The 57,671-nt window shown below is 44.0% G+C and carries 58 protein-coding genes and 2 tRNA genes (1 of these 60 only partly in view); 14 read left to right on the forward strand and 46 right to left on the reverse strand.

All coding sequences use genetic code 11. From position 1 onward, the window contains the following. From H735_RS05360 to H735_RS05385, 6 genes are all read right to left on the reverse strand, one after another. Positions 1–142: the 5' end (the start) of a hypothetical protein gene (locus tag H735_RS05360; RefSeq protein WP_005442975.1), read on the reverse strand. 188 nt of this gene lie to the left of the window's left edge; the window shows 142 of its 330 coding nt (coding positions 1–142); it begins with the start codon at positions 140–142; its stop codon lies off the left edge, out of view. A gap of 139 nt (positions 143–281) precedes the next feature. Further along, the gene (gene cyaB, locus H735_RS05365; protein ID WP_020197363.1) at positions 282–830 is read right to left on the reverse strand and encodes a class IV adenylate cyclase; all 549 of its coding nucleotides are present in this window, start codon (positions 828–830) and stop codon (positions 282–284) included. 147 nt (positions 831–977) lie between these two features. After that, a complete protein-coding gene (locus tag H735_RS05370; protein ID WP_005442971.1) occupies positions 978–1,364 on the reverse strand; it encodes an MAPEG family protein in 387 nt (128 codons plus the stop codon). A gap of 74 nt (positions 1,365–1,438) precedes the next feature. Next, positions 1,439–1,873 (reverse strand): Mpo1 family 2-hydroxy fatty acid dioxygenase, encoded by a 435-nt coding sequence (locus H735_RS05375; protein ID WP_009706035.1) that lies wholly within the window; start codon positions 1,871–1,873, stop codon positions 1,439–1,441. 116 nt (positions 1,874–1,989) lie between these two features. Then, the gene (locus H735_RS05380; protein ID WP_020197362.1) at positions 1,990–2,346 is read right to left on the reverse strand and encodes an MmcQ/YjbR family DNA-binding protein; all 357 of its coding nucleotides are present in this window, start codon (positions 2,344–2,346) and stop codon (positions 1,990–1,992) included. A 32-nt stretch (positions 2,347–2,378) separates the two neighbouring features. Next, positions 2,379–2,861 carry a MarR family winged helix-turn-helix transcriptional regulator gene (locus tag H735_RS05385; protein ID WP_020197361.1) on the reverse strand — a complete coding sequence of 161 codons (483 nt, stop codon included), beginning with the start codon at positions 2,859–2,861 and terminating at the stop codon, positions 2,379–2,381. Positions 2,862–2,981: 120 nt separating this feature from the next. Here H735_RS05385 and H735_RS05390 point away from each other — a divergent pair, with 120 nt between their 5' ends. After that, positions 2,982–3,884: a DMT family transporter gene (locus H735_RS05390; protein ID WP_020197360.1), complete on the forward strand. Its 903-nt coding sequence runs from the start codon at positions 2,982–2,984 to the stop codon at positions 3,882–3,884. Between the two features lie 63 nt (positions 3,885–3,947). On the opposite strand, the gene H735_RS05395 is transcribed toward H735_RS05390, so the two are convergent. From H735_RS05395 to H735_RS05405, 3 genes are all read right to left on the reverse strand, one after another. Continuing rightward, positions 3,948–4,367 carry a cupin domain-containing protein gene (locus H735_RS05395; RefSeq protein ID WP_020197359.1) on the reverse strand — a complete coding sequence of 140 codons (420 nt, stop codon included), beginning with the start codon at positions 4,365–4,367 and terminating at the stop codon, positions 3,948–3,950. A gap of 144 nt (positions 4,368–4,511) precedes the next feature. Further along, positions 4,512–5,156, reverse strand: a complete 645-nt coding sequence (locus tag H735_RS05400) for an alanine--tRNA ligase-related protein (RefSeq protein ID WP_020197358.1) — start codon at positions 5,154–5,156, stop codon at positions 4,512–4,514. Between the two features lie 163 nt (positions 5,157–5,319). Then, on the reverse strand, positions 5,320–5,883 hold the full coding sequence (locus tag H735_RS05405) for an HdeD family acid-resistance protein (protein ID WP_005427746.1): 564 nt from the start codon (positions 5,881–5,883) through the stop codon (positions 5,320–5,322). Between the two features lie 294 nt (positions 5,884–6,177). Between H735_RS05405 and H735_RS05410 the strand changes: the two genes are divergently transcribed. Beyond that, on the forward strand, positions 6,178–7,461 hold the full coding sequence (locus H735_RS05410) for a mechanosensitive ion channel family protein (RefSeq protein WP_005442923.1): 1,284 nt from the start codon (positions 6,178–6,180) through the stop codon (positions 7,459–7,461). A 20-nt stretch (positions 7,462–7,481) separates the two neighbouring features. Here H735_RS05410 and H735_RS05415 read toward each other — a convergent pair whose 3' ends face one another. The 4 genes from H735_RS05415 to H735_RS05430 form a co-directional block, all read right to left on the reverse strand. Next, entirely contained in the window at positions 7,482–7,670 is a 189-nt protein-coding gene (locus H735_RS05415) for a hypothetical protein (protein WP_020197357.1), read from the reverse strand. A 332-nt stretch (positions 7,671–8,002) separates the two neighbouring features. Continuing rightward, the gene (locus H735_RS05420) at positions 8,003–10,969 is read right to left on the reverse strand and encodes a M66 family metalloprotease (RefSeq protein ID WP_027726804.1); all 2,967 of its coding nucleotides are present in this window, start codon (positions 10,967–10,969) and stop codon (positions 8,003–8,005) included. Positions 10,970–11,635: 666 nt separating this feature from the next. Continuing rightward, complete coding sequence (locus H735_RS05425; protein WP_027726803.1) at positions 11,636–12,727, reverse strand: linear amide C-N hydrolase; 1,092 nt, start codon at positions 12,725–12,727, stop codon at positions 11,636–11,638. Positions 12,728–12,918: 191 nt separating this feature from the next. Further along, positions 12,919–13,350, reverse strand: coding sequence for a GNAT family N-acetyltransferase (locus H735_RS05430; RefSeq protein ID WP_005442920.1), 432 nt, complete (start codon positions 13,348–13,350; stop codon positions 12,919–12,921). A 217-nt stretch (positions 13,351–13,567) separates the two neighbouring features. On the opposite strand from H735_RS05430, the gene H735_RS05435 reads away from it, so the two are divergent. Then, positions 13,568–14,503 carry a universal stress protein gene (locus tag H735_RS05435; protein ID WP_020197354.1) on the forward strand — a complete coding sequence of 312 codons (936 nt, stop codon included), beginning with the start codon at positions 13,568–13,570 and terminating at the stop codon, positions 14,501–14,503. A 504-nt stretch (positions 14,504–15,007) separates the two neighbouring features. On the opposite strand, the gene H735_RS05440 is transcribed toward H735_RS05435, so the two are convergent. The 19 genes from H735_RS05440 to citC form a co-directional block, all read right to left on the reverse strand. Continuing rightward, a complete protein-coding gene (locus H735_RS05440) occupies positions 15,008–16,495 on the reverse strand; it encodes a lytic polysaccharide monooxygenase (RefSeq protein ID WP_051122846.1) in 1,488 nt (495 codons plus the stop codon). A gap of 482 nt (positions 16,496–16,977) precedes the next feature. Next, a complete protein-coding gene (locus H735_RS05445) occupies positions 16,978–17,274 on the reverse strand; it encodes a DUF1330 domain-containing protein (RefSeq protein WP_020197743.1) in 297 nt (98 codons plus the stop codon). Between the two features lie 239 nt (positions 17,275–17,513). Beyond that, positions 17,514–18,662 carry a lactaldehyde reductase gene (gene fucO / locus H735_RS05450; RefSeq protein WP_020197744.1) on the reverse strand — a complete coding sequence of 383 codons (1,149 nt, stop codon included), beginning with the start codon at positions 18,660–18,662 and terminating at the stop codon, positions 17,514–17,516. A 13-nt stretch (positions 18,663–18,675) separates the two neighbouring features. After that, a complete protein-coding gene (gene fucA / locus H735_RS05455; protein WP_020197745.1) occupies positions 18,676–19,323 on the reverse strand; it encodes an L-fuculose-phosphate aldolase in 648 nt (215 codons plus the stop codon). 25 nt (positions 19,324–19,348) lie between these two features. Next, on the reverse strand, positions 19,349–19,780 hold the full coding sequence (gene fucU, locus H735_RS05460) for an L-fucose mutarotase (RefSeq protein ID WP_020197746.1): 432 nt from the start codon (positions 19,778–19,780) through the stop codon (positions 19,349–19,351). Continuing rightward, complete coding sequence (gene fucK, locus H735_RS05465; protein ID WP_020197747.1) at positions 19,773–21,224, reverse strand: L-fuculokinase; 1,452 nt, start codon at positions 21,222–21,224, stop codon at positions 19,773–19,775. Before fucK ends, fucU begins: the two co-directional genes overlap by 8 nt. A 41-nt stretch (positions 21,225–21,265) precedes the next feature. Beyond that, positions 21,266–23,014: an L-fucose isomerase gene (gene fucI, locus H735_RS05470; RefSeq protein ID WP_020197748.1), complete on the reverse strand. Its 1,749-nt coding sequence runs from the start codon at positions 23,012–23,014 to the stop codon at positions 21,266–21,268. Between the two features lie 32 nt (positions 23,015–23,046). Continuing rightward, positions 23,047–24,357 (reverse strand): L-fucose:H+ symporter permease, encoded by a 1,311-nt coding sequence (gene fucP / locus H735_RS05475; protein ID WP_020197749.1) that lies wholly within the window; start codon positions 24,355–24,357, stop codon positions 23,047–23,049. A 78-nt stretch (positions 24,358–24,435) separates the two neighbouring features. Further along, complete coding sequence (locus tag H735_RS05480; protein WP_020197750.1) at positions 24,436–25,146, reverse strand: DeoR/GlpR family DNA-binding transcription regulator; 711 nt, start codon at positions 25,144–25,146, stop codon at positions 24,436–24,438. A gap of 412 nt (positions 25,147–25,558) precedes the next feature. Beyond that, positions 25,559–25,795: a hypothetical protein gene (locus H735_RS05485; protein WP_152447681.1), complete on the reverse strand. Its 237-nt coding sequence runs from the start codon at positions 25,793–25,795 to the stop codon at positions 25,559–25,561. 238 nt (positions 25,796–26,033) lie between these two features. Beyond that, positions 26,034–26,927, reverse strand: a complete 894-nt coding sequence (locus tag H735_RS05490; protein WP_020197752.1) for a LysR family transcriptional regulator — start codon at positions 26,925–26,927, stop codon at positions 26,034–26,036. 210 nt (positions 26,928–27,137) lie between these two features. Then, positions 27,138–27,728 carry a response regulator transcription factor gene (locus H735_RS05495; protein WP_020197753.1) on the reverse strand — a complete coding sequence of 197 codons (591 nt, stop codon included), beginning with the start codon at positions 27,726–27,728 and terminating at the stop codon, positions 27,138–27,140. 552 nt (positions 27,729–28,280) lie between these two features. Next, complete coding sequence (locus H735_RS05500; protein WP_020197755.1) at positions 28,281–29,108, reverse strand: DUF5718 family protein; 828 nt, start codon at positions 29,106–29,108, stop codon at positions 28,281–28,283. A gap of 18 nt (positions 29,109–29,126) precedes the next feature. Continuing rightward, a complete protein-coding gene (gene citG, locus H735_RS05505; RefSeq protein ID WP_020197756.1) occupies positions 29,127–30,086 on the reverse strand; it encodes a triphosphoribosyl-dephospho-CoA synthase CitG in 960 nt (319 codons plus the stop codon). Then, on the reverse strand, positions 30,067–30,603 hold the full coding sequence (gene citX / locus H735_RS05510) for a citrate lyase holo-[acyl-carrier protein] synthase (RefSeq protein WP_020197757.1): 537 nt from the start codon (positions 30,601–30,603) through the stop codon (positions 30,067–30,069). The genes citG and citX overlap by 20 nt, the downstream gene beginning before the upstream one ends. Then, positions 30,600–32,108 (reverse strand): citrate lyase subunit alpha, encoded by a 1,509-nt coding sequence (citF, locus tag H735_RS05515; protein WP_373364764.1) that lies wholly within the window; start codon positions 32,106–32,108, stop codon positions 30,600–30,602. The genes citX and citF overlap by 4 nt, the downstream gene beginning before the upstream one ends. A gap of 18 nt (positions 32,109–32,126) precedes the next feature. After that, entirely contained in the window at positions 32,127–33,002 is an 876-nt protein-coding gene (gene citE, locus H735_RS05520) for a citrate (pro-3S)-lyase subunit beta (protein ID WP_005445440.1), read from the reverse strand. After that, positions 32,999–33,295 carry a citrate lyase acyl carrier protein gene (citD, locus tag H735_RS05525; protein WP_017818060.1) on the reverse strand — a complete coding sequence of 99 codons (297 nt, stop codon included), beginning with the start codon at positions 33,293–33,295 and terminating at the stop codon, positions 32,999–33,001. Before citD ends, citE begins: the two co-directional genes overlap by 4 nt. Before the next feature lie 41 nt (positions 33,296–33,336). Beyond that, positions 33,337–34,389 carry a [citrate (pro-3S)-lyase] ligase gene (gene citC / locus H735_RS05530; RefSeq protein ID WP_027726828.1) on the reverse strand — a complete coding sequence of 351 codons (1,053 nt, stop codon included), beginning with the start codon at positions 34,387–34,389 and terminating at the stop codon, positions 33,337–33,339. Positions 34,390–34,659: 270 nt separating this feature from the next. Between citC and citS the strand changes: the two genes are divergently transcribed. The 6 genes from citS (at position 34,660) to H735_RS05560 (ending at position 41,898) form a co-directional block, all read left to right on the forward strand. Next, on the forward strand, positions 34,660–36,003 hold the full coding sequence (gene citS, locus H735_RS05535; protein WP_017190260.1) for a citrate/sodium symporter CitS: 1,344 nt from the start codon (positions 34,660–34,662) through the stop codon (positions 36,001–36,003). 68 nt (positions 36,004–36,071) lie between these two features. Further along, on the forward strand, positions 36,072–36,323 hold the full coding sequence (locus H735_RS05540; RefSeq protein ID WP_020197760.1) for an OadG family protein: 252 nt from the start codon (positions 36,072–36,074) through the stop codon (positions 36,321–36,323). 11 nt (positions 36,324–36,334) lie between these two features. Beyond that, positions 36,335–38,146 carry a sodium-extruding oxaloacetate decarboxylase subunit alpha gene (gene oadA / locus H735_RS05545; protein WP_020197761.1) on the forward strand — a complete coding sequence of 604 codons (1,812 nt, stop codon included), beginning with the start codon at positions 36,335–36,337 and terminating at the stop codon, positions 38,144–38,146. A 15-nt stretch (positions 38,147–38,161) separates the two neighbouring features. Continuing rightward, positions 38,162–39,463 carry a sodium ion-translocating decarboxylase subunit beta gene (locus H735_RS05550; RefSeq protein WP_020197762.1) on the forward strand — a complete coding sequence of 434 codons (1,302 nt, stop codon included), beginning with the start codon at positions 38,162–38,164 and terminating at the stop codon, positions 39,461–39,463. 112 nt (positions 39,464–39,575) lie between these two features. Next, complete coding sequence (locus H735_RS05555) at positions 39,576–41,231, forward strand: ATP-binding protein (RefSeq protein WP_020197763.1); 1,656 nt, start codon at positions 39,576–39,578, stop codon at positions 41,229–41,231. Next, positions 41,218–41,898 (forward strand): response regulator, encoded by a 681-nt coding sequence (locus H735_RS05560; RefSeq protein ID WP_020197764.1) that lies wholly within the window; start codon positions 41,218–41,220, stop codon positions 41,896–41,898. Before H735_RS05555 ends, H735_RS05560 begins: the two co-directional genes overlap by 14 nt. Positions 41,899–41,979: 81 nt before the next feature. On the opposite strand, the gene H735_RS05565 is transcribed toward H735_RS05560, so the two are convergent. From H735_RS05565 to H735_RS05585, 5 genes are all read right to left on the reverse strand, one after another. Beyond that, positions 41,980–42,249, reverse strand: coding sequence for a hypothetical protein (locus H735_RS05565; protein WP_005445453.1), 270 nt, complete (start codon positions 42,247–42,249; stop codon positions 41,980–41,982). A 142-nt stretch (positions 42,250–42,391) separates the two neighbouring features. Further along, positions 42,392–42,736 (reverse strand): amidohydrolase family protein, encoded by a 345-nt coding sequence (locus tag H735_RS05570; RefSeq protein ID WP_152447682.1) that lies wholly within the window; start codon positions 42,734–42,736, stop codon positions 42,392–42,394. Positions 42,737–43,282: 546 nt separating this feature from the next. Next, positions 43,283–43,359, reverse strand: a tRNA-Val gene (locus H735_RS05575). 46 nt (positions 43,360–43,405) lie between these two features. After that, positions 43,406–43,482 (reverse strand) — tRNA-Val (locus tag H735_RS05580). 179 nt (positions 43,483–43,661) lie between these two features. Continuing rightward, positions 43,662–44,000 carry a hypothetical protein gene (locus H735_RS05585; protein ID WP_009697431.1) on the reverse strand — a complete coding sequence of 113 codons (339 nt, stop codon included), beginning with the start codon at positions 43,998–44,000 and terminating at the stop codon, positions 43,662–43,664. A 170-nt stretch (positions 44,001–44,170) separates the two neighbouring features. Between H735_RS05585 and H735_RS05590 the strand changes: the two genes are divergently transcribed. Then, positions 44,171–45,103 carry an alpha/beta hydrolase gene (locus tag H735_RS05590; protein WP_020197765.1) on the forward strand — a complete coding sequence of 311 codons (933 nt, stop codon included), beginning with the start codon at positions 44,171–44,173 and terminating at the stop codon, positions 45,101–45,103. A 108-nt stretch (positions 45,104–45,211) separates the two neighbouring features. On the opposite strand, the gene H735_RS05595 is transcribed toward H735_RS05590, so the two are convergent. From H735_RS05595 to hppD, 5 genes are all read right to left on the reverse strand, one after another. Beyond that, positions 45,212–45,874 carry a DUF2726 domain-containing protein gene (locus tag H735_RS05595; protein ID WP_020197766.1) on the reverse strand — a complete coding sequence of 221 codons (663 nt, stop codon included), beginning with the start codon at positions 45,872–45,874 and terminating at the stop codon, positions 45,212–45,214. Positions 45,875–46,071: 197 nt separating this feature from the next. Beyond that, positions 46,072–46,740 (reverse strand): maleylacetoacetate isomerase, encoded by a 669-nt coding sequence (gene maiA, locus H735_RS05600; protein WP_020197767.1) that lies wholly within the window; start codon positions 46,738–46,740, stop codon positions 46,072–46,074. 20 nt (positions 46,741–46,760) lie between these two features. Then, positions 46,761–47,798 (reverse strand): fumarylacetoacetate hydrolase family protein, encoded by a 1,038-nt coding sequence (locus H735_RS05605; RefSeq protein WP_020197768.1) that lies wholly within the window; start codon positions 47,796–47,798, stop codon positions 46,761–46,763. 9 nt (positions 47,799–47,807) lie between these two features. After that, entirely contained in the window at positions 47,808–48,938 is a 1,131-nt protein-coding gene (locus H735_RS05610; RefSeq protein WP_020197769.1) for a homogentisate 1,2-dioxygenase, read from the reverse strand. Next, positions 48,931–50,004, reverse strand: coding sequence for a 4-hydroxyphenylpyruvate dioxygenase (gene hppD / locus H735_RS05615; RefSeq protein WP_005445472.1), 1,074 nt, complete (start codon positions 50,002–50,004; stop codon positions 48,931–48,933). The genes H735_RS05610 and hppD overlap by 8 nt, the downstream gene beginning before the upstream one ends. Before the next feature lie 391 nt (positions 50,005–50,395). Between hppD and H735_RS05625 the strand changes: the two genes are divergently transcribed. The 3 genes from H735_RS05625 to H735_RS05635 all read left to right on the forward strand — a co-directional run bounded on the left by H735_RS05625 (position 50,396) and on the right by H735_RS05635 (position 53,246). Continuing rightward, the gene (locus tag H735_RS05625) at positions 50,396–50,860 is read left to right on the forward strand and encodes a TetR family transcriptional regulator (protein ID WP_020197771.1); all 465 of its coding nucleotides are present in this window, start codon (positions 50,396–50,398) and stop codon (positions 50,858–50,860) included. Positions 50,861–51,470: 610 nt separating this feature from the next. Further along, a complete protein-coding gene (locus H735_RS05630) occupies positions 51,471–52,577 on the forward strand; it encodes a M20/M25/M40 family metallo-hydrolase (protein WP_005445476.1) in 1,107 nt (368 codons plus the stop codon). 213 nt (positions 52,578–52,790) lie between these two features. Beyond that, positions 52,791–53,246 carry a hypothetical protein gene (locus tag H735_RS05635; protein ID WP_020197772.1) on the forward strand — a complete coding sequence of 152 codons (456 nt, stop codon included), beginning with the start codon at positions 52,791–52,793 and terminating at the stop codon, positions 53,244–53,246. A 42-nt stretch (positions 53,247–53,288) separates the two neighbouring features. Here the strand turns inward: H735_RS05635 and H735_RS05640 are convergent, their stop codons facing one another. The 4 genes from H735_RS05640 to H735_RS05655 all read right to left on the reverse strand — a co-directional run bounded on the left by H735_RS05640 (position 53,289) and on the right by H735_RS05655 (position 56,955). Next, positions 53,289–54,419: a GGDEF domain-containing protein gene (locus H735_RS05640; RefSeq protein WP_020197773.1), complete on the reverse strand. Its 1,131-nt coding sequence runs from the start codon at positions 54,417–54,419 to the stop codon at positions 53,289–53,291. A gap of 200 nt (positions 54,420–54,619) precedes the next feature. Further along, positions 54,620–55,786, reverse strand: coding sequence for a 23S rRNA (adenine(1618)-N(6))-methyltransferase RlmF (gene rlmF / locus H735_RS05645; RefSeq protein WP_020197774.1), 1,167 nt, complete (start codon positions 55,784–55,786; stop codon positions 54,620–54,622). After that, a complete protein-coding gene (locus H735_RS05650; protein WP_020197775.1) occupies positions 55,773–56,288 on the reverse strand; it encodes a M48 metallopeptidase family protein in 516 nt (171 codons plus the stop codon). Before H735_RS05650 ends, rlmF begins: the two co-directional genes overlap by 14 nt. 196 nt (positions 56,289–56,484) lie before the next feature. Then, positions 56,485–56,955 carry a type II secretion system protein gene (locus tag H735_RS05655; protein WP_027726830.1) on the reverse strand — a complete coding sequence of 157 codons (471 nt, stop codon included), beginning with the start codon at positions 56,953–56,955 and terminating at the stop codon, positions 56,485–56,487. A 278-nt stretch (positions 56,956–57,233) separates the two neighbouring features. Here H735_RS05655 and H735_RS05660 point away from each other — a divergent pair, with 278 nt between their 5' ends. Further along, a complete protein-coding gene (locus H735_RS05660) occupies positions 57,234–57,461 on the forward strand; it encodes a glutaredoxin family protein (RefSeq protein WP_005439862.1) in 228 nt (75 codons plus the stop codon). Positions 57,462–57,671 lie beyond the last annotated feature (210 nt).

Raw genomic sequence — 57,671 nt, forward strand, 5'->3', positions numbered from 1 at the left:
GCTCACCAAAGATAAACAAGCCTATAACCTTGCCAACCAACAACGCACAGCAAATCATCAAGAAAGACTTCATTATGTAGTGCCATTTGCCTTTCTTGCGCTCTTCTCGCCAATACACGTATTTGTGCTCGCGGTTGTACATTTCCCCCTCCGTTTAAGTGACATTGTCACCATCAGTCTGCGAAATGGAATGGTGATGCGAGACGGCAAGCTCGCACTACTTTAATCATAGTGCGATTGGAGGGAGTTGCTTGTCAGACCAATAAGAAATGACGGGGATTTTACTGAGCGGTCCACATTTGTTTGTAAGAGCGCAATTCTCTGTTGGACTCATCCAAACCAAACATGCCTGCTAGTGCTTGCAGTTTTTGTTTGTAGCGTCCTAAGGCGCTTTCATCGTCAGTCATTATCGCAAATTCTGCGAAATAACCGATGCCTTCAAGGTGGTCAAGCGTGATATGGAATTCACCGACAAAGTAGATACTGCGAGTCTTCTTAGTATGAAGAATGACCTCGTACCCCATGTTCTCTAACATGCTTTTTGCCGCGTGAGACTTGGTGATGTCTGTCGCTTCGCAACGATCTTCTTCCGGACCTTTAACAATCCAAAGCTTAATGCCAGATGGTTCAATTTCACGAATCACCAAGCTTTTGTTTTCGTTGGTTAGTTTGCGATCAGGTGTATCGTAAAACCAATCTGATTCTTGGTTGTCTTCGAACATCACCTCGTGCTGCAAACTGCTCAGCGCGGTTAAAAACGCTCGTTTGTCTTTCACTCGGTATTTCAATTCAACTTCAAACTGCCCCTGAAAATGATCTTGTGCACTCACGCGACTACCTCTCTACAACTGTTCGCTTGGACTTTTTATTCTGTTTTTCACAAGGTGAAAGGACTTTAAAAATTTGCGAAAGAGTAGCATGAGTTCCGCTGCTGGTCTGAAACACAAGATAACTTTGTGCAAAACGTGGCACAAAACTTAAAACGCGAGAGAAAGCATATAGACACAGCTTGCAATGCCAGCGATGACGACCAGAGTCCTGCCGATGGCAATATCCGCAATGTACATAACAGGGTGTGCCATTCGGGTAAAAGCAAACACAATCGCAGGCATGGAGAGATCAGACCATGGAACACCACTCAAACTGACCGCAAGAATGGTTGCGCTATAAAATGCCAACGCTTCCCAAGCATTCGACTGCGCCGCAATGGTTCTTGCGGCTCGACCACTGAGTTTTCTCTCTTGCAAACGTGGATGATGGTTATCTAAATGACCGAGTTGTTGGACTTTGGCGTAGCCCCCAAGGCCGGCTAACACATAAGGAATAAAACTGACAAAGACTAAGACAAACAGTGCGGTAGGCATAACAGGGATTCGTGATAATGATTCATAAGTTAAGTTTAGCAATTTCTAATTTTCTCGACTGCTTACTTGTCTCATTAATGCTTACGAAACACCCAAATTGGCCCGATTAAGAGGAACTGAACATCTTCAAAAAACGATGGTTTCTTCCCTTCGATTTTGTGCCCGATAAACTGGAAAATCCAAAGCACACCAAACAGCAGCATCGAAATCTGTAAAACCGGCCAACCGAGTATGTCCATCGACCAGATTAGCCCAATACACGCAACGGTGTAGCCAATCATCATCATGAATACGCTGAGAGACAGACGGAAGTAGAAGATCCAAGCGGGTAAAGCAACAACCCATACCCAGTTGAGATTGAATCCAAACAAAGGAATTTGCGGAATAGACCAAATCAACCCAACCACGGATAAAAAGATACCCGGCACCGCCACTTTATGAATCTTTTGATTGATTGGGTTTTGATGGCTTTCACCGTAGGCTTCTAACCATTCAGAGAGTTCACGCATAACGTCACCTTTAACATCGCTATAACATTTATATAGTCGGTGCGAGTTAAAGGTGCGAGTTTTTGCCCGAAGATATTAATAATAAACAAAGTATCTGTGACCAAGCACAAACTATGTTACTGATATCCCAATGAAATACGCTGCGCTTTCGTTAGTTTAGCAACCACTAGGTCATACGAGCGTTCGCACAAATCCTGCACAAAGCCATCTTCAACATCGCCATTGAAGTAAACCGTAATCCAATGACGTTTGTTTAGGTGATAACCCGGCGTTATATCAGTGAACTGGGACGTTAGTATTTCCCCATCTTCAGGTGCTACTTTCAGGCTCACATACTCTCGTCCGTGGCGCTGTGCCAAAACCGCAAACATCTTGCCTTTAATTTTGAAGACTAACGCTTCGGGGCCAAATGGAAAGCTGCTTTCTGCACACATGAAAGTATCAAGAAATTGCTCTAACTCTTTAATATTCATCCATAATCCTCTTTCAAACCCATGACTTGGCTCTACTCATACTGCGGTAATAGAAGCTTTAACGCCTGATTAACCTGTCCTTTTTCTGCACTATTTAAAGAGCCCATCAGCTCATGTTGCGCTTGAAGGTGTTGCTCTATCAGTGAATCAATCAGCTCGAACCCTTTTTCTGTGAGTTCGACAGTGACGCTGCGGCGATCTTCTTTACTGTGCTCACGCGCAATAAGACCTTTCTTCTCTAGCTTATCAAGCCGATTCGTCATGGCACCGGACGTCAGCATCATGGATGAAATCAGCTCCGATGGCGTTAAACGATATGGCTGACCACTGCGTCTCAGCGTTGCTAAGACATCAAACTCACCCATTTTGAGGTCGTAACGTTTATGCAGTTCGGCGACGTGGTTCTCCATGTGCTTTGCGATTCTCATCAAACGCCCCATGATCGCCATCGGTTCGGTGTCGAGCTCCGGCTTTTCCTTAGCCCATTGGCTTACCACTCTGTCAATTGCGTCCATTACCCTTTCATCTCCAAAGACATTTAGATTTACGAATTTATTTTAACATAAAGATACTTTACAAAAAGCCATCACGAGCGTACCTTTACAATAAATTATCTCAACGTGAAGATATTTAACATGAACATTTTACTCGCGATGATTCCGGCGTTCTTTTGGGGCACCACCTACGCCGTGACACAATTTACTTTGCCGGACTGGCCGCCAGTGCTGCTTGGCGCACTTAGAGCTTTGCCGGCTGGCCTTTTGTTGCTTGCTATCAAACCATCACTACCAAAGAAACAAGATTGGAAGATCTTATTGGTACTCGGCACAATCAATATTGCCCTCTTCTTCGGACTCATCTTTGTTATGGCGTTGACCTTGCCTTCTGCAATTTCTGGCGTAGGTATGATTTCTGTCCCTGTATTCGCGATGCTGTTTGGCTGGGTTGTGTACAAGCGCCAACCAAGTTTGATTCAAGGGATAAGCGGCGCAGCGCTGATTGCACTAGCGTGGTTCCTGTTTGATCCTAGTTCGATCACACTCAACCCAATTGGCTTAATCGCTATACTATCTGCAATCATGTGTATCGTTATCGGCAGTAGCGTCACTAAGTCTCTTGGTGCAAGAATGCACTGGTGGACGGTGCTAACATGGCAGCTCATCCTAGGCGGCATCATTCTTTCTATCGCCGCAGCCATCTTTGCGAGCTTTAATCCAGAGCCGTATGTGAGCGCCCTACAAAACACATCATTGAGAAACGTCTGTGGTTTATTGTGGGTCATCGTCCTTAACACCGCACTTGGTTACGGCATGTACGTGTGGCTATTGCAACGCATGTCTGTGGTGGACTTTACCTTCGGTGGTATCGCAAACCCAGTCGCTGGCATTGTTTCTGGCTTAGTATTGATGAGCGAAAGCTTCACTCCCGTTCAATACAGCTTGATGCTTGGCATGATCCTGATGTCACTCGTCCCGCAACTGGTGATGTCGTTTAAACAAAAACGCAGCATCAATCACGCAAAGCCTTGTGAGTCTTAACGCTCTAAAGCGTGAAAAACAAAAAGCCCGAGTTTATGCTCGGGCTTTTTGGTTCTGCTTTCTTCACTTCACCGTTATTGGCTTATCTTTCACACCAGCGTAAAACACCAAAATCTCTACCGGCTCATCACCCGTATTTGCGCCAAAGTGCCATTGGTCGACAACTTCTGCAATTGCATCCCCGGCTTTCAGTACGATCTTCTCTTCATCCTTTTTCGTGACTGTGATTTCCCCTTTCAGCACAATGCCTGCATTAATGACAGGATGTTGGTGCATGGGAAGCTGCACGCCCTTCGGGACGGTAATTTTCAAAATGGTGACTTCCGGTTGGCCTTTTGGGTATTCTGGCAGCGCAGTGCCATCCCAGCTGGTTGTCGTCTTTAGGACTACGTCAGCCTCTACTGAATCTGGCAATTGAGTGTCTGCCCATACAGAGCTAAACACCAATGAAAGTGCAATCACTGCGGTTTGAATAGGTCTCAAAATCCTCTCCTTGTTTATTGATAACCTTTGTTTAAACAGTAAGAGAGGATGGAAGATGATGACGAGTGGAAGAGAAGAAGTGTGAGCGAAACAGCGAAGCCTATTATCATGATGCAACAGCCTACTCTGTTGTTGAGCTCAGCATCACTCTCCTACTAGGCTGATTTCGATGCGCTCTTTGCCTTTGCCGATGTTCTTTCGTTTTAGTTGAATACGCCCAACTTCCGACGTGTTCTTTAAATGGGTGCCGCCACACGGAACTTGCGCGAAGCCATCAACTTTCCAGTAGCGACGCTGTTCGCTGGTATCAGAAAAGTCACTGATGATGTCAGCGTGAGAATCGATCACACTTTGAGCTTGTTGTTGCAGCTCTGGCAGCAGTGGTTTAACGCTCTCGTGCCACTCAAAATCAATCCGGCTTTTGTCAGCAGAAATGTGCGCACCGACTTTGGTCATCTCAGGAAAACGGTGAGTTACGACTTCAAGAATCACTTCCGCTGCAAAGTGCAGTTTCATCAAAGCATAGCGACGCGCCCAATCAATCTGCGTGTTCACAACTGCGCCAGCTTGAAAGTTTGGCTCATGTTCCAGTGTATAAACAATGGATAGACCTTGCTTCTCTGCCTTTATCACTTGGATACCACCGATGGTGCCTGTATCGCTTTCCTGACCACCAGACTCGGCGTAAAAGATGGTTTCTTCTAGCTCGATACAAGGTCCGTCTACACGAGAAACGGTAGATTCCAACTCGACTTGATAAGGGTCATCCCAAAATACTTTGTGTGTCATTGCCTTCCCTGCAATTTATTGTGGTGATGCCCTACTTTAGGTGAGTTTTATATCAATGCATAGCGTATCTGTGTGATTCTCTGCCCGATTTCATCCATAAAAAATGCCCACCGAATCGGCAGGCATTTTCTATTTCACAAAGCTTTAGCGCTAGGTATCGTCTTTATTGGGAGAGCTTTTTCATTTGTAAGCCCATAAAGATGAAGCTGATGCCTTCAATCAGAAGCGAGATGCCTACAAACGTGCCCAATAGCGTGGTTGAGAATGCAGGATCATCAAGCAACATGAAGAAATAACCACCGATCAGCACTGAAATTACGCCACTGAATACAATAACGTTGCTGCTTGGTAGGCTACGGTTGCTCAAACCAAAGAAGATACGAGTCAAACCGTTTAAGATCATCACAATCACCATCAACATGGTAATCGTGACAAGGCCCGCCAGTGGTTTGAACAAGATAAACAGACCACCCACGATATACAGTACGGCACTTAACACGTACCAAAGCTTCTCTTTCCAAACATTGATGGAGAATGTGTGGTAAGCCTGAACCAGACCACTGAACAAGAGTACTGCACCCACGATGGTTGAGATCGTCACGCCTGCCAGTACAGGCAAACTCATGGCACCAATGCCCATTAGTGCGATGATAACGCCAACGATAACGAAGTATTTCCAGCCTTTAGATAGGAATGTAGGCTGTTGTGATTGATTAGAATTTTCCATTGAATGCCTCTTGAATTAAACGCGAGCCGCCTTTTCAGTCTAGTCTAATAAAATATAGAGAGTTCACAGACTTAACAGAAATACGTGTCCCGTTTGCATAAAAGGATGTTAAACCCGTATTACATCATCGCCTATACGCTATTTTTGAATAATAAGTTTCAAGATTGCTGGATTAAACCAGTGCAAAACAAGGAGATGGAGAGTAGGATTAGCGGCTTTTCTAACGCCAGTTGCCTGACTTTTCCTTAGACGTTCCCACTCCTTTCATTCAGGCTACTTTTTGAGGATGACATTTTGCTCGATCATCATATTCGCACCTTCATTTCTGAAAAGCTGAGCTCAGTAGGTATCAACAGCGACCCTTATGGTATTGAACTCACCTCTGTCTTTATTTTAGCGAGCCTTACTGCGGCCGCTCTCAGCTATTTGATTGTGCATCACCTGATTGTTAGAACGGCCAACAACGTTCTGATGAAAACCAACAAACCACTCGCTGAGAGTTTGACCAAGTACGACGTGTTAGAGAAGCTGTCGTTGCTCATTCCCATCATGGTGCTCGATGTCTTCATTCCACTTGCTGTCGGCCATTATGATTGGTTGGCGGCGATCTTCGATAGAATTTTAAGCATTTCTATCTTGGTCATCTTTGTGTGGATGATCTTCGCCCTACTCGATGCTATGAATGACATCGCGACGTTTAAAGGTATAACCAAAAGAATGCCGATCAAGAGTTTTGTTCAGTTGATCAAACTGTTCACCTTCTTTGTTGGCGTTGTGGTGTCCATGTCAATTCTCGCCAACGAATCCCCAGTCATTTTCTTATCTGGTTTAGGTGTCGCAACGGGTTTCGTGATGCTGGTGTTTAAGGACACGATATTAGGCTTTGTTGCTGGCATTCAGCTTTCTGCAAACCGCATGATCAGCTTAAACGATTGGATTCAGATGGACGCCTATGGCGCAAATGGCACAGTAGAAGAAATCTCACTGACGACGGTGAAAGTCCGAAACTTCGATAACACTGTAAGCATGCTGCCCGCCTATGCGCTAGTTCAGAATGCGTTTATCAACTGGCAAGGCATGTCTGATTCTGGTGGCCGACGTATTAAGCGTTCCGTTAATGTCGACGTCACGTCGATTCGTTTCTTGTCTGATGAAGAAATTGAAAAGCTGAAAAGCATTCGAATCTTACGCCAATATATTTATGAAAAATCGCGTGATATTAACGAGTACAATGAAGAGATGAGTGATGAACCAGCATTTGGCAACCTTCGTCAAATGACAAACTTAGGCATGTTCCGCGCTTATATTAATGCGTACCTAAAAGCGAACAAAGATATTCACCAATATATGCTTATCATGGTTAGGCAATTAGAACCCACACCAGAAGGTATCCCGCTTCAAGTCTATGCCTTTACCAATAATACCGACTGGGCGTATTACGAAGGCGTTCAGGCGGACTTGTTCGATCACATCTACTCTATTATGCCTTTATTTGGCTTGCGTCCTTACCAGATGCTCACCAGTAATGACGCTAGACAAATTGCATTAGAAAATACCACCAGCAAAAACACTCAATAAAATAACAATGAGGGTGAAGCCTATGCTTCACTCTCTAAACTGGGAGTGAGGCCTTTGCGATTGTAGCGATGCTCCGCTAGCACACCATCTTGTACCTTGTAACGCAAACCGTATTTACCAATACAGCCTCGCAGCCTTGAGCGCGTCAAATCCGATAAATCAGATGCGGTACTTGCCTTGTCTACAAGCTGCACCCAATACGTTTCCATTTTGTCTTTCACAATGATCCCCCGACCAACATTTATAGATTTACCGAGAATTCTTGCAAATACCGATAGTGGTCTGGATAGCATACGACAGAACTTTTCTGACAGAATGCCTACGAGAATCGCAGATTTCTCGTTCAATGCTGTATTAATACGTTGAAAATAAAGCTTTCCGTCTAATTTTTGGCTTGGTTTGAAATGGAATTAAATTCCATAAAAATAGTTGAAATTTGTTGGATTTAAGAATTTAAGCTTAATCGTTTTAGCTAAAAACAATATTTATTGAGTGAACCAGAGGTTGTTTCTCCCTCTGGTTCACTAAGCAGCTCAATCAATTATTGGCATGCTGAGCCTTTGCCAGTCCATACAGAAGAAATGTCTGGCTGATCACCACGCGTCCACCACTTCGCCTCATACTTAACGCCGTTGTACGTCACTTGATCACCGCCGGAGTAGGCTTTTTGAGTTGACCACGGCAGCGCTACATCGCTGACGAGCTCCCAGGCATCACTGTTATCAGGTTGATTGTTCTGGCTCCAGTACTTTGCCTTCCAAACGAGCTGCTTGTAGCTGACAAGATCACCACCCGAGTACGATTTGCTTGCTGACCACACAGCGTAGTTCGCCGCATTTGGGTCACTGATACTGCAGGAATTGCTGTTGGCTTTGACTTTCACAATCGTGCTTGAGCTGGCACTTTCCCCTACAGGATCAGAGACGACCACTCGGACCGTAAATTGGCTATCTACTGTTACTTCCGGAACCGTCAGACGAATGGTGCCTACTGATACAGGCTGATAAACTAAGCCTGATGTATGCCATTGATATGAAAGCACGTCACCATCTTGGTCCGATGCCGTTGCGGCAATCTCAATAACTGCACCAGATTTTGCCTCCATGCTTTGCGGGAGAGACACTTGCGGCGCATGATTTTGGTTTGCTTGAGGCTGAGCACTAATAATCACCGTATCTTCAGAACTTGCTTTTCCATCGGAGACCGTGACGGAAAAAACGTACGACTCCGCTTTGTTAGACTCCGGCAAAATGACACTGGTGTTAACTTTGTCGGTCGACTGAATGGTCGCAGGTAAACCTGAGATTTGCTTCCACACGTAAGTTAACTCATCGCCATCAGCATCCGCTGACTGCTCTGCAGATAGCGTGATGGTTGCGCCTGACAGTACAGACTGATCTTCACCAGCATGAGCAACAGGTGCGCTATTCTCCGTTGGAGTTGAGTCGGTTAAGGAATCAGACTGAACAATTGAGACTTTGAGAGCTTGCTTTGGTTTTTCAATGTCTAACGAACTCAACACCGTGTTATCGCAGACAACTTCTGCTCTTGTCGGTGCATCCGCTTGCTTGAGGTTGATGTGGAACTTGTTCATCACGTTATCGTCATAACGGAATCCAGCCAATTGGTAGTTGTCCGTTTGGTAGTTTCTACCGTTATACACTCTGACATAACATCCATTTGCGTTTAGGCTCTCTGCAGGAGTCGACTGATAAACAAAGCCATACGCTCCATGTAATGCTGGGAAAATATAACTCTTAAGTGTCTGCTGAGGGTCGTAGTAACCGACGAGCGTTGTAACAGCGACACCACTATCCGTAGGGATACGTGTTGGGTTATTTTCCGCTACCTGAGCTTCACTGGTTTCTTGCCAACCTTTACCATCGCTGATGTAAAACTTGCTATCACCACGATTCAAATTCACCGACTGACCATTAATATGAACTGTCACACCATACCCCGAGTAACGTGCAACGTTTACCACTTTACCCGCGACAACATTTGCTGCACTCGGCAAGTAAATATCACGAATCCAACGACCGTCACCCGTTTCTACCTTTGTGATATCAAAGTCATTGATGTAACCCAGCAGCACTGAACCTGAAGTATCGTCTTTGATCGTATTTAGTTGAGATTGCGAGGCGATAGATTTGGCCAACAAGAGCGCTGGTTGTTCATACTCTTGCATCGTTTTGGTTTCACCGTCCCATTTACTAAAGCCAGTCGACGATGCCGCATCAAATGCCGCCTTTTTCTCCATAAAGGTCTGAATCTTTTCTAGCACAAACGGAGTATGCAGGGTGTATTTGGAAATCGGTGAAGTCGGCTCACCGCCCCCCATTGCATCTCTGTTGAACTTATAGCCTTCGAAAGCTGGGATTCCTATTCCGTCGGTACAACAAACCTGATCCTGACCATTGCGCTTGTTCCACATGAAGTTAGCAATAAAACGCTGTTGGAATTGATCCCAACCCCATGCAGAGTTTATGTCTGTAGATGGCCGATGCGTTGTGCCATCCGTGCCACCCGGCCAGTGCCCAAGGCCAAAGTTATGCCCGACTTCGTGACTCCATTCATTACCTAATGATGAATCGATAGTCACCATACCGTTGCCACCACTGCCACCGTGAGCAACCACGCCATTTTGATAACGCCCTACTGCGGCAATCGCTGTAATTTGATTCGCCGTATACGGGTGTGCTCTCTCTGAGATCGCCGTTGAAGAGTTGATGCCATAGTTTGCTAGGTTGATGCCGTGCGACATCAGAATCTTGGTGGTATACGCACGCATATCCCCTTTGTGCCAAGTGCCCGTACTCGGATCTAACTCGGTTAATAAACGGCCATCTGGCAGCATCACTTCATTGAGTTTCACTGTTTCGTATGGGTTAACGATCAACTTGCTTACCGGAATTTTTTGGAAGTAGTCTCTATGTCTTTCAGGATTGTCTGCGAAGTAAAAACGGCCCCTTGGATTGGTTAGCATCCCTAAATCCATCGTGTTTATCAGCAATTCGTTCGGCGCACCAATATCCAAACCGGAGAGGACACCTGATGTGCTTCCATTCAGGAGCTCTAGAGTAAGGCCGGGCTGTACCCAAGTCGCTGGCAGTGTGACTGACCACATATCTTGCGCATAGGTAATGTCGAGGTTTGGGCCATCGTGACTCGGTATTTGCTCTGGTGGGTTCAGTGACAGCACACCTAATTGCTCACCATTAGCATCGCGCCCAATCACTTTCACTTGCGTCGAGTCCAGTACGTTCTCGACAGGTTTAACAAGCAGCAAAGTATCGCGCAATGCAGTGAGGTGCGGCCTAGGATCGCCTTTATCATTGTGATGAGGAACCGTGATGTTTTGCGCATAAATGACCATCGCCTCAAAATCACCCTGTAAGTCATTAGTCGGCTGATTATTATTGAATGGGATAACCTGAGCGTGAGTAACGCTCGTGAATAATAATCCGCAAGCGACACTTAACCCTATACTGACCTTATTTATTTTCATACCTTTCCCTTATGTTTGTATTTCAACCACTTTGTTTATTACTTTTATTTCCCAGCAATTGTAAAAATCAACTTCATGAAATCAGATTTTTCTCCCGAGAAAGTTCAGGTTAAAACGTTAAAATATTTCTTATCGAGCAAGCTCGAACAGAGCGTCCATTTCATGAGTTTAGAAATCACTTAATTAGTTTTGGCGAATTTAAAGCTCTATCCTGAGAATTAACACCGCTTTCAAAGCCATCAAGACAACAATGATAGAAACCAAAAACCACCAAAAGAAAAGCAATAACTTTCAAGAACTTAAGTAATTTTAGATTATTGCATTCATAAAATAATTAAATATTTAGCAGCATATTTCTGTAAATAAAATTTAAATAAATAAGTTTTAAACCAACCTCTTGTTGTTGAAAAGATCAGACTTTTACTACAGCACTATTATTTTCATCCGACTGATAAATAAGAAGATTAAAAAATAACGCATAAAGTCTGTTTAATATGGAATCAGAGTCATGAAATTCATTAACCAATAACTCATGCTTCATAACTTGCTGAATCAATACCTCATTTTTCAAAACGCTATTTGAAATTCATGATGTTTCGGAAATAAAAAAAGCGGAGAAGGAAAACCTTCTCCGCTTTATGCGTTATTTATACGTTCGAGGGAAAACTAAGGTGTCACGTCTGTAAACGTAAAAGTCCCGTTATCCAATTCGCGTTTCACTTCTTGCTTTTTGTCAAAGTCAATCTTAGTCAGGTCAACTTTCTTGATTCGACTGTCATGCATCGTGGTGTAGTACAGCGCCTTGTTACCTTGATCGATCACCGAGGTCCATTGCGTCGCACTCGGCAAATCAGGGATATGTTCACGATATTCAGGCCCAAATTCTGTACCAATTGGAATATCGAAGTTGTTCAGAATGTGGAATGCTTGTGATACCGCCTCTTCGCCCGTTTTTGATTCCGGAGCAGTGTTGACGAAAAACGCCGCACGAACAAATCGCGATGGTGGCGTAATGTCCCCTGGCATACCCAAGAAGCCTGAGCCAATACCGAACGACTTCGCTTCAACACCACCAAACTTGGTTGGCGCACTAGTGCCCGGCTGCAAATGAATGTAATTATTTAAATTGGTCACTTGCCACGGGAACGTTGGTGAGTTCGTTAGTACACCTACTTCGTTGTCGTAGATGTGTACTTGTCCATGATCCATGATTTCAATGACGATGTTGTTACCCGCTTTATCGGTAACACGCCAATGACCAGTTGGTGAAGGTTGTCCTTTCTCATCGATATAAACCGGAACAATATCGATGTTTTTCATCGCTGTTTTAACTTCATCGACAGTTTTGAACTGCGACAGCATCCAACGAACAAAGTCCATATCCGCAATGCTGTTTGCGCGATCTTTCACGTCGTACGCTTTTAATGAACCGTAACCTTTGAAGTAAAACAAACCGGCAGTCAGTCCCTCTTCATTGATACCTTCACCAATGAAGCGATCGTCACTGACGGAGATCCCAACAAAGCCGTACTTACTCTTCCAACTCAAACCTTGTTTCTGGTCCGGCATAGTCGAGGTAAACGTGTAATCACGGGGAGCAACAATCAACTTGCTGTTGAGATCGTTTTCGCCCCACTCAATTGTGCGAGCATGAATGTGGTCATTCGCCACAGTAGAAAGAGAAATGCCAGTACAAGCTCTCGCCGGAACGATAATGCTCGCAGAAAGTGCCATAGCAAGGAGGGTTTTCTTTATCATTTTTAGATCCACCAAGGAGGGGTAACATTTCGCGATTGTAGTCCTTTCTAGGCAACTTACAATCGAAAAGATATCAAAATGGTGGAATATAAATTTGTATCAATCACTCAAACGGAAACGCCCAAAGTTATTAGCTTTGGGCGTTTCTTCTAACAAAACCTTGTTAAGGCGGATGTACGACATATCGAGCGTTACAACGTCATGTGTAAAATTGGAAATGGCTTACCCATATCATCGAGTGGTGAGCGAGATTCGATTTTAAAGCCCATACGCTGGTAAAAACCAACGGCTTGTGGGTTTTGCTCATTCACATCGACTTTTACTGCACCGAGATGTTTGATCGCGTGTTGCAGCAACATCTTACCTATGCCCTTTCCTCTTGCTTGATCTAGAAGAAACAGCATCTCGATTTTTTCATCATGAACACCAACAAAACCTTGTATTGCACCTGTCGTGTCTTTCACACACTTTAAGGTGACTGCGGGAAATGCTTGTTCAATGATAATGGGTTTAAAAAACTCAATATCTTCTTCTGTGATGAAGTCATGCGTCGCTCGGACTGAATTTTCCCAAACCGCTAGCAGCTCTGCGTAGTGTTCAGGAAGCACATTTTCTACCGTCATAGATGCTCTCTCTTTGAGTGGACTGAAGTTCAATGTGCAGCCGCGAAGCGTGAGTCTAGCAACTTGATGATGACGTGTACATTGGAAGCTCCTGTTCATTTCGATCCACTGCCCATTGAATCGAAATGGCGGAGGGTTTGTCCTAGCGCAGTTAACCACAATTTAAGCATGGAAATATAACCTTCTTGATACAACACTTAATAAAAAGGAGGTCGATATGAAAAGATTTCAAAACATCTTATTCGTAAGCCAAGGATTAGAAGGTAAAAGTGATTCACTGGAACAAGCGATGAAACTCGCTAAGTTGCATGATGCACGATTATCGGGGTTGATAGTTTGCCCAGCAATGCCAACTAACATGAGCGAGTATCAACACACTTACGAAAACTCTCTGATAGAAACTTTGTTCTCTGATATCAAAGCAGCAAAGGACCTTGCTCCCTCTTCCGACATAGTAGAGCCGTTCCCTATTAATGTTGAAAGTGGCGAGCAGCCTGGCGTCTCCATCATCCAGTCTGTCTCTAAGCAACACTATGATCTCGTAATTAAAGATGCAGAACCGTTGGATGAAGGCAGCAAAGGGTTCAAAGCACTCGACATGAAGCTTCTGAGAAAATGTCCCTGCCCAGTTTGGTTAAACAGAAAACCCAAACACTCAATGGTGAAAAAACGCGTCGCCGTTGCTATCGATCCGATTATCTCCAGTAAAGAACAAGAAACCCTTACGGTTGAATTGCTGCAACTTGCGCGTGCAATCGCCGACTCGTTCAATCGACAATTACACATCGTGTCGTGCTGGGAATATCAGATGGAAAGCTATTTGAGGCATCACGTGTGGATTCAAATCGAAGACGATGTGCTAGATCAGCAAATCAACGCGCACCGAATTGCACACCGTGAAGCGCTCGATGCCATTATTGCTACCTCTGGTATCACTGGTGATTCTGTTGTTCATCACCTTCATGGTTCTGCGGATGAGCAAATCCCTCGCTGGGTCACTAAGGAAGAAATCGATGTATTAGTAATGGGGACAATTGCGCGTACCGGAATCCAAGGGGTAATCATTGGTAATACCGCCGAGAATGTCCTGCAATCAATCGACTGCTCGCTGGTTGCTTTAAAACCTGAAGGCTTTATCTCTCCCTTGGCGTAAAAATGAAAAAAGCCCGCCTCTCATATCAAGAAGCGGGCCTGCATACGAAGCATTGATGCTCAAATGTACTATCCACGATATAGATTGGTGAAAGTTAAAAGCGACATGCAGCGCTGTTAACGAGTCAGATAATACTGGCTTCGTTTAGTGAAAAAGAGGCAGTCTGAAGATGCGTTTTGAAATGGTTGCCTAGCCTAAATGCAAAAAAAAAAGCCCACACTTCCATGGGGCTTCAAGCACTAATTTCGCATTATTGTCGTTATAAGGTGAGGCCTAACTATAGGAGGTGTTAGTTAACGCTCGAAAAGGATATTAACGCATGAAATGCTTTAAGAATAAGCATCTTAGCACACCACTTTTTTCTACTTGCCAATTGTGCAACATCCACTTATCAACGGAGATCAACCTATATTTAGTTAATATGAAAAAGCCATCACCCTATTAACAAGAGCGATGGCTTTGATGCTTGCCTTAGCCAATTCCTTTTGGCTTTAACGAGTGAGATTAGTTAGCTGGACGCCAAACACCCCACTTGTCTTTTTGGTAAGTCGCTTGTGGATTGTCACCACCTTGAATCCACCACTGAGCTTTCCAGTTTTGGTCAGCGTAAGATACAACTTCACCACCTAGGTAAGTTTTCCCAGCGTCCCAAGTTCCATTATCATCTGGTTCTGGCTTAGGATCTGGGTCTGGCTCAGGTTTTGGTGGTGTGATTTCATCATCACCCGCAATAACTTCAAACGTGAACGTCTCTGCCCGTGCGCTGTTTACAGCGTTAGCAACAAACGACAGTGTTTCATTTTGTGTGATTGTCGTTGTATCTACAACGATAGAAGCCGTGCCATTGTTCTGAATGCTAACTGCTGAACCTTGAGTTTGCGTTAGGTTCGCTGCTTCGCTAGTTGCAATAACCACTTTGTCGCCAGCATTTACAACCTTGTCACTCTTAACCAGTTCGTAGAGGTCACCAGTCAGGGGCTCGACACCGCCTTCATCACCATCAATAACTGAAATCATGCCAGATGCGCGGCTATCTTTTGAGTTAAAGAAGTTGCGTGATGGATCGTTCTGGAAGTACATGTAATGTGACATTTCTTCATGCCAATCACCGATGAAGACTGCGCCGTCTTTGAACTCTGCGTGCCAACCATTGATTTCTGAAGCCAGTAGACGTGCCCAATCATTTACGTTCGAAGCTTCAACCTTAATATCAAAACTACGTGCCACATCGCCGTTCTTGTTGATGATGTCATATTTAACTGTGTCACCGATTTCAGGATTTACAAACCCTTGAGGGATGTACAGGTCACCACGAACAAGATCAGCTTCAGGAGGAAGAGTATCACCACCTGCAATAGTGATGTCTGAACAGTTGTAGAAGCCTTCACCCGCAGCATCATCACGCTGCCAACGAACAAATAGAATCGCATCACCAGAACGGTCCGATGGGATCGTAACATCCATGCGGTATTTGCCACCATTTACGGGAACATTACCTACAGTTTGGATCAAATCTAAATCGCCCCATGCCAATGCTTTACTGAGATCGGCGCCTGGTTTGGTTAGGTAAAATTCCCAAAATGATGGGTTGTGAGGCGCAGTCGCATTAAACACAAATTCGAATGTTCCTGTGTTTAGTTCCGTACGTGTCCAACCTGTGTGCGGTGCGCCCATGCCCTTTTTCTGAGGGTCATTTGCGTAACACAACGTACCATCTGGAATCGCTGCTTTTACTGCCGCCATATTGTTGAAATCCGTAATGTTCTTAGCGTATTCATTACGCTGAACAAATGGATAAGAACCAGAGATTTCCTTTGCTTGAGCACAAGCTGCATTTGGTGGGTTACCCGACCAAATTCCGCCTTGTTCATAACATGTATTTTGTCGAGCACTCGGAAACTCTGACCAACCGTGAGCATTTGCTGCTGTTGGTAGGCCAGATAGCATCGCCATGCCCACTGCTGCTTTAAGAATGTTTTTGTTTGCTTTCACTTTTTTCACTCTCTACCGTTTATAGTACAAATAAGATTCAACGGATGTTTTATAACCGTTGTTACTTATTTCATGTTTATAGTTTTAATCAGTAAACAGTTAAAAATAATATACGTAAGTTCTATCAATGAAAGTTTGACGATTATCGATATGAACAAACATCACAAATTTAAATAAAACGACAATTTCAGAACATACTGACAAAAAACTAACAAATAGCAATATTTACAATCACTTAAATGATCATCACAAAAGAAATTTAGCATAATATTAGAGCAAATAGTTTAATAAAAAACACTATTTATAAATATTAAATATAATTGATTATTTTGTGACTCAGTTTCCAAGAATGATGATGTAAATAATTAGAGATTAATAAATAAATGAACGCTAATATTTTCTGTAAAAATACCAACCATTAATTCATTATAAATTTAATATAACATCAATATTAGCGCTGTCTATTTGATCTACTTGCTTATTTAAACAGCAGGCACAGGGATAATTTTCAGATCTCTCATCGCTTTTTCGTCACGCAGTTTTCTCAGTGGTGCGTATTCAGGAGGCTCATGCCACGCGTGTGCCGCTTCTAAAGATGGCCAGTGTTGAATGACACAAACATCTGCCCCCACATCGCCATGTAATGCCGTTGGTGATTTGTTGACCGCAACCGTCTTACCACCATAGATTTGAGTGGTTTCAGAAACACGTTCAGCATACTCACTGAAAGCTTCCATATCCTGAATTTTAAACTGTATATAAAGGTAAGTTGGTGTCATGTTGATTGCCTATTGATTTGATTGAATCAGTAAATCTCACAATACGCCTTTTGAAACGCAAAAAAGGAGCTGACGCTCCTTTTCTGTTAGTTGTGGATATGAACATCTCGTTGAGGGCACAATCCATTGACACAATCACTCTCTCACTACAAAGTTTCATATTTAACTTCTGTGGGAGCAATATAGCTAACACGTAGTGCCCAGTAATAAATTCATTACGTTATTTGTAAAGAGTCGAATTACAATGACATCAAATATAGATTTTGAACCTCTTCTCGAGTTGGAGTCCTTGGATTTCCTGCTAAACAAGGGTCAGAAAGTGCTTTTTCTATCCAGTTGTCGCAATCTTCCTTTTTGATGCCCAATGTAGAAAAACCAACAGGAATTCCAACTCGTTTTGATAAGTCTCGTATCAACGTAATTGCTAACTTAGCGCTTTGCTCGTTATCTAAGCTTGTAACATCCCCTCCCATTACATGTGCAATCTCACGAAACCTATCTGGAGAATGCTCAGCATTAAACTCGCAGACAATTGGTAACAAAATCGCGTTACACACGCCATGAGGAAGGTTATGCGTCGCCCCTGGTTGGTGAGCCATCGCGTGAACAAGCCCTAAGCCTGCACTATTAAATGCCATACCAGCCAAAAACTGCGCATTAGCCAATTGTTCACGAGCTTCAATGTTCTTACCATCATCTACAGCAACAGGAAGCCATTGCGCTATCAGTTTAATCGCTTCAAGCGCTGTCGGTTTCGTCAACGTATGAGCGCCCGGCGTGACATAAGCCTCGATGGCATGAGTCAGAGCATCCATACCTGTTGCCGCAGTGACATTTGCCGGTAAATTGACCATCAACACTGGGTCGTTAACCGCAATATCTGGGATCTGTTTAGCGTCGATTATTACCATTTTTACTTGGCGCACTTCATCAGTGATCACCGAATTCGATGTCATTTCCGCAGCGGTACCCGCAGTGGTATTTATAGCAATAAAGAAATCACCCGCTTGCTTAACTTTACCCACACCATCGTAATCGACAATATCGCCTGAGTTAGCAGCTACAATACGAATTGCCTTCGCGCAGTCGACGGGACTTCCTCCACCGACCGCAATAAAACAATCACAGCCCGCCTCTAAATAAAGAGACAAACCTTCTCTAACTAATGTCGCCGTCGGGTTTGGCGTGACTTTATCAAACAATTCATAATCAATAGAGGCTTGGTCTAGTAAATCAAATAAATGATCAAGAAGACCAAGTTCAACCAAGTTTTTATCCGTTACGACTAACGCTCGCTTCACTGGTTGTTGACTCAGTGTCGCGATAGCATCATCTATAGCCGCAACACCAGAATAACTGAGCTTAGGAAGATTTAATGCAAAAGCCATGGTTTATCACTCCTTACTTCTCTATACGTAACCCATAAGATTTGAACTTTTCAAGCACGACTTCCATTGAGGCATCATCCAACACAGGCACATCAGCCGTAATAGCCAAAGTTTTGAGATAGAGATCTGCCAAGACTTCCACCTCATGAGCTAACCACAATGCTTTTTCTAAGTTCGCTTCGCCCGCAATCAAACCATGATGCTGCAGCAAAATTGCTTTGCTCTTAGAAATCCCGTCTTCAACGTATTGAGCAAGCTTAGCGCTACCAAATGTCGCATAAGGTACACAAGGAATCTCGGTAGTACCTGATGCCGCGACCATGTAATGAATGGCAGGAATTGGCTTATTCAAGATAGAAACCGCTGCGCAATGAATCGCGTGGTTATGAACAACTGCATTCACATCATCACGCTTTTTGTAGCAAGTTAGGTGGAATAGCCACTCAGATGATGGCAGCTTTCCTTCTTCAAAAGTCCCATCTTCGGCTACATACACAATATGGTCTGGGGTGAGTTTTTCATAAGGAATACCGGTTGGGGTAATCAACATACCGTTATCAAAACGTACACTCACATTTCCTGCTGTACCTTGGTTCAAACCTAGACGGGTCATTTCCAAGCAGGTATCGATAATTTGTTGGGAAAGTTCTACTCGATTCATTTTTATTCCTTAACCTTCTATTTCTTTAAAGAGTTGTGACACCTTTTTTGAGAATAATATTGCCGTATTTAGCAACCTCCCCAGTGAGTACCACTGCATAGCACTGTTTCGCTCGCTCATAAAAAGCAAAGCGCTCTACTCTTTCAATTTGTTCTTGGCTGACGTTAGAAACTGTCATCGCTTCCAAGTATTTGTTCTCGACACTAGGATCAAGTTCATCACCCGGTACTGCCTGCATCATGATCACGGGCTGATCGACATATTGATCCAGTTCGAACAACTCAACGACACCACCTAGTAAGGTGTCTACACCGACACCGTCACAGCGAATCACATTGTGATTAAAGGTATGCGCTGGAAAATGAGCGTCAGCAAGGAGAATTTCATCGCCATGTCCCATCTCAGACAACGTGGCTAAAAGCTGAGGCGAAATAGCTGGATGAATACCTTTAAGCATGGGTGCACTCCTTCTCTTTTTTTGTTGATACGCAAGAGGTTGGGTTAACCTCCTGCAAACTTGGTTTCATTTGAGATTGTGCGGTTTGGATACTTGGGTAGAACCCCACGCCGAAGAAAGCAAACATGGCAGCGCCAAGCACCGTGGCTTCTGCTTGTTCAACAATATGTAATGGTCTTTGTAAAGCATCAGCTTTCAACTGGTTCCAAAGGGCATTCTTGGTACCACCACCCACGACCACGACTGGTCCGTCATTGAGGTGACAAAGTTGATTCAAATAGTCGAATCGATGTTTAAGCTGACGACTTAATCCTTCAAAGACTGCACGAACAATTTGCCCACGGGTGGTATGAATGGATAATCCTTCGATCGCACCTTCACCAATGCCATCTGCGTTGAGTGCAAACCGTGGTACGAAGACAACCCCTCCAGCCCCACTACCAGCTTCATTCGCTTCCTGAATCATGATGCTATACAAATCATCCGTGCTTTTTTCCGCAGAAAAAAACTGCGTCGCAACCCATTCAATCACGGCACTTGATAACCATTGCGTCGCTGGATTGTAGAACCCTTTAACGGAATCCAACTCGACCGTTACACCATTTTCTAACGCTTCGGTATTAAGTTGAGGGCGCTGACTTCGAGCCATCAATATTTCCCAAGTGCCTGAACTTAAGAATGCTTGATTCTCTTCCGCACCAGAACCGATCAAAGCAAATTGCGTATCATGGCCTGCAGATATCACCGGAAGCCCGCTCTTAACACCAAAACATTCAGCAACAGATGAGGTCACGGTGCCAATAGTCTCTCCCGCCATCACGAGAGGAGGAAAATTCAACTCCGATAGCCCTAAATATTCGAGTACTGATGTGTTCCAATTACAACTGTTTAAGTCGGTCATCATGGATGTACCTGCCATGGTGTAATCCGTCGATAAAGTGCTGGTTAATCGGTGCGTAATCATCGAAGAGATAAACACAAATTTATCCATCTTTTTGAATACAGCTGGTTCGTACTCTTTTAACCAACGAAGCTTATAGAGGGTATTGAAGCTGTAATCACCAATTCCGTTATTACGATAAAGATCAATACGGTCCAACTCTGTTTCAACTTGCTTCATTACATCGAGGGTTCGCGGGCATTTCCACGAAATAATCGGGTATATTTGATTACCATTGCGGTCGAATGGTGCGCCATCAACACCAAATGTCGTGACCGTAAAAGCAATGACATTTTTCGCACCAACTTCAGCTACAACACGTTGCCCACATTCAATCAACTTCTGCCAGATATCTTCGAAATCCCAAATATGAAAAGCTGAGTTATTTTCATCTTGCTTAGTCGTATTCTTCATAAAATGTGATGCAACGATTTCACCTTGAGGATCAATGGCGATCGCGCGCAAGTTAGTTGCACCACAATCCAAAACAATCACTACAGACATAGAAACTCCTATCAGGGCGGAGTTTTCTCCGCCCATTGCAGCTACTTGTAAAGTGGACCGAAGTTGGCACAAGCACGGTAGTCTTGGCCTTCTTTGTCTTGACCAAATGCACTCCACGTATGTGGTCGGAATACATCCTTGTCTTCAACGTTATGCATCGCAACAGGGATACGAAGCATAGAGGCCAAAGTGATTAGGTCGGCGCCAACGTGACCGTAAGTAATCACACAGTGGTTTGCTCCCCAATTAGCCATCACAGAATAAACATCTTTGAATGCGCCTTCACCATTGATACGAGGTACAAACCAGGTGGTTGGCCAAGTTGGATTAGTGCGTTCATTTAAAGTTTCATGGACTTCTTTTGGCAGTGTAATTGAATGGCCCTCCGCGATTTGCAGCACAGGACCTATGCCTTTTATGATATTGATACGGTGCATCGTAAATGGCATACCACCGTGCGTTAGGAAGTTTGAAGAGAAACCACCCCCACGGAAGTATTCGACATCTGCTGGCGGCCAACAAGTCGCACTTAAACATGCTTCGGCGTCTTCAGCACTCATATTCCAATGGGGCTTAATCACCGATTCACCGTGTTGATCTTTGGCTTCACCACTGCCATCTAGCGCTGCTGAGCCAGAGTTTACTAAATGGATAAAGCCCGCTTCTGGTCGATACCCACTTACGCGCTCAACAGAGTCTTGAGACCAATAGGTACGAACATCGCAGAACACTTGAGCTTGACCTGTCAGCATCTTGCCAAAGAGCATATTTACGCCATTTAGGCTATCGTTCTCAGTCGCAATAACAAATGGCTCACGAATGCCATTCCAATCAAATGAAGAGTTTAGAATGGCCTCACTGAAGTCACCATTAGGCAGGTGATCTGTCCAATGACGTTGGCCTTGGAAACCACCAACAACCGCATTATGACCTAGCGCTTCTTCTCCAAAACCCATTTCAGCTAGCTTAGAATTACCTTCAATCAGATCACGCATGATCATTGTCATCTTGACCACCGTTTCCCAATCTTCTTTTTTACGCTCTTCGAGCATTGGTGTACGGTTATAATCCTTGCCTTCTTGGCAGTGTTCTTTCGTCCAAGCCAGAGCAAGTTCAAATTCTTCTTTATCAAAAATCTCTCTGTCTAAGCGACGTTTAATCTCTGTCATATCGACATATTCATTACGCATGCCTAAGTAATGTTGGAAGAACGGCTGATCGACAATGGAACCTGCGATTCCCATAGAGACAGAGCCCATAGATAGGTATGACTTCCCACGAATGCTCGCAACGGTTAGGCCCGCTCGACAGAATCGTAAAATTTTGTCTTGAACATCAGATGGGATAGAAGTGTCATCCTTATCTTGAACTTCTTCACCGTAGATAGAGAATGCAGGTAAGCCCACTTGAGAGTGACCCGCCATTGCCGCCGCTAAATACACTGCTCCAGGGCGCTCAGTCCCATTAAATCCCCAGATTGCTTTTGGCATATGAGGGTCCATGTCGATGGTTTCTGTGCCGTAGCACCAGCAAGGTGTAACTGTGATACTAAGCCCCACGTTTTCACGTTTGAACTTATCTGAACAGGCCGCAGCTTCAGCGACGCCACCGATTGTAGAATCGGCAATAACACACTCGACCAACTCTCCGCTTACATGGCGCAGGTTTTCTCTAATGAAATTCGCAAGATTCTTTGCCATATTCATCGTTTGTTCTTCTAACGACTCACGCACACCAAGACGACGACCATCAATAGTTGGACGGATACCGATTTTGACTAAGTTGTTCATATTAAAACTCTCTTTTTTCACGTTAATCTGAGTTATTTTTCGATTTGGTAGCCTTTAAGACCAAAGTAAACGAGGTACACAAAACCAATTAAAGGAATAACGAAAGCAGCTTGAATACCCATTGAATCCGATAGTTTTCCCATGACGGCAGTCAACACAGCGCCACCAAGAATTGCCATAATTAGACAGCTACCGCCAAATTTTGAATCACCGCCTAGGTCTTGTAGAGATAGACCAAAAATAGTCGGGAACATCAGTGACATACACGCAGAGATACCAACCAGTGCATACGCACCTGTAACACCACCAACACTCATCAGAACCAGCACTAGTAGAGCTGCCACCATGGCTAATACAGCAAGGAGCTTCTCCGGTGCGATGTATTTCATCAAACCTACACAGATAAAGCGGAACGCACTGAAGACGACGATAGATGCAAGTAAGAAGTTAGACGCGTCAGCTTCCGTCCCGCCGACCTGAGTCATCACATATCGGATGGTCCAAGACCAACAACCAATCTGACATCCAACATAAAAAAACTGGCCGATAACACCTCTGACGAAATGTTTTTTCTCGACTAAACGAGTGAATGTCGCTCGCAGAGAACGCTCGGTACCATCGCTGACTACGACCTCTTTAGCTCTTGGCATCTTAGTAAAAGCAATCGCGAGCCAGACGACTAAAATGACAGCAGCAACAGACAAATAAGGCATCATGACGGCATCAAGCTCTGCGGCCTGAATGGTGTTAAGTTGTTCTGGCGCCATCGCCGCACGCTCTGCATCGGAAGCTGGGTTTAGCTGAGAAAGAATGTAGAATTTACCAATCAGAACCCCAGTAATAGACCCCACAGGGTTGAACGCTTGAGCAATATTTAACCGGCGTGTTGCTGTTTCTTGAGGACCCATTGCTATGATGTATGGGTTAGCACTGGTCTCTAGGATGGATAGACCGCCAGCCAAAACAAACAGGGCCATTAAGAAAGGCAAATACTCCATTGCTTGCGCCGCAGGATAGAATAATAGAGCCCCCGAAGCGAAAAGCCCTAACCCTAGTAATACTCCAGCTTTATAGCTGTATCGCTGAATAAAAAGCGCGGCAGGTAAAGCCAAGATAAAATAAGCACCATAAAATGCTGTTTGAACTAAACCTGATTGCATATCCGTTAAAGTAAATACTTTTCGGAACTGCGCGATTAAAACATCGGTCATATTATTTGCTAGGCCCCATAAAGCGAAGCATGAAGTCAGCAAAATAAATGGGAACAGAACAGACTTAGGAATTACTTCACTATTCCCTTTCTTTACTTCTGCTTGTGGAGCGGATGATAAAATGTCAGTCATTTTAAATTCCTTTAGGTACGGTCATTCCTCTCATTAAGTTATAGGAATGAGTTTCACGTTATTGGATTATATTTTTATTTAGTTATTTAATATGGCATTAGATATCAACATGTCTATTTCATCTAAATCACATATTTTTAGTAAGCTCTTTTTTTTATATTTGCTTTTATCAGCCAATAGAATTACTTTATCTGATACTTCAATAAATGTTTTTTTAATCTCATAATTGTATTCGTTTGAATCCCACACTCCAGATTGCTCATCAAACCCAACACACGAGATGACACATAAATCCAAGGCCATCTCCGATAAAGTATTCCGAGCAATCAATCCATAGAATGCTTTATACTTCTCCGAAAAGTACCCACCCAAACTGATAATAGAAATGTTCTTTTTTCCGCAGAGTACGCTAATGTTATTGATTGAGTTTGTTACTACAGTACAACGAATATCTGGGATCGCTTGAGCCACAAGCCAACTAGATGAACTAGCATCTAAACCAATTACCGATCCTTCATATATATTAGAAACAACTTGCTCAACTAAGTGTTTCTTATCATCAATGTTGTTTCCGGCACGATTATTAAAAGATGTTCCTTCATCTTTATATTGTTTACCGATTGCTCCCCCATGAACTCGGACTAACTCACCTTTCTTATCCAGTAACTTTAAATCTCTTCGAATCGTTTCTACGGAAACTTTTAATTCTTGAGATAAATCTAGAACCGACACTTGTCCAACTTTAGATATTACTTTTAATATGTGGCTTGCTCTCGATGCTGCTTGCATTGATAAACTACTCAACTTCAATCAATGACTGAGATATTAGATTAAGTAGAGAGAAAATCTGAGATAGCCATCACACCAGATTTAAACATGCCCACTTTTGACCGAAACGGTGAATAACCACACAAAAAATCGGGCATTTGGTGTGGAAAACGGGCATTGCGCGTGAGAAACAATCGTATATTGAGTGTGGCCATGCTTTAATGTACTAGCCATAGGGTAACGCACGTGAAGAGTTGAAAGGTCATTAACAACATTGAGTGACCATATAATCAATGACACAATGTGTTGGTGTGTTGGTGTGTTGGTGTGTTGGTGTGTTGGTAAATCTTTGCTGTCATGTATAAAAGAAGCAAGTGTATGAACACTTGCTCTATATTGGTGTGAAAATTCTGATATCGAAGAAGAACGAAGACTACTTAGGCTGAGATAGCGGTTTGTTTATTTTTGTAGGCTTAACAGTATTTTTTTCTTCGCTCTTTACAGTTGAAACACTTGGTTTTATTACTTCGAATGGTATAACTTCCTTATCACCTGCCGTAACTTCTGCTAACGGTGCTTGTATCTCAGTTGCTTTTACTACCGTGCTTTCGTTTGCAAAAGAATAACTACTACTTAAAACCAAACCAAAAAATAGAATAAAACGTTTCATATACACCTCAGTCAACATAATTCAGAAATCGATATTACTTCATTATTAAAGAAAATATAAACATAAAACTTTAATCTTTACACGATACTTGCAATTTCAGTAGTTCTTTAAATTACTGTCATAAAAAATAAAACTCAGAAAATCCCTACAGAGCGGATAGGTAATCGTCAAATTAACACACACAGAAATGGTTAAAGACTATAACGTCAAACTCACCCAATCCTCTTCAATGCTTCAATCATCTCTGACTGTTTATATGTTTCAAAATAATATTCGTTAATATCTGATGAACGGGACTAGAACGATTAGTTTGCTTCATTTGTAAGACGGCTTTTGGACGTTCGCCACGGTAAAGTTCATCCGGAATGGGAATAAACGTGAAACCTTCTCGTGGTCCTTGTGCAGAAAAAAGAATAGTAGCGGCACCTTGAAGTTTAATCGTTTCAAATAAGCTTGTAATATTACCGATTGTCGCAACTCGATTAATATAGATGCCCCTTTTCTCTAATGCACGCTTAGTTAACTGCTCTTTATCCTTCCAGCCCAAGATCTCCAATAGTACAAAGTTCAGTTTACAAGCGTCTTCAAAGTCGTCAATCCCTAACTCTTCTGGAACAACGATACAAGGCGCTGCATACCCTATATGCTTTTGATAGATCGTCTTCGGCAACTCATCATTAAAGTAATGAAGTCGTATATCGACTTTGTCATCTAGAATGTCACCTTCGTTCGAATCAATGTTGCTAGTCACATCAATCTTACTATTGGGAAATAAAGACATAAGATCCGTCAGAATCAGGTGCCCAAATGAGTACTGAGTTGTTTGAGGCAAGCAAACTGTGATGCTCCCTTCGTGTAAGTTAGGGTTGAATTCACTCAAATCCATACAAGATTCAAGTTTGCTCAGCGCTTCCTCTATTTCCGGCAACCTGCGTTTGAGTTCATAAGTCGGCTCCAAATGATGAGCATAGCGAATGAACAGCTCATCGTTCAGTTGTTCTCTTAAACGCGTTAAGTACTTACTAATTGACGCCTCACTTTTCCCTAGCTCTTTCGCTACGATTTTAATTTTCTTATGTCGATTTAGTAAAACCAACACTTTCAAAAGATTTAAATCAAGTTCTTTATTCATTACAATTCATTCTGTCTTATGGCGTCAGATGGAGTATCGATTATGCTGCATAAAGGCGACTACATTGATGATAATAGGTTAGATTTAATTTAACAAATCGCTTTGCCGTTACTCATATTCTATGCGGAAAGAACTAACTGATGCTTTGATTCCGCATCGAGATCTTTGTAGATTATTTAGTCTTTTTAGATACTATCTTCATCGAAGATGCTATGCGAGATGCATGAGATTTACTAATTCAACTATTGATTTAGTATCGTACTTTTGTAATATGCGAGACTTATATGTACTGATCGTTTTTTCACTAAGAGACAAAGTGCGAGCAATCTGCTGGTTACTGTATCCAAGAGCGAGATAGTCAAATACCATCTGTTCTCGCACCGATAATGCAGGGTAATGTTCAGACATCCAGCTTTTGAAGACTCGAAACCCCTTCACTGTCGAAACGATAGCATGAACGACCATATCACTCTGATCATTCTTACTCAGGCATGCACTTGCACCGATTTGCGAAGCCAATTTTGAATAGTGACTAAGGCTCTGAGAGGTAAGAAAAATCAAAATTCCTTTAAAGCCATTATTTAATAAACTATGTCCTAATTTTAGGGAATTGCAGTCGGCAAGAAATACATCCATGATCAAGATATCAATCTTATTCTCACTTAACAATTTAAGTACTTCTTTTTGACTTTCAGCTTGAAATATATTCCGTATAGGTACGCGTTTCAGAATTACAGACCGTAGACCTTCTCGGAAAATGGGTTGTATATCTGCAATTAAAATATTAATAGGCTTTAACATATCTGAGCCTCTTTTTGGTTAAGAGCCCCTCTCCTTGGCAAAAAAGCAAACATTTACTGCTTATAATTATGAAAACGATATATATTATTTATAAACTAGGTCAAATAGAAGTAAATTGACACTTTCAAATTTTGAATGTTCATTGGGGGTAATTCACCACATAAAAACATTTTTATCATTTAATAAAAATATCACACAAGAAATACAAAACTGACTTTGCCTATAATCCACCAGCCCACGAACAGAACAATCAAAGCCAAGATAAATGGCCCAAATGTCAGTAAAAGCTCCAAGCACTTCTCATACAGCGTTTCTAGAGAAATGTTTTTCCACATTCAGAACCCTCTCTAAATATCAAAAAAGAAGTACTTTGGTTCGACCAATCGGCCACTGCAACTATCTGAAGGCAAGATTAAAAAAGATAATCACACTTTTCGTTTGTATTGGCTGGGTTTATTGAACTCTAAAGGGATTTGAATACGGTGTGGTAGGCTCTAGATACAACAAAGCCCGCTAATTTGCGGGCTTTTTTTGCTCTCTATCGGCTTAAACTTAAAGCACTCTTTGACTCACATAAGAAAAGCCTGTCGCTTCATACTGCGACTTCTGTACCATGCCGAGCACATCTTTTGGTTGGTATAGGTGACTGTCATACACAACAACCACACTTTCATCACCTCTTTCCAAGAAATTCTGCTCACCATATTCGGTGTAGCGCGTTGCACCCACTGCGACCACTAGCTGGCTTGGGAGATTTGCTTGTTTGAGTAATGCGTGAATGTTTTCCATCGGACCGCGCTCCACTTGATGATTCATCTGATCACGTATCCAATCCAGCAGATCCGCATAGAAATAGGAGTATTCGTTTACTGCGCAATCTTCGCCGTAGGCAAATACCTGCTCTCCTCGCTTATGAAAGCTCGCGATTCTAAATCTGCCGATATCGCTATCAGGAGTGAGTCGTTCTAGTTCAATAAGTTGCGATGCCAAGCCTTTTGACGCTGCACCCCAATTTTTCTTCTCACTGATTTTATTCGCATCAGGGCGTCGAATCGAACAATCATTAAATGCGCCAAAATGCGTCGGCGTGAGCTGTAAGACCTGACCACCTTCATAAATAACATCACAGATCAGAGCGAGCTCTGGTTCAATTTGTAAGTTCAAAATATCATTTGGCAACTTGGTCGTATCGGCACTTATTGGATATGTCGACAAATACGGATGTTCGATAAAAGGCACATAAATGGGGAACAATGCTTGGGGCTTATTAGCGTTCACATCTCCGTAGAGAGCAAAGTCATCAGCCTCACCAGCTTGTTGCAGGTGACCTGCGAAGTTTCCCGCGATACCTAAGATCATCGCATCTTCAAAATTGTGCATACGTTTACTTGTTCCTAATTATTCGTCGTTATTCGCGATGATATGTCTCGTCAAATCATCAATTTCTGCCAGCAACCAAGTCAGCGCGAGCAAATCTGCACTGCCGCCCGGACTAAGGTTTTTTTCAATAAGCTGGCGGTCAAAATCCATTAGCTGCTCTTCAAGGTTTGGATTATGCCAACCACCACTCTCAATAAGCTTCGATGCTATGTTCTGCACATAACGCAAACCATGCATCCCACCACGAGATACCACGTTGGTATCTTTATTGTGCACCATTAGCGTGAGCAACACTTGCCATAATGCTTGTTCTGCGGACGCGCCTTCATACAGCGCTTGTTGGTATGCAGGCAAACTGTAAGTCATGATCGTTTGATAGCCAGACGCCGCCTCACCTCTCGCTCCAGTTAAACCAAATTCTCGATACAGCCGCTCACCATGAGTTTCCGTTTTAGAGTCGGTATTTTTCAGCTCTTGAAATACCATTAACGCACAGCTGCGCTTGATAACTTGGCTAATGTGCAAAGAATCGACCGCAATGCCTTTGCCTTTTAACCAGCCGATCGCACCACACACCAGTCCAAGTCCAAAGATCATCCCTTTGTGCGTATTCACACCACCAGTCGCGGCAAACATTGCGCGTTCAGCTTGCATTCCAACCGGACGCAACACATCCAGTAATGTCTCTGCCGAGTGCGTTGCATGCGCAAGACCAGCGTTAAGAAAGCCATTGAGAAAAGGACGAATTGCACTCGCGCTGGCTTCAAACAGCGGCACATTCATATCTGAGTGAGCACCGTTGCTAATAAGGTCAACAAGCCCCGGTTTTGGGGACAAGTGCACTTCCACCAGCATCGCGTGATACGCTAACTCAGAAACCAAAGAGAACAGATTCACCTTTACAGCAGAGCGATGCGCAACGCTTGGAACACGCTCGATATTTTGGTCGAGCAACAGTTTAAGAGCAACATTCGTCATAACACACCATCGACTCTATATGAGAAACCAAGGTTTGAAGATCATGTTTACGCGAGCGCGCGCAAATCACGGCATCTTTTTCGCAAATAAGGCATTTTCTTCGCGTCATCCCTTGCCCTTTTCTTGAGATGATCTTTCCATTGACATCAATCACATCTAAATCCATTAACCGACCGAGACGATGGTTATTCTCTATCTCAATCATGGCTCGTTTGAGCGCCATAGCGTTCGGTGCTTGGACCGCAAAAATTGCCTCTGGACCTGTGACTTGTCGTAGCAATTGTCGTCCTGCCATTGACCAGCCTTTTTCGAGACAAGTGGCTAGAATCGCTTGCACACCTTGTTCGAAGATTTGCTCCGTGCACTCCGTCATTTTCTGCGGACCTGGCATATTGACGGTAAACGACAGCAAAGGAAGGGAGTGGCGTTTTAACCACTCACCTTGTCGTTTCACACGAGCTTCTTTGTTGCTCAAGACATCATCGAGACCAACTTTCAGCCCATAGCGAATGCTCATTCAGCTTTAACCTTTCTAATGACATCAATCACAGAGCCATCGCGATAACGTACATAACCCACCACTTGATCGTCATATTCAATTGGTTCCGCTTTGCCCGTTAATGATTGCGCTCTCGCAACCAAGGCTTCCATATCAAGTACAGGCAGTCCGGCGTTCAACAAACGTTCTTTTATTTCTGGGCGTCGAGGATTCACTGCAATACCATGGTCAGTCACCAACACATCTATCGATTGACCCGGCGTTACCACGTTTAACACTTGCTCTACGACAGTTGGAATACGACCACGCACGAGCGGAGCCACAATCACGGCAAGGTTTGCGCCTGCCGCTGCGTCGCAGTGACCACCAGACGCGCCACGAATCACGCCATCAGAACCCGTGATAACGTTGACATTGAAGTTCACATCAATTTCAAGCGCGCTGAGAATGACCACGTCTAGACGATCAACCACTGCGCCTTTGGAAGATGGGTTAGCGTATTCATTTGCTGAGATTTCAATGTGGTTTGGGTTTCGAGCAAGTGAGTCCGCTGCACCAGAGTCAAAACACTGCACGTCGATTAGATTTCGGATCAGCCCTTTCTCGTGCATAGAGACCATGGTTGAGGTAATGCCACCCAGCCCAAACTCAGCGGTAATGCCTCGTTTTTCCATACTATTTTCTAGAAAACGTGTGACGGCAAGCGACGCACCACCAGACCCAGTTTGTAAGCTAAAGTCTTGCTTAAAGTAACCAGAATTAATAATCACATCGGCAGCACGTTTTGCAATAAGCAGTTCACGTGGGTTACTGGTAAGACGCGTTTCACCGCCACCAATTTTGCTCGCATCACCAACTTCTTCGACTTCGACTACGGCATCCACCAAATCTTGTGTGATTGATGCAGGGTGATTTGGATAACCGACGATAGATTCAGTAAGCATGACGACTTTACGCGCGTGTTGAGCATCGATTTTGGCGTAACCCAAAGAGCCGCAGCGAGATTTGCCGTTCATGCCATTTGCATTGCCAAACTCATCGCAACAAGGCACACCGATGAACGCCACATCGATGTTTAGCTCGCCTGATTTAATCAAGTGCACGCGTCCTCCATGGGAGTGAATATGCACAGGCTCTTTAAGCAAACCATGAGAAATGGCTTCACCAAGCTCACCGCGAATACCTGATGTGTAAATCTTACTCACTACGCCGTTTTTTATGTGCTCAACAACCGGCGAATGAATACCCGTTAAAGAGCTTGAAGCCAGTGTCAGATCTTTATATCCCATCTGGGCGATAGTATCTAACACCAAGTTAACCACCTTATCGCCACCTCGGAACGCGTGGTGGAAAGAGATCGTCATACCGTCTTTAAGCCCAGAGTCTAAAATGGCAGAACACAGATCTGACTTTAGCTTTCTCGACTTTTTAGAGTTTGAGTCGTTGAGATGAGGCGTTAACGCATTTGCCTCTGAAAACAGTGACAACGTCTCTGGCAACAATGCTGGTTTGATGGATTCCATTTGTTTCATGTTCGTTCCCTACTCTTTAATTCCAGATTGCGCTTTTTGTAACGTCCAACGAGCTCGCTCGATAATTGGTCCATCGACCATTTTTCCGTTAAGTGAAACCACACCAAGCCCTTGCTCTTGCGCTTCTTCTGCTGCCTCGATAACTTGAATCGCGTAATCCACCTCTTTTTGAGTCGGTGCAAATACGTTGTGAAGTAGCTCGATTTGCCTTGGGTTAATCAGCGATTTTCCGTCGAAACCTAACGACTTAATGTGTTCCGCTTCATTGAGGAATCCTTGCTCGTTATTAGCGTCGGAATAAACGGTATCGAACGCCATAATGCCCGCAGCACGCGCAGCTTGCAGAATAGAACAACGGGCGAACAGCAACTCTGTCCCTTCTGGGCTACGTTGCGTTTTTAAGTCCCTGACATAATCTTCAGCACCCAGTGCAATGCCAATTAAACGCGAAGACGATTGAGCAATTTCGATGGCGTTATTCACACCTTGCGCACTTTCGATTGCCGCCATCATTTTAGTGCTGCCAACTTCTCTGCCACATACACGTTCGATGTCTTCAATGCAGCGCTCCATTTCTTGCACATCTTCTGCACTGTCTGTTTTTGGTAGACGAACCACATTGACGCCCGCACGCACAACGGCATGCAGATCTTTTAAACCAAACTCAGACTCTAACGGGTTCACACGGACTACTGTTTCAATCTCTTGATACAAAGGATGTTGCAGCGCGTTAAACACCAACATGCGGGCGGTGTCTTTTTCTCTCAGCGCCACAGAGTCTTCCAAATCAAACATGATTGCATCAGGCTGATAAATGAAGGTATTGCTTAACATGGCGGCGTTTGCCCCTGGAACAAACAACATGCTACGGCGTAACTTGCTCATGATAATTTGCTCCATTGAATGTCATTACTGTCTGCCGCGCGCATGACTGCAGCCTGAACGCGAGCCTTAATCACACAATCTAGTGCGCCTTTGTCTTCCACTTCTAACGTTGCGGAAGTCACGCCCATCGAATTGAGCACATCATGAATCAACGCTTCGATGGCTTTGCCAAACTGCTTTTTCACTGTGCTATCAAGCGAAATGTCGATGTCACCTTCTGGATTGGGTGAGATACGAACTTGCAAGTCACTGGATTCCAGCGTCCCTGCAAAAGCGGGTTTTATTATTTTCATTGAAAGACCTTTAACACCTTGGTTAAAAATTAATTGGGCTGTTAAGCAGCCACTGTTTCTTGGGTAAGACACGGTAAAGCGTTCGTGTGCCTTTGTAGGTAGTCGATAGAGGTTGAGGGTAAAAAGTGAACCAGTTGATCCAATTGCCCTTTCTGCAAGAGTTTTCGCACCGTTGACGCTGAAATCGTGGTGCCTGACGCACACTTACGCTCTATTTCAATAACGCTGATTGGTAAGCCGTTGAGATCCTTGGTTGTTAATCTGTGTTTCATTTGTTGGTTGTAATACTGAGTCACAACACAGTCTGGCTCCGTCCCAACAAATCGGTGTGTAATGCCTAATGCTGGCGCAATATGCTGACGATATAAATTTAGATCAATAGCGGTATGACAATAATCAATCAATCGCTTCTCTTTAATAAAGTAAGTAGGAAACGTTGCTTTAGAAATTATATATTTTGAACCATGATGAATCGTAATATTAGGAATATATTTAGTGCCACTTTCAATCATGTTCAAACGATCATGATAAGCAAAACCTTTACCTTCTTCGCTGACGACAAATAAATGTAGCCAATCACATTGTGACGCCGCCGTTTCAATTAAGTATTGATGCCCTAAAGTAAACGGGTTTGCATTCATCACAATGCTGCCTATTTTATCTCCCTCTTTCTTTTTCTTTCTTAGTGAACGTACAAAGTTTCTTAAATTGGTTTGACTATTTTCCATCAAGACTAATTTATCGTCCGCAAAAGAAATGGGGAAAAAACCAGATTCACGAAACCTTTGCATATTCTGAGGCTTGGTAAACAAGAACAGATCAAAGCGCCCCATTTCATAAGCCATCGTGGTCAACTCAGTCATTAATCGCAGAGAAAATCCAGTACCTTGTAAGGCAGGATCAATCGCAATAGATTTTAGTGTTGAGCCAGCAAGACCGCCGCAAGCAATGATTTGACCTTGAGACTTCGCCACCACAAATCGCTCTACATCAGCGTCAACATCCAAATCATAACAAGTTAGAAACTCGGTAATAGCACCAAACTTCTCGTATTGATTTCGGTTCACTCGACTAAATGCGTAGGTGTCAAACATGATCATCATCCTCTTTCGTGTTGCTGCCATCATGCGTCACTTGAATTTGAAAAATGATGATCCGTATCGACTATTTTCTTCTACTAAACGTCATTTATGAATTTAATGAATTTAATTACTTAACCATCTGTAAGTTAAGTGATTGGATAATTAAAAACTTTAAATTCATAAGTGTGTATATATTCCACAAAGTAAAATGATCACACTCACAGTTAGGTTTTGCATTCAAATTTAAATTACGCCATGTTAAATCAACACGGAATAATAATGATGAACGAAAAGACCCTTTCAATAACTGAAACAAGAAGCCCGGGATTAGACTTATTATCTCAAGTCCGAATCTTTGGCTTACCATTACCGCTATATGCATTTATGTTCGCGGTCATGTTAATTGCACATATGACAGACACCATCCCTGATAATATTGTTGGCGGTTTTGGTTTTATGTTTGTTGTTGGTGCGCTATTTGGCGAACTGGGTAAACGCCTGCCTATTTTTAACAAATACATTGGCGGTGCGCCTGTTATGATCTTCCTTGTCGCAGCTTGGTTTGTTCATGCAGGTTTATTAACCCAAAACGAAATTGACACTGTCACTGCAGTCATGAAGAAGACTGATTTCCTCGACTTGTTCATTGCCGTTCTGATTACTGGCTCGATTTTGGCGGTTAACCGTAAGCTACTGCTTAAATCATTAGTTGGTTACATTCCGACCATTCTTGCTGCCGTTGCAGGTGCTTCAATTCTCGGCATTCTTGGCGGCATGATGTTTGGCATTTCTATCGACAAAATCATGATGCTTTACGTACTGCCTATCATGGGTGGCGGTAACGGTGCAGGTGCGATTCCACTTTCTGAAATCTATGAGTCAGTCACGGGTGGCTCGAAAGAACAGTACTACTCGGTTGCAATTGCAATTTTAACCATCGCTAACATCGTAGCGATTGTCGCAGCAGCCGTTCTAAACAGCATCGGTGAAAAAGTACCGTCTTTGACTGGTAATGGCGAGCTATTGCGTAAGTCTAATTTCGATGTTGAAGAGAGCGAAGCTCCAAAAATCACTCCACGTGAAATCGCGATTGGCTTGATGATGGCGGCATGTATTTACACCTTCTCATCCGCCCTTTCTAAAGAAATACTGCCAGGTTTTGGTGACGTAAAAATCCACACTTTCGCTTACATGGTCATCATCGTTGCGATTGTGAACGCCTGTGGTATCTGCTCTGAAGAAGTGAAAGAAGGCGCAAAACGTTTGTCTTCATTCTTCTCAAAACAATTGCTTTGGGTGCTCATGGTGGGCGTTGGTATCGCTTATACCGACCTTGGCGAAATCATGAATGCACTAACCTTCACGAACTTAATCATCGCAACACTGATCGTTGCTGGCGCAATCATTGGTGCCTCTGTCGGCGGTTGGTTAATGGGCTTTTACCCAATCGAGTCTTCAATCACTGCCGGTCTATGTATGGCAAACCGTGGTGGCTCTGGTGACCTTGAAGTTCTTGCTGCGTCAAACCGCATGAGCTTGCTGTCTTACGCGCAAATCTCATCTCGTCTTGGTGGCGGTATTGTACTGGTCATCGCAAGTGTCGTGTTCGGCATGTTGGGCGGTTAACCCCCTTCTTATTTTGTCAAAGAGCAAAGTCTTTCTTTGCTCTTTGTTTTGTCCAATGGGAGATATTAATGGAAGTTAATTTATTCACCGAAGGCTTAAACCTCATGACACTGGGTATGGGTTTTGTCTTCACTTTTCTTGTTTTCTTGGTCTTTGCTGTCAAAGCCATGTCTCGCTTTTTGGGGCGCTTTCATGTCGAACCAACTCCCCCTCCGCAAAAGAAAGTGTGTGCTGCCAAACCATCAAAAGATGATAACCAACTCGTCGCTGTGATTGCTGCCGCTATTCATCATCAAAAAATCAAACAAAGCTCGCTATAAGAGGAATTCGAATGTCTGAGTCTACTAAACGCATTGGTATCACTGACGTTGTATTACGTGATGCCCACCAGTCGTTATTTGCCACCCGTTTACGCATCGACGATATGCTGCCAATCGCCCAACAGTTAGATGACATCGGCTATTGGTCACTTGAGTGTTGGGGTGGCGCTACGTTTGATAGTTGCATTCGTTTTCTAGGGGAAGATCCTTGGGAAAGACTACGAGAACTCAAAAAAGCGATGCCAAAAACGCCGTTGCAAATGTTGCTTCGAGGTCAAAATCTATTAGGTTATCGCCATTACGCTGACGACGTCGTTGATAAGTTCATTGAGCGCTCCGTGGTAAACGGCATGGATGTATTCCGCGTATTTGATGCGATGAACGATCCACGAAACATGCAACAAGCGATTGCTGCGGTGAAAAAACAAGGCGCACACGCTCAAGGTACACTCTGTTACACCACTAGCCCTGTTCATAACCTACAAACCTGGGTAGACATCGCGCAACAATTGAGTGAACTGGGCGTTGATTCGATCGCAATCAAAGACATGGCGGGTATCCTGACGCCAACCTTAGCCAGTGAGCTGGTTTCAACATTAAAACAGCAAGTGGATGTTGACCTTCACCTGCATTGCCACTCGACCGCTGGCATGGCTGATATGACGTTAATGAAAGCCATTGAAGCTGGTGTAGATCGTGTGGACACAGCGATTTCTTCCATGAGCGGCACTTACGGTCACCCAGCAACAGAATCTCTGGTTGCATCACTTCAAAACACTGAATACGACACAGGTTTGGACATTTCAGCGCTGGAAGCTGTCGCTGCATACTTTAGAGAAGTACGTAAAAAATACGCCGCTTTTGAAGGTCAGTTAAAAGGCTCAGACTCTCGCATTATCGTGGCGCAAGTCCCTGGCGGAATGTTAACCAACATGGAAAGTCAGTTGAAACAGCAAAATGCCGCAGACAAGCTTGATGCCGTGTTAGAAGAGATCCCGAAAGTCAGAAAAGAGCTGGGGTATCTGCCGCTTGTCACGCCAACGTCGCAAATCGTCGGCACACAGTCTGTCATCAATGTCCTTATGGGTGAGCGCTACAAAACCATTACTAAAGAAACCGCTGGTGTCTTGAGAGGCGAGTACGGCAAAACGCCTGCCCCTGTCGACACGGAACTGCAACAGCGTGTGTTGGAAGGTTCAGAACCAATTACTTGCCGCCCTGCCGATAAGTTGGAGCCAGAACTGGAGCACCTGACCACAGAAGTGACCACGCAAGCAAAAGCGCAAAACATTCCGCTCTCCGGCAGCGCCATTGATGATGTACTTACTATCGCGCTTTTCCCACAAGTGGGTTGGAAGTTCCTAGAAAACCGCAACAACCCAGACGCCTTTGAACCCGCACCTTGCAATGAAGCAGCAGGAGCAACAGCCCAAGCAAAAACTAAGACCAATCCAGAGAAACAAACCATGAATGCTACGTCAGAGAGCGGTGTTTACACCATTACCGTCAACAACCAAAGCTATGTCGTTCAGGTTGACGCAGGTGGCGATATTCAAGCCGTGTCAGCCCCCCAACCTGCACCATCAAAGCCAGTGACAACCGCTCAAGATGCCGAGCCGATGAACGCCCCACTTGCGGGTAACATTTGGAAGATCCACACCAAGGCTGGTGATGAAGTTGAAGAAGGCGATGTGCTGCTGATTCTTGAAGCGATGAAGATGGAAACAGAAGTTCGTGCACCACGTTCCGGAAAAATCGCCAGCATTGATGTGTCTGAAGGCGACGCGGTCGATGTAGGCGAACCTTTACTTCAACTGGCGTAACGAGGCATTAGTCACATGGAAAATGTCTTAGCGTTAGTGAATGACTTTGGTTTGTTCCACCTCGAATGGGGACAAGCCATCATGCTTATTGTTGGCTTGATTCTGCTTTATCTCGCCATTGTTAAACAGTTCGAGCCTTTGTTGTTGGTGCCAATCGGTTTTGGTGGGATTCTTGCTAACCTACCTGATGCAGGCTTAGCCTTGTCTGCGGTAGAAAACGCGCTCCATGCTGCGAAACCTGAGGTAATATCAGCGTTTGGCTCTGTGTTGAACATTGCGACGGACTCCGCAGCCGAAGTAAAAACGGCACTTGCAACGGCGACACCAACTCAACTTGCCAATATCCACTTACTCGCAGAAGAGTATCAATACTCAGATGGCATGCTGTACCTATTTTACAGCATTGCAATTGCATCTGGCGCTGGTCCTTTGGTGATATTCATGGGCGTAGGCGCAATGACGGACTTTGGTCCATTGTTAGCCAACCCTAAAACCTTGCTTCTTGGTGCGGCAGCTCAGTTTGGTATCTTCGCAACTGTGCTCGGCGCTCTGGGTTTGAGCTCTATGGGTTTGATGGATTTCAGTGTCGCGCAAGCCGCTGCTGTGGGCATCATTGGCGGCGCAGATGGTCCAACGGCGATTTACGTATCTAGCTTGCTCGCACCAGAGTTACTGGGTGCTATCGCTGTAGCAGCTTACTCTTACATGGCACTTGTACCTTTGATTCAGCCGCCAATCATGCGCGCGCTAACCACAGAATCAGAACGCCAAATCACGATGCAGCAATTGCGTAAAGTGAGCAAGTTAGAAAAGATTTGCTTCCCTTTGCTCCTGTTGATTCTGATTGCCATGTTGCTTCCTTCGGCGACACCGCTACTAGGTATGTTCTGCTTTGGTAACTTAATGCGTGAATGTGGCGTAGTTGAACGTTTATCGGATACTGCTCAAAACGCGTTGATCAACGTCGTCACCATCTTTTTGGGTCTTTCTGTGGGTTCCAAATTGGTTGCCGATAAGTTCTTACAGCCACAAACCATCGGTATTCTCGCACTTGGCATCGTCGCATTTTGTATTGGCACAATGGCAGGTGTATTGATGGCAAAGTTGATGAACCGTTTCGCGAGTGAAAAAGTGAATCCACTGATTGGCTCTGCGGGTGTCTCTGCGGTTCCGATGGCAGCAAGGGTGTCAAACAAGGTGGGTCTAGAAGCGAATACACAGAATTTCCTATTGATGCACGCGATGGGACCAAACGTAGCCGGCGTTATTGGCTCGGCGGTTGCAGCTGGTGTGATGATCAAATATGTGATCGGTTAGACAGTTACACAAGGAACGAGACCCGATTGGTTATCTTCAATAGATCTCGATCAGGTCTCTTCCTTGTTTCATTTGATAATTTACCCTTCAATCAATAAGAAGCTTACCATTCATGCCAGACCAAACATTTCACGACTACCTCTGCCGTAACCTCTCTTTTAGACAGCGTGTATGGGCGCTGCTTTTTGTGGTTGTTTCGTTTCAATTGCTCCTTATCGGTGGTTATTTCCACCACATCCTTTCTGATACGTTAAACCACCAGGTCAGTGCGCGCGCAGTCATACAAGCTCGTGAAATTGCCAGCGACCCTCAACTGATCGAAGCTGTCTCTTTACGAGATACAGCGCGGGTACAAAAACAAATTAAGCGCCTACAAGGGATTTCCGATGCCAACTTCATCGTCGTCGGCGATAGTAAGGGCATTCGCTTAGCGCATCCAGACATCAAAAAAGTTGGCTACCCGATGCAAGGTGGAGACAACATACGCGCCCTTCAACAAGGATTGCACTACTACTCAATACGAGAAGGCAGCTTAGGTTTTGCGATACGTGGGAAATCCCCCATTATTTCCTCAACTGGCGAGATCATTGGTGTTGTTTCAGTAGGCTATTTACTGGATACCGTTAGTAATTTACTGCTCCTCTACTCCACACCGTTTTTCTTTGCCTTATTGATCATTCTAGTTTGCTCATCTTTGGGCGCTTGGTTCTTCTCTCGTCATATCAAAAGTCAGATGTATGGCATGGAACCAGAAGAGATCGCCCTCTCCCTCCGCGTGCAAAACTCGGTGTTTGAAGCGGTTTACGAGGGCATTATTGCGGTCGACAAACAAGGTCGTATCTTGTCGGCAAACCAGAGGGGACTTAAGATTTTGGGAATTGCGCGTAATCTTTCCCACCTCCAAGGTCGAATGGTCAACGAATACGTCACCCCTGCTGACTTTTTCTTGGGAGCAAAGATGGGAGAAGACTCGGAGGAGTCACAGAGACAGCATCAAGTGATTACCTGTAATGGCGAAACCTTGGTCGCGACTCGTGTAAAAATTTGGGAAGACAACCAACACTCTGGCTGGGTCATCAGCTTCAGACCACGCAATGACTTAAGCACGCTGACATCGCAACTTAACCAAGTTCAGCAGCAAACCGACAATTTACGAGTATTGAGCCACGAATACGCAAATAAGCTTTCTACAGTGAGTGGGCTGATTCAAATCGGCGCGTACGAAGAGGCGCTCAGTGCCATAAGGCAAGAAACAGAAACACATCAAAAGCTGATTGATTTCATTTCTCGTACGTTCAACTCCAAAGTGATTGCGGGTCTGTTATTAGGCAAATACAGCCGAGCAAAAGAACTTGGTCTCGCTCTCCATTTTGATCCGTACTGCCACCTGAGCGGTACACCAACCAAACTTACTGATGATGAGTTAGCCGCCATCATAGGTAACCTACTCGACAATGCTTATGAAGCAACGTTGAAAAACCCTGACAGCAACAAATGCATCTCGATACTCATTTCTGACGCCAACGAAACGGAATTGGTGGTCGAGGTTGCTGACAATGGCACTGGAATACCCGATGAAATCGCAGAATCCCTATTTGATAAAGGGATCACCAGCAAATCGCAACCGGGACACGGTATTGGCTTGTATTTGGTCCACCAGCTTGTCAATAACGCTGGCGGTGCAATCCTTGTCGACGATGCCGAACCAACCGGAACAATCTTTTCTTTATTTATTCCTAACAAGAGTTTGAAAGATGGAAATTTATGACGTTTTGATAGTAGAAGATGAATCCAATATCGCGGACTTTCATTCTTACTATCTTCAGCAAACACAACGTTTCAGACCTATCGGAATTGCAAAAAGTATCGCTGAAGCCAGAAAGATGATTCAGTTACTGAAGCCAAAACTGGTCTTATTGGATAACTACTTGCCTGACGGCAAAGGCATCGATTTATTGAAAGACATAACCGCTGCCAAGCAGTCACCAGATGTTATTTTTATCACCGCCGCCAATGACATGGAAACAGTAAGAGAAGGCGTAAGGTGTGGCGTGTTCGACTATCTGCTAAAACCGATCTCTTATGATCGCTTAACCGATTCTTTAGAGCGCTATCTGAAGTACACCAGTTCGTTAAAAGCAAATGACAACATCAATCAACGCCACGTCGACGAGCTGTTTAACTTTCAATCCAAATCATCACACATGCAAGCCTTACCCAAGGGGATCGATGAGCTCACGCTCGATAAAGTCACGAATGTCTTTGATGATGGCGAAATTATTTACACGGCGGAGTCTCTAGGCAATGAAGTCGGCATCAGCAAAACAACAGCAAGACGTTATCTTGAGTTTTTAGCCGCAAAAGGGTTTCTACTTGCTGTGATTCAACATGGTAAAGTTGGTCGCCCTGAAAGGGTTTATCAAAAGAAAATGTAACCTCCCCCTTGCTTAGGAAGAACGCTTTGAAACCCTACGATTCAAAGCGTTCCCTAAACGTCGTTGAAGCAACAACGTAAATCACAAGGTCAGATCCGCGGAGATAATTTCTGTGCCGTCGGAGACTTCCAATCGTTCAAGATTATCACTGTGCGCCTTGCATAAGGGCACCACGAAAACCTTACGCTCTTCCCCGTCTTTTCTAACCAGAACACCATAATCATGCTCTGCGGTACAGTTGGCTTCGCAGCAAAGGCGATGCTTAACGGTGCTAAAGTGGCGCCAGTACGCTAGCCACTCTAGTTTTGCTTTTTCCGTAATTAGCTCATCAGATATCTTACTTACTATCATACTCATACCATTTGTTTAGTAGACAGAAGCATTACACCGGATCATCGAGTTTGAGTTTCTAAGCGCGTTCAAAGAAAAGCGCAGATTTAATGCATGATTTAATTTCTATGGTTTTTATTTACGAATTTCGATAACCCCTTGTTTAAAGACTCGACTTTACAACATCGCCGTCTTTCATAATCAAAGCTAGGCTGCTATCTGGGGTTGCCATTAACGAGCAAGATATCGGCATATGCCCCTCTTCGATTACACCCAACTTCCCATCTTGGTATGGGCTTCGTAAGCCTCTCATCGAAAGCAATTGGCCGTTATCATGGGCCACCATTTTTAACACCTCATAAGGGGTAAACCAATTAGCTATGTCTGCTACAAACTGACGCTGCAGATGTGCAGCTTCTGGCGCAAGTATGACATCTGTACCCCATGTAATTTTCACACAGTGCTCTTTCGCGGCTTTGATCGCCCTATCCGTTCTTGCCGCGAGCATCTTGTACTTCGAGTGTGAGAATGACTTTTCTGGGTACGGATTATATTTTGGCAGGAACGGTTGAACATTCAGCCAAACATCATTTTCGCGGTTTCTTCGCCAATCATTTGTCCGTGTAAGCGTGGGCACTTACATATGTGCCATAGCCCGCTGCGGCACTGACTGCCGCTTGCATCTCCGCCAATGTGTATTGTGCAACATCGAGCGAATCGTAACTTAACGCCACCACCTGCGGAGATTTTATTAAACGATGCACCACACATTAGGTTTGGTCTTACGGCAATCAAGCAATGCTAATCAATAGGAAGCATGGAAATCACGTTTCCAAACCGGCTATCTAAATTTGATCGAATTGCCCTACTGATAAAGAAACGCTAAAACAGGTAAGGCACTATTTGCATCCTCATGTGGTCTGGGTCTATTCAAAATGAAAACCCAGCCATAGAAGAGAACCGTAGGTAGAATATGAGAAAAGAAGTGATGCGCCAGATACAACAAAGCCCGCTAAAATAGCGGGCTTTGCGTTTGTTCATGAAGAACTAAATTTGGTGGGTCCGACCAGATTCGAACTGGTGACCCCTACCATGTCAAGGTAGTACTCTAACCAACTGAGCTACGGACCCAAATTTTATGTTCGGCATACTTTGGTTTTAGTATGGCTTTAAGGAGTGGTGGGTCCGGGCGAACTCGAATCGCCGACCCCTACCATGTCAAGGTAGTACTCTAACCAACTGAGCTACGGACCCATTCCTTAAGAACGAGAAGGATATTAGCTATATCCTATGAGGGGTGCAAGCATAAATTCATTAACTTTGAATCGTTTGGCGAAAATCTAAACTCAACACCCGTTTTCAGACGATTTTATCGTCAAGCCTCAACTTGAGTGAGGTTAAAAGTGTGATCTACTTAACTTTTGTGTTTTAGGTTAATTGTCGTAAGGCACTTCACTGAGCATCCAAATTTGCAAAACTTGCGATACGTTTGGGCAATCGCCAAACAAAATTTGGTATTTAGGCTCGAACGGTTCACCAATAAACGTAGTACGAATCAGTTTGCCCGTTTTGAGATCCACTTGGGTACTTACCCGCCCTTTGAAGTTTTGGAAAATCGCAAACTGCTCACTGTGGTAAACCATCTGCTCACGATAAAACAAGAAATGGTCTTGAGGTGTATCAGTTAATTGGCATTCTAGTGGTTTGAGTGACTGCTGTGCATGACTACTGAACGTGAGTAGCAGCGCTGAAAGAATCCATCCATATCGCATAACGCTTCCCTATTCTTCTTTCTTCATCAAAGTATAGGAGTTACCAGAACGGATGCTGATAAGTGTTGCGAAATGCTATTTTTAATCTTCATCACACATTTAATCTGTATGTATATACATGTCTTTTAATTATTCTATGATTCGTCGATTTTTTCGTTAAGAGTTAAAAAATGATCCAAAATCTTGAGCCTGGCATTCGAGAGTTAGTAGAAGAATTCCAATCCAATGGTAAGCCTTGCCCTTCAAAACAAACTATTGCTGAGCGACGAGCTGGTTATCTCAATAGCACCGTATTAGCGGGTGAAAGCCCTAAACCAGAAAGAGAAATCTTGGATGTAGTGAATGGCATTCAGGTCAAAGTGTATAAGCCAACTAATGAGGATAACTTACCGTTCACGATTTATTTTCATGGTGGTTGCTTCATCAGTGGTGGCTTTGAAACGCATGACGCTCAGTTGAGACAGATTGCCGTTCAATCCAACTCGATCGTCATCTGTATAAAGTATCGACTCGCACCAGAATACACATATCCTGCCGCGCACGATGACGTATACCAAGCTGTACTTGGCATTAAGGAGCAAGGACACAAATATGGCGGGAATCCAGAACGAATGGTATTTGTGGGCGATAGTGCCGGAGGCCAATTAGCTTTAGCGACGACGTTAAGGCTTAAAAAATTGACCTCTTGGTTACCAGAACAACAAATCCTGATTTACCCAATGTTGGATCCAAAAGGCAGCTCTCAGAGCTACAAAGAAAACGGCTCTGACTACATCATTACCGCAAACATGCTTCTGTCTGGTTTTGATTTGTATACCAACAACGATCCTAAAGTGCTTTCTGAGCCGGATCTAAACCTTATGAGCGCAGACTATCGAGGATTACCTCCTACGACAATTATCACTGCGGAGTTTGATCCCTTACGTGATGAGGGCGAAACATTACACGAGTTAATGCTTGCTCATGGTGTAGAGGTAAATTGTGAACGCTACTCAGGCGTTATCCATGGATTCTTTCAGCTCTCCGGGGTAAGTGAGTCTGCAAAGCGCTGTATCGCTTCAATTTCAAAACAAATCAAAACTCGCAGAGCTCCAATCGCTTAATTCGGTTTACTTCGCTTCACTCTTATTAAGGCATTAAACCGCGCAAAAAAAGGCTTCAACCAATCCAGTTGAAGCCTTTCTCTATTTCATTATCTAGGAACGAATTGTTTATTCGTCTTCTGTATCAAACACCACGTTGTAGTTTTCTGTGTAGGTACAGTTTGGCTGACGGCTACAAGTGAAGAAGCGTCGACCTTTAAACTCACCTTGGCTTGCTGTTCTGATGATCATCGGACTGCCACACTTCTTACAAAAGCGGACTTCTTTATCCGGTTCAATCAGATCAATGTGTGCCGCCAATAGACGACGTAAGCGCCCTACTTGGTAGCTGTGTTTTACCGATGCGCCAATCAAAGGAAGGTTCGACGATTTACACACGTGCATCAGCAGCTTTTGGCGCTCGACTTTGCCTTTATGCAGCTGCTGACCGTTATCAAGCTCAATAATCACACGTGGTTCAAGCGTTCTAGGGTCGCAGATAACGTAATCAAAGTAGCTGCGTGAAATTCGGTTACTGGCAATAAAGAACTGCTTCTTGTTCTTAATCTCTTTTGGTGCGATCAACGTTGCCATGTTTACTTTGGCAAACACCACGGCATGATCGCCAACCGCCGCTCTTAACGCATTAAAAAACGCCCCTTCTTGCCCTTTTAATAAAGGACCTTTCGAACGATATGGGAAGTCTCGCGTGTCATCGTTTTTGATCACGTACTTTTGAATGATAAAGAAGAAAACAACAAGTAGAACAACAATGATAAAGATGTTGGTCATAGATAAAGTGCGCCCAAAACAACTAGTTGCTCAAAGCCTAAATGGAAATTTTAGCCAGAGCAACAAAACCGATAAATTTTGCGGGGTGATGATAACAGTAGCCAACGTTTTGAACACGATTTTTACGTCAAATTGAGAGAACAAAAACGGACTCCATCAAGAGCCCGTTTGTTAATCATTAAGATGAAGAGAGAGTTCTAGCTGTTCGCGTCAGGTTGGTTCTCTGGCATGGCATCAATAAACGCAGGCAGTTGATTACATGCTTCTACAATCGAGCTAATTACCGGATAAGGAGTCATATCCACCCCAAAACGTAACGCATTGTACACTTGAGGCACTAAGCAAATATCAACAACAGAGGGAGAGTCAGTCACACTGTAGATACAGTTTCCATGTTGTTGTCGATGCTGGTTTAGCTTCGCTTCTAACGCAGTAAAGCCTTGGTTAACCCAATGATGAATCCACTTGACTTTCGTCTCTTGGTCACACGACAGCTTCCCTTCTAGGTACTGCAATACGCGCAAATTATTGAGTGGATGGATCTCCATCGCGATATCCTGAGCCATGGCTAAAGCTTGGTAACGAAGTGGCGATTGCTCTGGAATCACTGGAACTTGTGGATATAGCTCATCGATATACTGAATGATGGCAAGAGATTGGTTGAGTTGAATATCACCATCCACCAGCACTGGCACAAGCTCAGAGGCGTTTAACTCATGGTACTCCGCGCCATGCTGCTCGCCTCCATTACGTACCAAGTGAACCGATTTGGACTCATAGTTCAGCTCTTTTAAGTTTAAACAAATGCGAACTCGATAAGCCGCAGAAGACCGCCAATAGCCATAGAGGGTGATGTTATCGCTCATACTTCCCTTGCCCCTCACTCTCAGTGTTTTAAGTATTGGCTGACTTGTTGATCAATCGCGCCAAAGATCGAGTTGCCATCTGCGTCAAACATCTCAAGTTTGATAGAGTCACCAAACGACATAAAACTTGTCGACGGTTTGCCATCACGAATGGTTTCAATCATGCGCACTTCTGCAATACACGAATAGCCTACGCCCCCCTCTTCGATAGAGGTACCGTGCTCTGTGTCCTGCTTGTTCGATACGGTGCCCGAACCAATAATTGCACCTGCAGAAAGTGGGCGGGTTTTGCTGGCATGGACAATCAAATCAGCGAAATCAAACGTCATATCTATGCCTGCATTTGGGCAGCCAAATGGTGCATTGTTGTAGGTTGAAACCAAAGGCAAATGAACTTTGTTTTCATACCATGCTTCACCCAGCTCATCTGGCGTTACTGCAACAGGAGAAAACGCCGATGACGGTTTTGATTGGAAGAAGCCGAAACCTTTCGCCAGCTCCGCCGGAATCAAACCACGCAACGATACATCGTTAACTAGCATGATAAGACGAATTGAATCTTGTGCTTCTGCAATGCTTGCTCCCATCGGCACGTCACCGGTGATCACGGCAACTTCACCTTCGAAGTCAATGCCCCACTCGTCGCTGGCAAATTCGATGTTGTCGCAAGGACCAATAAATGCGTCAGAACCACCTTGATACATCAAAGGATCGGTCCAGAAGCTTTCTGGCATTTCCGCACCACGCGCTTTACGCACTAGTTCGACGTGATTGACGTAAGCACTGCCATCCGCCCATTGATAGGCGCGAGGCAATGGTGATGCTACATAGTGGGATTCAAACCCTTCACTTCCTGAAACCGAACCATTGTTTAGCGCGATATAAAGCTCTTCCAGTTGTGGAGCGACTTTGTCCCAGTTATCCAATGCCACTTGCATGGTTGGAGCGAGATGCATCGCGTGGAAAATTTCGGTTGCCGGAACACATTGTGTCAGGTCTTTGCTCACGACCATCAACAGACCATCGCGAGAGCCATTTTTCTTGGTTGCTAATTTCATCCTTGCCCCTTACTTCTCTTGCCAGCTATAGACGTATTCTTTGTTTTCAACCTTATCGAGCTCGTCAGAAAACTCGAGTGCGTGGCGCGTATCAATCATCACTGCCACTTCATCGGTAAACTTCTTCTTATATTCCTGACCCGCTTTGAACGCTTTCGGATGAGGGCCGTGAGTAAAGCCTGCTGGGTGGAAAGTCACCATACCAGCTTCTATGTTGTCGCGGCTGAAGAAATCCCCTGCGTGGTAGAACAAGACTTCGTCATAATCGTCATTGTTATGATAGAACGGCACCTTCAGAGCGCCAGGATCGCTCTCGATTGGACGAGGTACAAACGTACACACCACGAATCCAGCACCAACAAACGTGGTGTGGGCAGAAGGTGGTAAGTGATAACGGTGCGACATCAAAGGACGAATATCACGCCAGTTCACTTTCACCACGGCCAAATCACCGTGCCAACCAATCGCATCAAGCGGGTTGAATGGATAAGTAATCACGCTGACTTTGTCATGGCGCTTCACATGAACTTGAGTTTGATCTTCTGAGTATTGCGCACGGAACTCATCGTTAATGGAAGGCGTTTCCAAAACCGCTGGGTCGAAGACAGCATGATTACCCACCATGCCTTTTTCTGGCAAAGAATAAGCAGCATCGGTGTTTTCAATCATCAGAACAAACATTGGCTCAATTGGTTCTAATCGCCAACTGGTCGAGCGTGGGATCATCACGTAATCACCTTCGCTCACTTTGAGATGACCATAGTCGCAGTAAAGATCTGCCGTGCCGTGATGGATGAACAGCAGCTCATCGCCATCGGCGTTACGCACCAAGAAGTCCATCTTCTCATCCATACGCCATACACGGATCTTACAGTTGGCGTTGTGTAGAAGATGCGGCACTGCCCAAGGCGAAATCTGACTCGCCGTTTCGACTAGGTTGAAATCGAAAGCTCGCGGGCGTAAATCGCCTTCCCACTCCGACCAACCTGTCGGTGCGTGTTGATGATGAAAGTGTGCCGCAGGACCGAAGAACCCACTTCGACCTGCTTCACGTTCGTAAATTGCCTCTTCCGGGAAATCAGCATGTGCTTGCTTGGAGCACACTCCCTCCCGATGAGGGAATGTGATCCATTTATGCATCGCTTAGTACTCCTCGGCGGATTTGGTCTTCTTCAATCGATTCAAACAAGGCTTTGAAGTTACCTTCACCAAAGCCTTCGTTGCCTTTACGCTGGATGATCTCGAAGAACACAGGGCCAATTACGGTCTGGGTGAAGATTTGTAGCAAGATGCCGTCTTTGGTTGGCGCGCCATCAATAAGAACTTGTAGATCGCGCAGTTTGCTTACGTCTTCGCCATGCCCTTTCACACGCTCGTCGACTTTCTCGTAGTACGTGTCTGGCGTTGGCATAAAGTCCATGCCGCGATCACGCAGTGTTTGAACGGTTTGGTAGATGTCATCTGTGGTCATCGCGATGTGCTGAATACCTTCACCGTTGTATTCACGGATGAACTCTTCAATCTGGGATTTGTCGTCAGAAGACTCATTGATTGGAATGCGGATCTTGCCACACGGTGCGGTCATTGCGCGGCTAACAAGCCCTGTCAGCTTCCCTTCAATGTCGAAGTAGCGGATCTCGCGGAAGTTACCAATGCGCTCGTAGAATCCAGACCACACGTCCATGTTGCCTTGCTTCACGTTATGGGTCAGATGGTCGATTTCGTACATACCAACGTCCGCTTTCGCTAGGCGCTCGTCTGCATCGTCATAGAAACGGAAGTCAACATCGTAAATGCTCTGTTTGCCGTAACGATCCACGAAGTAAAGAAGACTCTCACCAATGCCGTAAATCGCCGGAATACTCAGCTCCATCGGACCTATTTCTGTTTTGTACTCTTCACCGCCGTTATCCAGCGCCTGCTTTAGTGCTACGTTCGCGTCTTTCACACGAAATGCCATGCCACAAACGGAAGGACCGTGAACTTTAGCAAAGCCTTCTGCCTGACTGTGCGGCTGAGCATTAACGATAAAGCTGATGTCACCTTGTCGGTACAGCCAAGCCTCTTTAGAACGGTGTTTTGCGATCTCTGCAAAACCCAACGAAACAAACAGCGCTTTCAGTTGTTCAATACCTTCGCTATCCGCCGCTGTGTATTCCACAAATTCGAATCCATCCGTGCCTAATGGGTTGTAGGTGTCCACCATGACTTTCTCCTTATGTCATTGTTGTGTTTGAACATACGTTCTCGTTCGATATTTCTAACTTGGCGCAGGAGGATAAAAATTGGAATACATGAGTGGAAATCTGGCTTTACGCAGTTTTAAACGGCAATTGTAAAATTTATGTTACACACAACTTTGTAATAGCAAACGTTTACGACAATTATACGGAAAGCGAGCTATATCAGTGCATTATCATATCCCGGATCAATTTACACACCGCAACTAGATGTAAACAACTTGTTACCATGGCGATTATTTTGGGCAGTAACGCGCATTTATCATTCAAACAAGGTCCCGTTAAGGATATTTATATGGAATGCAAGACGATAAGTGTTAGTATCGTTTTTTTAACCACAACATTGGCAAATTAGTTATGGCACGCCGAACTCACGAAGATACCCAAATTACGATCAACACCATTCTCGATGTCGCGACAGAGCAACTGATCACGCTTGGCTACGAGAAAATGTCTTACACAACGTTGAGCGAGCAATCGGGAATATCGAGGACGGGGATAAGCCACCACTTTGCAAAGAAAGCCGATATCCCTCGCGCTCTGCAAGGCAGACTGCTAAAAATGTTGATGGATAAGCTCGACCTGTCCGGTAGCGAAGAGGCATTTGTCAGTAGTTGGAAGCAACATTTCGGAGATCCTGAATTCATGGCGATCTGGCGCTTGTCATTCTTGATGACCGTTTGCGAGCACCACACTCCTTACCTCAAAGACTTTCAAAACCAAGTAGAGGCAGTGGCTTCTTACAAGTTGCACAAAGATAGCCAGCGTACGGTTGAGTGGTTGATTGGATTAACCCTGCTAAGCATTCATCGATACGAATAAAATCAAATCAATAGTGAAGCCGAGTACCCTACTCGGCTTTTTGCTTTCTTGGGGTTTTGAACACATAAAAACAAAAAGTAAGCAGCATTGAAACTAAAGCGACCGAACCCTTTTCAGAGTTCGGTCTATCCAGAAAGGCAGTGCGAGAGGACATGAATAAACAGAGATTGTATTAATCCACATTCGTGATATTGCTTCAATAAATAGAGGGTAAATTACAATCAGCTCTACACATATACTGCTAACTTTTCATCAATTACAAAAATAGCTCGACTCTGTACATAAATACTGAAGTACTTCAGTTAAAACAGAGACTTTCTCGACATATAGAGATTCGTAAAAAGCTCAAATCATTCTTCTACGTCCTATTCCCCCTAACACTGATTTCATACGTAGCTCTTACCCTCGTGCTTTCCTATCTGTTATTTACTTTCGTGACCGCCGCATCAGATCCGGTAATTCACAGGTCAGAATAATGTCAGGCAGAGGTGTTTTTTGATTCAAGACAGTTTTCACATGGATTAGCTGTGTAATAAGAGGTGTTCTGTTCCCTTTCGGGCTCGCACTCTATACCGCTGCGGTCTCGACCAAGAAAGAAAGAGACATCCAAATGACACAAATTAATCAAGAACGTCTAGTTGAACATTTCTGCCAACTGGTTCGCATCGACAGCGAATCTATGAATGAAAAACAAATTGCAGAAACTCTGGCTGAGCAACTAGGCGAACTAGGCTTTACGGTTCACAAACTACCAGTACCAGAACACATTTCTAACGGTTTCAACGTGTACGCACGTCTAGAAGGCAAGAAAGAAGGCTCTATCCTAATGAGCTGCCACATGGATACAGTAACGCCTGGTATCGGCATTGAGCCGATCATCGAAGATGGCATCATTCGCTCTAAAGGCAATACGATCCTTGGTGGTGACGACAAATCAGGCATCGCAGCGATCATGGAAGCGGTTCGCTGCATCCAAGCTGAAAACCTAGAGCACAAAACGTTAGAGCTTGCTTTCACTGTGCATGAAGAAGGCGGTCTGTTTGGCTCTGAGTACTTCGACATGACGCACGTAACGTCTAACGAAGCGATCGTACTGGATACAGGCGGTCCTATCGGCACTATCGTGACAGCAGCACCTGGTCAGCAAAAAATCGTTGCGACAATCAAAGGCCGCCCAGCACACGCAGGCCTAGCACCTGAAGAAGGCATCAGCGCAATCATGGTAGCGGCAGATGCAATCAACCAGATGAAGCTGCTTCGTATCGACGAAGAAACCACCGCAAACATCGGTATGGTAAACGGCGGTCAAGCGACAAACATCGTGATGCCGGAATTAAAAATTGTTGCTGAAGCACGCTCTCTAAACGGTGAGAAGCTAGAAGCGCAAGTGAACCACATGATCTCTACCTTCGAGTCAGTATGTGAAAAACACGGCGCAGAAGTTGAAATCGAATCAAGCCGCGCATACGACGCATTTGTTATCGAAGAAGACAATGCTCACGTATCAGCTATCAAAGCGGCATTTGCTGACATGGGCATCGATGCATTCACAAAAGGCACTGGTGGCGGTAGCGACGCAAACAACTTCAACAAGAAAGGTCTAACAACAGTAAACCTTTCTACTGGTATGGCGAAAGTACACACCACTGAAGAATTCATTGCCGTTGACGACATGGTGAAAATCACTGAGTTCGTTAAGCACTTCCTAGTGAAATAATCTAGAGAATAGAGCGCAGTTTACGCAGAATGTGAAACGCTAACACTGATCCCCTTCTTGCTTCGCGCATGAAGGGGATTTTTATTGGTGCAAGGTTAATATTTACGTTTAAACATCACATGAAGCGAAACGCTATAAACAACACTCAAATCTTTTGTATGAATCACTTAAAGAGATAGAATAGCCCACCCTTACCTTTTCGACACTAAACTCATGACCGACGCAGAAATCGAGTTACAGCACATCTGGTTAGAAGTCCAAGCTGAACGCTGGCAAAACCTATCACGTTTCTTTTTCAGCTTTTATTGCTATCGCCTCAATCTGGTTAGTAAAAGCAATAAAGTGTGTTGGGAAACGGCAAGAGCGGAATTACCTTGCTCACTTTCAATTCAAGAACGCAAGCACGCCGTTATTGAGCCACTTGTACCAGAGCAAACCATTGTTGGCTTATTAAAAACGAAGACTAAAGATGGAGAAATGTCATTTGATGCTATGACGCGCACACTTGATAAATTTTTACACTATGTGGTCATCAGTAAGAAAGAAAAAGCACAACTTCTATCGAATATGCCAGCAAGTTGGTATCAACAACATCACAAACCTATACTTGCTCGTTTCGAACAAGCAAATATTGTGATTGACGAGAAGCAGAACTCTATTAAAACGTGAGAAAATAGTAGGAATATTTTACTCATTTCACCACTGTTTAAATTAAATCGTTAATATAGACTCTGCGATGACGGTATTTCTGCCGCTCAGTTTAGCTTTATATAAGCATTGATCGACTTTATCCAAGAAATAGCGAATATCTGAGCATGTTTCTGCTCGCTGGCTAAATACACCAATAGAACTGGTTAATAAATGGGTGTGAGAATTATCTTCGCATAAGATTGAAAGTTTAGAGATGGACTCTCTCAGTGACTCTGCGCGTTCAACGCAATGTTCATGCTCTGAGTCGACAAGCACAATCAAAAACTCTTCCCCGCCCATTCGAAAAGCGATTTCGTCAACACCATTGAACTGAGAAGATAATAACGCTCCAACCTTGGTGATGGCTTCATCGCCCTTTAGGTGACCAAGCTCGTCATTAAGCTGCTTGAAGTAATCTAAATCAATAGAAATAAAGCTGACAGTTTGCTTTCCTGCCTGCGCTTTGGAAAGAATATCTGGCGTCATGATGTTGAAGTATCGACGGTTGTATAAACCCGATAACTCATCAGTTATCGCAAGTTCTTGCAGTTTTTTGTTGAGGCATCTCAACTCTTTTTCTGCCACAAAACGGCGATGTTTTTCTCTAACAAGCTCAATGGATTGAGTAGACACTTCAAAATACATTTTGAGAACAGTATCTGCGACTAAACCATTGATACCTTGCAGTGTATCTACCGCGTTCACTTTTGCCGTCTCTAAAGAATCGGTAGATTCCAACTCTTTCAACGCGACGCTCATTTTCTTGTCATCGCCGATGATATGGAATACGAGCCAACGAATTAAGAACTGCAGAATATGTTCGATAGATTCTTGCCAGTTGAGGGTTTTAGATTCAGATTGAATCTTGATTACTTCGTTGACAAACGACGCATGACTTTTCTTGTGATCATCATTCCAAACATCATCGAGAAAGTGTTCGTTCCAGATACTTTCTTCAAAAGAGAAGTGGTATTGAGCGTAGTCTTTTAATTCACTAAACACACCGTCAACTTCTATTTGATCATCATAAATCAACGTATTGGCTAATTTATTTACCAATAAAAACAGATGGTAATGTTGTTCATCGACCTTTTTAATCCCTGTCTCAAAATTGTGATTCCAAGGAAAAATGATCAGTTCATTATCAGACATAACTATTCATGTATTAACACTATTTCTTGTGGGGAATAGTACCCCATGTTATTTAAAGTTGATAGCCCTTATAATCAAATCTATTAATCAGAAGAATAGCCAAATTTGTTATAAATATTAAATTAATAAACTTATTGTTAAAAAATAGCACCAACAGAGTGGTGCTATTTTTATTGGTTGGAAAAGTATGCGGTGAATAATTACTTTAATTCAATCCACGCTTTACGCTGCGATTTGTCCATGTAGGACCAAGCGATAAAACGGCTGACTTTTTGTCCTTGGCTCATTTCCACGATTCGGATCGCTTTTACACCCAACTTTTCAAGTTGTTTACGCATCGGACGAACATTGTCTTTCTTTGAGATTAACGTGGTAAACCAAAGCACTTGTGCACTGAATGCTTGGCTTTCGTTCGCCATTTTACGGATGAATGCAGCTTCACCACCTTCACACCATAACTCAGCATTTTGGCCACCAAAGTTAAGCGCTGGTTTATTGGCTTTTACTTGCGGCGTTTTCGCTTGATTAGCTTGAACCTTCACGCCCTTCTTACGCTGATTCGCTTTTAAATTATCCAGCTTACGCTGACTGCCCATCGCGGCTTCTTCAGCAGAGCGATGGAATGGCGGGTTACAAGTCGTAATATCGTAGCGATCGTTTGGCTGGATAATACCGCGGTAAATATTGGACTCACTAGTTTGTTGTACGAGTTCGATCTTACCGTTTAACGAGGCATTACGTTCTGTGATTACTCGTGCTGATTTAATCGATTTTGGATCAACATCGCTACCGGTGTAATGCCATCCGTATTGAGTCACACCTACGATTGGGTAAATACAGTTTGCTCCAACACCGACATCAAGCGCTCGCACTTTATGGTGGGCATATTTGCCTTTTACTTCACCATCAAGCAACTCGGCTGCACGATGAACGTAATCCGCGCGCCCAGGAATTGGCGGGCACAAGTAAGTATCAGGGATATCCCAATATTCAATATCATAGTGCGCCGCCAGCAATGCTTTATTGAGCATCTTGACGGCTTTTGGATCGGAGAAGTTGATTGAGTCTTCCCCTTTCGGATTCTTTATCACAAATGATTTGAGCTGAGGCTCTGCTGTGATTAGTTTTTTGAAATCGTAACGACCTCGATGTGCATTCCGTTCATACAATCCACTTTTAGCAATTTTGATCACTTCCACATCGCTGCTTTTGTTGGCGGCGTTAGTTTTCAGACCTGAGCTTTTTGCAGCTTTTGCTGTCGGTTTATTTTTCACACGCTTTGGTTTGATCTTGGTGGCTTCTTTGCTCGGCTTAGACTTCGCCGATTTTGGCTGAGCTTGTTTCGCGTTGTGATTATTGGTCTTCATTCGAATTCGCTTTTAAATCGAGGTAAATCATAAACAGACGAGCATCAAATTCGAGTTGGTGATACTCAGGTTCCATATAACAGCACAGTTGGTAAAAGGCTTTGTCGTGGTTTTTCTCACGAGTATGTGCCAACTCATGCACCACCAGCATGCGTAATAACGCTTCAGGTGCATCTTTAAACACGTTCGCAATGCGAATCTCATTCTTAGACTTTAGCTTGCCACCATGGTTACGGCTGATCACGCTATGCAAACCAAGTGCATTATTGACGGCGTGAATTTTCTTATCGTATACCACTTTGCTAATTGGCGCGGCTTTCTTCATGTAGCGGTTTTTGATCGCTATTGCGTACTCGTAGAGTGCCTTTTCGCTTTTGATTTGGTGTCTATCTGGGTAGCGTTTTTCGAACCAAGGCATCAGTTTACCGCTGTCGATGAGTGAACTGACTTGCTCGACAATGTTCTGCGGATAACCTTGAATGTATCGAAGTGACGGATGCATGCGTATTAAGTCTGCTATGACAAAAGAAAGGCGCTAAATATACCTGAGATAAGCAAGAGTTTCATCTTAGGTTATAACCAATCTGATTGTTCACAGTACCTACGCAGCTTTTGCAGTCATATTGAGGAGAGTTCAAAAAGGAGTTACTTGCTGGATAGGAGCATCTCAAGCCCCTACCCAACCTAGAAGGTCGCTATTAGCTATCTACGCGGACATCCCCTGTACCAGATTTATATGTCACAGCGCCGTGTTGTAAATCTGCATAAGAGCAAGTGGCTTCATTACGATCAAAAGTCGTCTTTAATTCACCTTTTTTGGCATCAGCCCCTTTCGCTCTAATACCATTAACCGCGGTGTTCCAGATATCCATACATTGCTCGACATCTGTCGCTGTTGGGTATTCAAACAACTGAGTTTTGCCATCTTCTGTGGTAAAGAATGATAGTTCTGTACCGTCAACAACCAAGGTATCCGGTTCACCCTCAATTTTATGTTTGCCTGCAATAATTCCAATACTAGCAAGCAACGCACCTGCGTAACCTTCCAGAGTAGCATCTCGCGCATCATCTTGAAGGTTTAAAAATCTCGGAGCCGCGGTTACTGCCAAAATACCGAGCAGTACAATAACCACAACCATCTCAATTAAAGTGAAGCCTTTGTTTTTCATGTCTTTCTCCATTGTTGTATCGGCTTCCTGCCTATCTAACTTTTCCTTTTTACTGATGTATAAATGAATATCGTTCTGTAATTATTTTTAGTGTACTCCATACCATTAAATTATACCAGCATTCATACCCTTATTTTTAAAACTCAATTTGATGGCGTTACTCACCTTACTTTGAAGGATGGATAGCAGGCTTTGTCGTTCGGTGTAGTTCACCAAGCTTTTCTTTCCCTTGAAACCTCGCTAAACTTCGCCTCCCGACGATAATGGAGAGAAATTGGATGAAACGTGTCGTTCTTTACGTCAAAGACAAATGCCCGCACTGCAAAGATGCTCAACGTTATCTTGATTCGAAAAATATTAACTACCGTCTGTGCAACGCTAAGATGCAACGCGGTCGCAAAGAGCTCGATGCTCTGGGTGCTCGTTCTGTGCCTGTACTGAAGATTGGTGATCGAGTCATGATTGGCTGGAACCCAAAGAACTTTGAAAAAATGTACAGTAACTAAGAGACGAACCAATCCAATTGCCCGGTTACTTAGTCCACACTGAAGAGCTTCTCCAAAGAGAGGCTCTTTTTATATCTGCCCCACCCTTATCTCGCCTGAGCATCTACGCTCCTCTGCTCAACCAAGCGATTATTCAAATTAGCAAATGTCGTGTAATGGCAATTTTTAGTTACTCACACACTGTATTTTCACACTCAAGCCAATCGGTCT

This window comes from Vibrio owensii CAIM 1854 = LMG 25443 (assembly GCF_000817815.1).
GTDB lineage: Bacteria > Pseudomonadota > Gammaproteobacteria > Enterobacterales > Vibrionaceae > Vibrio > Vibrio owensii.

What these genes read in the sequence shown, in the direction of transcription:
- H735_RS05415 (WP_020197357.1), bottom strand. Translation starts at nt 7,670, where the DNA reads ATGGAAACGTATTGGGTGCAGCTTGTAGACAAGGCAAGTACCGCATCT.
- H735_RS05375 (WP_009706035.1), bottom strand. Translation starts at nt 1,873, where the DNA reads ATGCGTGAACTCTCTGAATGGTTAGAAGCCTACGGTGAAAGCCATCAA.
- fucK (WP_020197747.1), bottom strand. Translation starts at nt 21,224, where the DNA reads ATGTCTGTAGTGATTGTTTTGGATTGTGGTGCAACTAACTTGCGCGCG.
- fucI (WP_020197748.1), bottom strand. Translation starts at nt 23,014, where the DNA reads ATGAACAACTTAGTCAAAATCGGTATCCGTCCAACTATTGATGGTCGT.
- H735_RS05660 (WP_005439862.1), top strand. Translation starts at nt 57,234, where the DNA reads ATGAAACGTGTCGTTCTTTACGTCAAAGACAAATGCCCGCACTGCAAA.
- oadA (WP_020197761.1), top strand. Translation starts at nt 36,335, where the DNA reads ATGTCTGAGTCTACTAAACGCATTGGTATCACTGACGTTGTATTACGT.
- H735_RS05480 (WP_020197750.1), bottom strand. Translation starts at nt 25,146, where the DNA reads ATGCAAGCAGCATCGAGAGCAAGCCACATATTAAAAGTAATATCTAAA.
- citS (WP_017190260.1), top strand. Translation starts at nt 34,660, where the DNA reads ATGAACGAAAAGACCCTTTCAATAACTGAAACAAGAAGCCCGGGATTA.
- H735_RS05650 (WP_020197775.1), bottom strand. Translation starts at nt 56,288, where the DNA reads ATGCATCCGTCACTTCGATACATTCAAGGTTATCCGCAGAACATTGTC.
- H735_RS05380 (WP_020197362.1), bottom strand. Translation starts at nt 2,346, where the DNA reads ATGAATATTAAAGAGTTAGAGCAATTTCTTGATACTTTCATGTGTGCA.
- H735_RS05570 (WP_152447682.1), bottom strand. Translation starts at nt 42,736, where the DNA reads ATGCTCGCGGCAAGAACGGATAGGGCGATCAAAGCCGCGAAAGAGCAC.
- H735_RS05435 (WP_020197354.1), top strand. Translation starts at nt 13,568, where the DNA reads ATGAAAAGATTTCAAAACATCTTATTCGTAAGCCAAGGATTAGAAGGT.
- fucA (WP_020197745.1), bottom strand. Translation starts at nt 19,323, where the DNA reads ATGAATCGAGTAGAACTTTCCCAACAAATTATCGATACCTGCTTGGAA.
- citD (WP_017818060.1), bottom strand. Translation starts at nt 33,295, where the DNA reads ATGAAAATAATAAAACCCGCTTTTGCAGGGACGCTGGAATCCAGTGAC.
- H735_RS05565 (WP_005445453.1), bottom strand. Translation starts at nt 42,249, where the DNA reads ATGATAGTAAGTAAGATATCTGATGAGCTAATTACGGAAAAAGCAAAA.
- maiA (WP_020197767.1), bottom strand. Translation starts at nt 46,740, where the DNA reads ATGAGCGATAACATCACCCTCTATGGCTATTGGCGGTCTTCTGCGGCT.
- H735_RS05635 (WP_020197772.1), top strand. Translation starts at nt 52,791, where the DNA reads ATGACCGACGCAGAAATCGAGTTACAGCACATCTGGTTAGAAGTCCAA.
- H735_RS05640 (WP_020197773.1), bottom strand. Translation starts at nt 54,419, where the DNA reads ATGTCTGATAATGAACTGATCATTTTTCCTTGGAATCACAATTTTGAG.
- H735_RS05445 (WP_020197743.1), bottom strand. Translation starts at nt 17,274, where the DNA reads ATGACACCAACTTACCTTTATATACAGTTTAAAATTCAGGATATGGAA.
- H735_RS05405 (WP_005427746.1), bottom strand. Translation starts at nt 5,883, where the DNA reads ATGGAAAATTCTAATCAATCACAACAGCCTACATTCCTATCTAAAGGC.
- fucP (WP_020197749.1), bottom strand. Translation starts at nt 24,357, where the DNA reads ATGACTGACATTTTATCATCCGCTCCACAAGCAGAAGTAAAGAAAGGG.
- H735_RS05430 (WP_005442920.1), bottom strand. Translation starts at nt 13,350, where the DNA reads ATGACGGTAGAAAATGTGCTTCCTGAACACTACGCAGAGCTGCTAGCG.
- H735_RS05590 (WP_020197765.1), top strand. Translation starts at nt 44,171, where the DNA reads ATGATCCAAAATCTTGAGCCTGGCATTCGAGAGTTAGTAGAAGAATTC.
- H735_RS05485 (WP_152447681.1), bottom strand. Translation starts at nt 25,795, where the DNA reads ATGAAACGTTTTATTCTATTTTTTGGTTTGGTTTTAAGTAGTAGTTAT.
- H735_RS05425 (WP_027726803.1), bottom strand. Translation starts at nt 12,727, where the DNA reads ATGATAAAGAAAACCCTCCTTGCTATGGCACTTTCTGCGAGCATTATC.
- H735_RS05385 (WP_020197361.1), bottom strand. Translation starts at nt 2,861, where the DNA reads ATGGACGCAATTGACAGAGTGGTAAGCCAATGGGCTAAGGAAAAGCCG.
- hppD (WP_005445472.1), bottom strand. Translation starts at nt 50,004, where the DNA reads ATGGTGGACACCTACAACCCATTAGGCACGGATGGATTCGAATTTGTG.
- H735_RS05370 (WP_005442971.1), bottom strand. Translation starts at nt 1,364, where the DNA reads ATGCCTACCGCACTGTTTGTCTTAGTCTTTGTCAGTTTTATTCCTTAT.
- H735_RS05605 (WP_020197768.1), bottom strand. Translation starts at nt 47,798, where the DNA reads ATGAAATTAGCAACCAAGAAAAATGGCTCTCGCGATGGTCTGTTGATG.
- H735_RS05560 (WP_020197764.1), top strand. Translation starts at nt 41,218, where the DNA reads ATGGAAATTTATGACGTTTTGATAGTAGAAGATGAATCCAATATCGCG.
- H735_RS05500 (WP_020197755.1), bottom strand. Translation starts at nt 29,108, where the DNA reads ATGCACAATTTTGAAGATGCGATGATCTTAGGTATCGCGGGAAACTTC.
- citG (WP_020197756.1), bottom strand. Translation starts at nt 30,086, where the DNA reads ATGACGAATGTTGCTCTTAAACTGTTGCTCGACCAAAATATCGAGCGT.
- fucO (WP_020197744.1), bottom strand. Translation starts at nt 18,662, where the DNA reads ATGGCTTTTGCATTAAATCTTCCTAAGCTCAGTTATTCTGGTGTTGCG.
- citX (WP_020197757.1), bottom strand. Translation starts at nt 30,603, where the DNA reads ATGAGCATTCGCTATGGGCTGAAAGTTGGTCTCGATGATGTCTTGAGC.
- H735_RS05655 (WP_027726830.1), bottom strand. Translation starts at nt 56,955, where the DNA reads ATGAAAAACAAAGGCTTCACTTTAATTGAGATGGTTGTGGTTATTGTA.
- H735_RS05625 (WP_020197771.1), top strand. Translation starts at nt 50,396, where the DNA reads ATGGCACGCCGAACTCACGAAGATACCCAAATTACGATCAACACCATT.
- H735_RS05400 (WP_020197358.1), bottom strand. Translation starts at nt 5,156, where the DNA reads ATGACACACAAAGTATTTTGGGATGACCCTTATCAAGTCGAGTTGGAA.
- H735_RS05490 (WP_020197752.1), bottom strand. Translation starts at nt 26,927, where the DNA reads ATGAATAAAGAACTTGATTTAAATCTTTTGAAAGTGTTGGTTTTACTA.
- H735_RS05610 (WP_020197769.1), bottom strand. Translation starts at nt 48,938, where the DNA reads ATGCATAAATGGATCACATTCCCTCATCGGGAGGGAGTGTGCTCCAAG.
- H735_RS05585 (WP_009697431.1), bottom strand. Translation starts at nt 44,000, where the DNA reads ATGCGATATGGATGGATTCTTTCAGCGCTGCTACTCACGTTCAGTAGT.
- fucU (WP_020197746.1), bottom strand. Translation starts at nt 19,780, where the DNA reads ATGCTTAAAGGTATTCATCCAGCTATTTCGCCTCAGCTTTTAGCCACG.
- H735_RS05495 (WP_020197753.1), bottom strand. Translation starts at nt 27,728, where the DNA reads ATGTTAAAGCCTATTAATATTTTAATTGCAGATATACAACCCATTTTC.
- citF (WP_373364764.1), bottom strand. Translation starts at nt 32,108, where the DNA reads ATGGAATCCATCAAACCAGCATTGTTGCCAGAGACGTTGTCACTGTTT.
- H735_RS05390 (WP_020197360.1), top strand. Translation starts at nt 2,982, where the DNA reads ATGAACATTTTACTCGCGATGATTCCGGCGTTCTTTTGGGGCACCACC.
- rlmF (WP_020197774.1), bottom strand. Translation starts at nt 55,786, where the DNA reads ATGAAGACCAATAATCACAACGCGAAACAAGCTCAGCCAAAATCGGCG.
- H735_RS05555 (WP_020197763.1), top strand. Translation starts at nt 39,576, where the DNA reads ATGCCAGACCAAACATTTCACGACTACCTCTGCCGTAACCTCTCTTTT.
- H735_RS05630 (WP_005445476.1), top strand. Translation starts at nt 51,471, where the DNA reads ATGACACAAATTAATCAAGAACGTCTAGTTGAACATTTCTGCCAACTG.
- citC (WP_027726828.1), bottom strand. Translation starts at nt 34,389, where the DNA reads ATGTTTGACACCTACGCATTTAGTCGAGTGAACCGAAATCAATACGAG.
- H735_RS05540 (WP_020197760.1), top strand. Translation starts at nt 36,072, where the DNA reads ATGGAAGTTAATTTATTCACCGAAGGCTTAAACCTCATGACACTGGGT.
- citE (WP_005445440.1), bottom strand. Translation starts at nt 33,002, where the DNA reads ATGAGCAAGTTACGCCGTAGCATGTTGTTTGTTCCAGGGGCAAACGCC.
- H735_RS05550 (WP_020197762.1), top strand. Translation starts at nt 38,162, where the DNA reads ATGGAAAATGTCTTAGCGTTAGTGAATGACTTTGGTTTGTTCCACCTC.
- H735_RS05420 (WP_027726804.1), bottom strand. Translation starts at nt 10,969, where the DNA reads ATGAAAATAAATAAGGTCAGTATAGGGTTAAGTGTCGCTTGCGGATTA.
- H735_RS05595 (WP_020197766.1), bottom strand. Translation starts at nt 45,874, where the DNA reads ATGACCAACATCTTTATCATTGTTGTTCTACTTGTTGTTTTCTTCTTT.